This window comes from Verruconatronum alginivorum, assembly GCF_056590205.1.
On sequence record NZ_JBWPVQ010000001.1, the window covers coordinates 807,402 to 865,072 of the forward strand.

General features: G+C 58.7%; 39 protein-coding genes and 1 pseudogene (2 of these 40 cut by a window edge). 19 read left to right on the forward strand and 21 right to left on the reverse strand.

Annotated elements, in window-relative coordinates:
- The 6 genes from ACWUI2_RS02690 to ACWUI2_RS02715 all read right to left on the reverse strand — a co-directional run.
- Positions 1 to 724, reverse strand: partial view of a methyl-accepting chemotaxis protein gene (locus ACWUI2_RS02690; protein ID WP_486981324.1) — the 5' portion only. The gene continues 917 nt to the left of window position 1, outside the view; only the first 724 of its 1,641 coding nucleotides appear in the window; it begins with the start codon at positions 722 to 724; the stop codon falls past the left edge of the window.
- Positions 725 to 784: 60 nt separating this feature from the next.
- Entirely contained in the window at positions 785 to 1,312 is a 528-nt protein-coding gene (locus ACWUI2_RS02695; protein ID WP_486981325.1) for a chemotaxis protein CheW, read from the reverse strand.
- Positions 1,313 to 1,352: 40 nt separating this feature from the next.
- Positions 1,353 to 2,834 (reverse strand): CheR family methyltransferase, encoded by a 1,482-nt coding sequence (locus ACWUI2_RS02700; RefSeq protein ID WP_486981326.1) that lies wholly within the window; start codon positions 2,832 to 2,834, stop codon positions 1,353 to 1,355.
- On the reverse strand, positions 2,831 to 3,295 hold the full coding sequence (locus ACWUI2_RS02705) for a chemotaxis protein CheW (RefSeq protein WP_486981327.1): 465 nt from the start codon (positions 3,293 to 3,295) through the stop codon (positions 2,831 to 2,833). The genes ACWUI2_RS02700 and ACWUI2_RS02705 overlap by 4 nt, the downstream gene beginning before the upstream one ends.
- Positions 3,292 to 4,674, reverse strand: a complete 1,383-nt coding sequence (locus tag ACWUI2_RS02710; RefSeq protein WP_486981328.1) for an ATP-binding response regulator — start codon at positions 4,672 to 4,674, stop codon at positions 3,292 to 3,294. The genes ACWUI2_RS02705 and ACWUI2_RS02710 overlap by 4 nt, the downstream gene beginning before the upstream one ends.
- 256 nt (positions 4,675 to 4,930) lie before the next feature.
- Complete coding sequence (locus tag ACWUI2_RS02715) at positions 4,931 to 6,184, reverse strand: phospholipase D-like domain-containing protein (protein ID WP_486981329.1); 1,254 nt, start codon at positions 6,182 to 6,184, stop codon at positions 4,931 to 4,933.
- Between the two features lie 458 nt (positions 6,185 to 6,642).
- Between ACWUI2_RS02715 and ACWUI2_RS02720 the strand changes: the two genes are divergently transcribed.
- Positions 6,643 to 7,791 (forward strand): SDR family oxidoreductase, encoded by a 1,149-nt coding sequence (locus ACWUI2_RS02720; RefSeq protein ID WP_486981330.1) that lies wholly within the window; start codon positions 6,643 to 6,645, stop codon positions 7,789 to 7,791.
- 5 nt (positions 7,792 to 7,796) lie between these two features.
- Positions 7,797 to 8,306, forward strand: coding sequence for a hypothetical protein (locus ACWUI2_RS02725; protein ID WP_486981331.1), 510 nt, complete (start codon positions 7,797 to 7,799; stop codon positions 8,304 to 8,306).
- Between the two features lie 80 nt (positions 8,307 to 8,386).
- On the opposite strand, the gene ACWUI2_RS02730 is transcribed toward ACWUI2_RS02725, so the two are convergent.
- Positions 8,387 to 9,307 (reverse strand): NAD(P)/FAD-dependent oxidoreductase, encoded by a 921-nt coding sequence (locus ACWUI2_RS02730; protein WP_486981332.1) that lies wholly within the window; start codon positions 9,305 to 9,307, stop codon positions 8,387 to 8,389.
- Between the two features lie 169 nt (positions 9,308 to 9,476).
- Positions 9,477 to 10,394 carry a hypothetical protein gene (locus ACWUI2_RS02735; protein WP_486981333.1) on the reverse strand — a complete coding sequence of 306 codons (918 nt, stop codon included), beginning with the start codon at positions 10,392 to 10,394 and terminating at the stop codon, positions 9,477 to 9,479.
- Positions 10,395 to 10,784: 390 nt separating this feature from the next.
- Between ACWUI2_RS02735 and ACWUI2_RS02740 the strand changes: the two genes are divergently transcribed.
- From ACWUI2_RS02740 to ACWUI2_RS02755, 4 genes are all read left to right on the forward strand, one after another.
- On the forward strand, positions 10,785 to 11,111 hold the full coding sequence (locus ACWUI2_RS02740; protein WP_486981334.1) for a YhbY family RNA-binding protein: 327 nt from the start codon (positions 10,785 to 10,787) through the stop codon (positions 11,109 to 11,111).
- A 27-nt stretch (positions 11,112 to 11,138) separates the two neighbouring features.
- The gene (locus tag ACWUI2_RS02745; RefSeq protein WP_486981335.1) at positions 11,139 to 11,795 is read left to right on the forward strand and encodes a uridine kinase family protein; all 657 of its coding nucleotides are present in this window, start codon (positions 11,139 to 11,141) and stop codon (positions 11,793 to 11,795) included.
- A gap of 69 nt (positions 11,796 to 11,864) precedes the next feature.
- Positions 11,865 to 13,649: a retropepsin-like aspartic protease gene (locus ACWUI2_RS02750; RefSeq protein WP_486981336.1), complete on the forward strand. Its 1,785-nt coding sequence runs from the start codon at positions 11,865 to 11,867 to the stop codon at positions 13,647 to 13,649.
- 98 nt (positions 13,650 to 13,747) lie between these two features.
- Positions 13,748 to 14,215 (forward strand): cupin domain-containing protein, encoded by a 468-nt coding sequence (locus ACWUI2_RS02755; RefSeq protein ID WP_486981337.1) that lies wholly within the window; start codon positions 13,748 to 13,750, stop codon positions 14,213 to 14,215.
- Positions 14,216 to 14,473: 258 nt separating this feature from the next.
- On the opposite strand, the gene ACWUI2_RS02760 is transcribed toward ACWUI2_RS02755, so the two are convergent.
- Both ACWUI2_RS02760 and ACWUI2_RS02765 read right to left on the reverse strand, forming a co-directional pair.
- Complete coding sequence (locus tag ACWUI2_RS02760) at positions 14,474 to 15,415, reverse strand: oxygenase MpaB family protein (RefSeq protein WP_486981338.1); 942 nt, start codon at positions 15,413 to 15,415, stop codon at positions 14,474 to 14,476.
- 91 nt (positions 15,416 to 15,506) lie between these two features.
- Positions 15,507 to 16,418 carry a helix-turn-helix transcriptional regulator gene (locus tag ACWUI2_RS02765; RefSeq protein ID WP_486981339.1) on the reverse strand — a complete coding sequence of 304 codons (912 nt, stop codon included), beginning with the start codon at positions 16,416 to 16,418 and terminating at the stop codon, positions 15,507 to 15,509.
- Between the two features lie 378 nt (positions 16,419 to 16,796).
- On the opposite strand from ACWUI2_RS02765, the gene ACWUI2_RS02770 reads away from it, so the two are divergent.
- The 3 genes from ACWUI2_RS02770 (at position 16,797) to ACWUI2_RS02780 (ending at position 21,193) form a co-directional block, all read left to right on the forward strand.
- Positions 16,797 to 17,858: an aldose epimerase family protein gene (locus ACWUI2_RS02770; protein ID WP_486981340.1), complete on the forward strand. Its 1,062-nt coding sequence runs from the start codon at positions 16,797 to 16,799 to the stop codon at positions 17,856 to 17,858.
- 52 nt (positions 17,859 to 17,910) lie between these two features.
- The gene (nqrF, locus tag ACWUI2_RS02775) at positions 17,911 to 20,208 is read left to right on the forward strand and encodes an NADH:ubiquinone reductase (Na(+)-transporting) subunit F (protein WP_486981341.1); all 2,298 of its coding nucleotides are present in this window, start codon (positions 17,911 to 17,913) and stop codon (positions 20,206 to 20,208) included.
- Positions 20,209 to 20,290: 82 nt separating this feature from the next.
- Entirely contained in the window at positions 20,291 to 21,193 is a 903-nt protein-coding gene (locus ACWUI2_RS02780; protein ID WP_486981342.1) for a hypothetical protein, read from the forward strand.
- A gap of 393 nt (positions 21,194 to 21,586) precedes the next feature.
- Here ACWUI2_RS02780 and ACWUI2_RS02785 read toward each other — a convergent pair whose 3' ends face one another.
- The gene (locus ACWUI2_RS02785; protein WP_486981343.1) at positions 21,587 to 21,835 is read right to left on the reverse strand and encodes a YecH family metal-binding protein; all 249 of its coding nucleotides are present in this window, start codon (positions 21,833 to 21,835) and stop codon (positions 21,587 to 21,589) included.
- Positions 21,836 to 21,898: 63 nt separating this feature from the next.
- Here ACWUI2_RS02785 and ACWUI2_RS02790 point away from each other — a divergent pair, with 63 nt between their 5' ends.
- Together ACWUI2_RS02790 and ACWUI2_RS02795 are read left to right on the forward strand one after the other, a co-directional pair.
- Entirely contained in the window at positions 21,899 to 23,374 is a 1,476-nt protein-coding gene (locus ACWUI2_RS02790; RefSeq protein ID WP_486981344.1) for a hypothetical protein, read from the forward strand.
- Between the two features lie 1,215 nt (positions 23,375 to 24,589).
- Positions 24,590 to 25,270 (forward strand): spermine/spermidine synthase domain-containing protein, encoded by a 681-nt coding sequence (locus ACWUI2_RS02795; protein ID WP_486981345.1) that lies wholly within the window; start codon positions 24,590 to 24,592, stop codon positions 25,268 to 25,270.
- A gap of 42 nt (positions 25,271 to 25,312) precedes the next feature.
- Here the strand turns inward: ACWUI2_RS02795 and ACWUI2_RS02800 are convergent, their stop codons facing one another.
- The 5 genes from ACWUI2_RS02800 to ACWUI2_RS02820 form a co-directional block, all read right to left on the reverse strand.
- Entirely contained in the window at positions 25,313 to 26,035 is a 723-nt protein-coding gene (locus ACWUI2_RS02800; RefSeq protein ID WP_486981346.1) for a GDSL-type esterase/lipase family protein, read from the reverse strand.
- Positions 26,036 to 26,177: 142 nt separating this feature from the next.
- Complete coding sequence (locus ACWUI2_RS02805; protein ID WP_486981347.1) at positions 26,178 to 28,772, reverse strand: PEP-CTERM sorting domain-containing protein; 2,595 nt, start codon at positions 28,770 to 28,772, stop codon at positions 26,178 to 26,180.
- A 381-nt stretch (positions 28,773 to 29,153) separates the two neighbouring features.
- Positions 29,154 to 30,857 (reverse strand): glycoside hydrolase family 2 protein, encoded by a 1,704-nt coding sequence (locus ACWUI2_RS02810; RefSeq protein WP_486981348.1) that lies wholly within the window; start codon positions 30,855 to 30,857, stop codon positions 29,154 to 29,156.
- The gene (locus ACWUI2_RS02815) at positions 30,854 to 32,857 is read right to left on the reverse strand and encodes a glycoside hydrolase (protein ID WP_486981349.1); all 2,004 of its coding nucleotides are present in this window, start codon (positions 32,855 to 32,857) and stop codon (positions 30,854 to 30,856) included. Before ACWUI2_RS02815 ends, ACWUI2_RS02810 begins: the two co-directional genes overlap by 4 nt.
- A 232-nt stretch (positions 32,858 to 33,089) precedes the next feature.
- Positions 33,090 to 35,168: an alpha-amylase family protein gene (locus ACWUI2_RS02820; RefSeq protein ID WP_486981350.1), complete on the reverse strand. Its 2,079-nt coding sequence runs from the start codon at positions 35,166 to 35,168 to the stop codon at positions 33,090 to 33,092.
- 187 nt (positions 35,169 to 35,355) lie between these two features.
- Here ACWUI2_RS02820 and ACWUI2_RS02825 point away from each other — a divergent pair, with 187 nt between their 5' ends.
- The 3 genes from ACWUI2_RS02825 to ACWUI2_RS02835 all read left to right on the forward strand — a co-directional run bounded on the left by ACWUI2_RS02825 (position 35,356) and on the right by ACWUI2_RS02835 (position 41,262).
- Positions 35,356 to 36,414 (forward strand): LacI family DNA-binding transcriptional regulator, encoded by a 1,059-nt coding sequence (locus ACWUI2_RS02825; RefSeq protein ID WP_486981351.1) that lies wholly within the window; start codon positions 35,356 to 35,358, stop codon positions 36,412 to 36,414.
- 271 nt (positions 36,415 to 36,685) lie between these two features.
- Positions 36,686 to 37,843, forward strand: a complete 1,158-nt coding sequence (locus tag ACWUI2_RS02830) for an alpha/beta hydrolase family protein (RefSeq protein WP_486981352.1) — start codon at positions 36,686 to 36,688, stop codon at positions 37,841 to 37,843.
- 203 nt (positions 37,844 to 38,046) lie between these two features.
- Positions 38,047 to 41,262 (forward strand): DUF4838 domain-containing protein, encoded by a 3,216-nt coding sequence (locus ACWUI2_RS02835; protein ID WP_486981353.1) that lies wholly within the window; start codon positions 38,047 to 38,049, stop codon positions 41,260 to 41,262.
- A gap of 461 nt (positions 41,263 to 41,723) precedes the next feature.
- On the opposite strand, the gene ACWUI2_RS02840 is transcribed toward ACWUI2_RS02835, so the two are convergent.
- From ACWUI2_RS02840 to ACWUI2_RS02850, 3 genes are all read right to left on the reverse strand, one after another.
- A complete protein-coding gene (locus tag ACWUI2_RS02840) occupies positions 41,724 to 42,407 on the reverse strand; it encodes a hypothetical protein (protein ID WP_486981354.1) in 684 nt (227 codons plus the stop codon).
- Positions 42,408 to 42,508: 101 nt separating this feature from the next.
- Positions 42,509 to 46,981 carry a DUF4838 domain-containing protein gene (locus ACWUI2_RS02845; RefSeq protein WP_486981355.1) on the reverse strand — a complete coding sequence of 1,491 codons (4,473 nt, stop codon included), beginning with the start codon at positions 46,979 to 46,981 and terminating at the stop codon, positions 42,509 to 42,511.
- 154 nt (positions 46,982 to 47,135) lie between these two features.
- Positions 47,136 to 47,963 carry a hypothetical protein gene (locus ACWUI2_RS02850; RefSeq protein WP_486981356.1) on the reverse strand — a complete coding sequence of 276 codons (828 nt, stop codon included), beginning with the start codon at positions 47,961 to 47,963 and terminating at the stop codon, positions 47,136 to 47,138.
- A 347-nt stretch (positions 47,964 to 48,310) separates the two neighbouring features.
- Here ACWUI2_RS02850 and ACWUI2_RS02855 point away from each other — a divergent pair.
- Positions 48,311 to 48,419: pseudogene (locus ACWUI2_RS02855) on the forward strand (prepilin-type N-terminal cleavage/methylation domain-containing protein); the annotation flags it as partial.
- A gap of 1,841 nt (positions 48,420 to 50,260) precedes the next feature.
- Here the strand turns inward: ACWUI2_RS02855 and ACWUI2_RS02860 are convergent.
- Positions 50,261 to 50,428, reverse strand: a complete 168-nt coding sequence (locus ACWUI2_RS02860) for a hypothetical protein (RefSeq protein WP_486981357.1) — start codon at positions 50,426 to 50,428, stop codon at positions 50,261 to 50,263.
- An 80-nt stretch (positions 50,429 to 50,508) separates the two neighbouring features.
- Here ACWUI2_RS02860 and ACWUI2_RS02865 point away from each other — a divergent pair, with 80 nt between their 5' ends.
- The 3 genes from ACWUI2_RS02865 to ACWUI2_RS02875 all read left to right on the forward strand — a co-directional run bounded on the left by ACWUI2_RS02865 (position 50,509) and on the right by ACWUI2_RS02875 (position 55,779).
- Positions 50,509 to 50,721, forward strand: a complete 213-nt coding sequence (locus ACWUI2_RS02865; RefSeq protein ID WP_486981358.1) for a hypothetical protein — start codon at positions 50,509 to 50,511, stop codon at positions 50,719 to 50,721.
- 214 nt (positions 50,722 to 50,935) lie between these two features.
- The gene (locus ACWUI2_RS02870; RefSeq protein ID WP_486981359.1) at positions 50,936 to 53,158 is read left to right on the forward strand and encodes a right-handed parallel beta-helix repeat-containing protein; all 2,223 of its coding nucleotides are present in this window, start codon (positions 50,936 to 50,938) and stop codon (positions 53,156 to 53,158) included.
- Between the two features lie 1,022 nt (positions 53,159 to 54,180).
- Positions 54,181 to 55,779, forward strand: a complete 1,599-nt coding sequence (locus ACWUI2_RS02875) for a transposase (protein WP_486981012.1) — start codon at positions 54,181 to 54,183, stop codon at positions 55,777 to 55,779.
- A 260-nt stretch (positions 55,780 to 56,039) separates the two neighbouring features.
- On the opposite strand, the gene ACWUI2_RS02880 is transcribed toward ACWUI2_RS02875, so the two are convergent.
- Positions 56,040 to 57,161 carry a sialidase family protein gene (locus ACWUI2_RS02880; protein WP_486981360.1) on the reverse strand — a complete coding sequence of 374 codons (1,122 nt, stop codon included), beginning with the start codon at positions 57,159 to 57,161 and terminating at the stop codon, positions 56,040 to 56,042.
- Between the two features lie 169 nt (positions 57,162 to 57,330).
- Here ACWUI2_RS02880 and ACWUI2_RS02885 point away from each other — a divergent pair, with 169 nt between their 5' ends.
- A protein-coding gene (locus ACWUI2_RS02885; protein WP_486981361.1) for an SDR family oxidoreductase crosses the window boundary here: on the forward strand, positions 57,331 to 57,671 show its beginning. It continues 445 nt past the right edge of the window; 341 of the gene's 786 nt are visible here — the first part of the coding sequence; the start codon lies at positions 57,331 to 57,333; its stop codon lies off the right edge, out of view.

Consider the following 57,671-nt stretch of genomic DNA (forward strand, 5'->3'; position numbering starts at 1 on the left):
GAACATCGACCGTCAAGTCCCCTTTGGCGATCCGCCCGGCCGCCTCGGTCAACAAACCCAGGGGCGTCGATATCAACTTACTCAATACAACCGCCATGCCGACCGCAAATAAGACCGCCAGCCCCCCCATCACAACCAAAAGATTCCGCGCCGCCAACGTCTGGCTCTCCGTGTCTCGGACCTGCCGGGTCGCCCGTTCCGCGGTCAACCCGAGGATCTCGCCGATCAATTCCCGCTTCCGACCATAACGTTCCTCCTGGACTCCTCCCACCGTGATACGGAAGGCCGTATTCAATTCGTTGGCGATAATCGCGGGGATGACTTCGTTGTCGCGAGTATCGGCCAACAAGCGGTGCAGATCATAGACTTCATCCAGCAACGACCGCATCGGTGTATTCGCCGGGTGACGTTCGCGCAATTCGGACAAGATTCGGTCGTTCTCCTGGAACAAGCGGGTTTGCTCATCCCGGACGCGGATCAAACGATCATCTTCGCTTCGGTCGAAAAGCTCCATCACCAACAGCAAGCGGGCGTCGTGGCTGTTGACTTCAAGTTCCTGCACCTGGACGAGATCGCGGAAGGCGGCGCCAAACAGTTCCTGCTGGTTCCACAAGAGCCGGTTGAAGTTGTAAGTGGCGACGCCGACCACCACCAGCAACAGCAGGACAATGATGGCGAAACCGGCGGCCAATTGGGATCGGACGGTGGGAAATAGTGAGCTCACGTTATTTAAGGCTTGTATTGGTTCTTCTGCGACTTCGGTTCCAGGTGCATTCGGCAAGCATTAGGCCATAACAACGAGGGCGGGATCTGACAACAGTTTTTCCCCGTCGAGCAGGATCAGCCCATCTCCCGTCACCCCCGAAACATAAGGATGCTCGACATGGGCCCGCGACGGGTTACCCGCTTCAAGTTCCTGGTCTTCCAACACTCGAACTCCGCCGACCTGATGAGCCATCAGGGCGAAATTCATTGTTTCGTTCCCCAGGACCACCGCGTAATTTTCATCGTTGAACTGCGTCGATCCCAAGCCGAGTAACACCCGCAGATCGAGGACCGAAACGATTTGGCCCCGGATCACCACCACACCGGCGACGAAATCGGGAGTGCCCGGGATCGTATCCATCCGCCGGGCGGGATGAACCTCCCGCAACGCCGCCACCGGCAAAGCGTAATGGTCGCCGGCCACGATGAACTCGAAAACTTCGATGCCTCGGATGTCCGCCGTATCCGCGGCCCGCCGCCTCGCCAACCGTCGCGCCCGCTCCCGGAGAATCTGTTGCGCTTCCGCTTTTTCCTGATTTTCAGTCATGCTTCATTCCACTCCATTCCACGCGCGATCCAGTTTCGACTCAATCCAACGACCGCAAATTCGCGGCGACGATTTCCCGCAGTCGCCGTCCGTTCATCCCTTCTCCTTCAGGCGGAATTTTGTCCGCCGGATAATCGGCCAACAATTTCTCCGTCTGGCGAAAATGTCGCCTGGATTCCGCGGACTTCCCGAGTTGACGATAAATGTTCGCCAAGGTGAAATGGGCCATCACGAAATCCCGCTCCAGAAAGATCGCCTTGCGCAAGATCGCGGCCGCTTCGGAACTGTCTCCCATTTCCTGCAGGATCCCGGCCTTCAAATAATGCATCGCGACCGCCAGCGGGTCCGCGGCCAACGCCCGCTCGATTACCGCCAGGGCCTTGGTTAAATTCCCTTGATTGGCCCAAGCACGGGCGGCCAATTCCAACGCGGCCACGCTCCCCGGCGCATCGGCCAAACGACGGAGAACCTCGTCGTTTTCGCCCCGCGCCAATAATTCACGCGCCTCCGCCAACAACTCCGGATCCTCCCGCGGTTCCGTCGCCGTCCGCTCTGGCAACGGGGTCCGTCGCTTCGGCGGCCCCTCCGCCCGCGGCGTAGGCAACGGCGAGGGCGCGGAGACCGAAGAGGGAATCGGAAGAGGCTCCCGGTGAACCGGAGGTCCCTTCCCCGCGCGAGGCTTCCGGAATAAAATCACCCCGGGAAAATTTACCGTCTCGAATCCGGGAAAATATTGTCGCGAAGCTTCCGAGGGACTGGTGATCACCCACCCTCCCTCCACCAGGGCGCTCAGGAAACGGCGGGTCACCGATTTAATGGTGGCCGGGGAAAAATACATCAGAACGTTACGGCAAAAGATGATGTCGACCGCCAGCGTGTTGGTCGCCAAAGAGGGATACGAAGTATCTTCGGCCAGGTTCAAATAACCGAAACGGACATTCCGGCGCACTTCATCCTTCACCCGAAATCGTTTTGGCTCCACCGGAGTGAAATGCCGCTCTTTGAAGTCCGGCCCCAGTCCTCGAAACGACCAGTTCCCATACACCCCGGACTCCGCCTTCCTCAGTGCGGCCGGATTGATATCCGTACCCAAAATAGTGATACCCCAATCTTTCCAGTCGGGTATCAGTCGCCGCAACAGGATCGCGATGGAATAAACCTCCTCGCCGGACGAACAACCAGCGCTCCAAACCCGCAAAATCCGGTTACTGCGGCGGCGACGTTCGATCAACTCCGGAAGTATGTCCTGCTCCAATACGCCGAAACTCTTCGGTTCACGGAAAAAGTAGGTCTCCCCGATCGTCAGGTGGGAGGCCAGCAATTCGATCTGGTGCCGGGTGAGTTTCTCCCCCCGCAGAGCCCGCAGACATTGGTCGGCATCCTGCAATTCCAACTCTTCGCAAGCGATCCCCAGGCCTCGTTCCAGATCCCGGAACCGGCTTTCGGGAAACCGCAGGCCCATCTGCTCCGAGAGAGCCTCGTTGATGTTCACCAAAGTTTCCCTGGGAAGCCGAATGCTCATTCGGCCTTCTCCCGGGAAAGCGCGGCCCGCAGCCGTCCCTCCTCTTCCGTATTCAAAAATCCCTTTAAGTCCTGGATCAGAATCAAACCGTCGGGCGTCTTCATGACGCCGCGGATGCCTTGCATCGCCTCTCCTACTTCCGGGTCGCGCCAAAGCGGACCGGTCTCCCGCACTCCTTCGACTTCCTCGGCGACCAACGCGACCCGTCTCTCGCCCGCCCGGGCCAACACCAGAAAATCTTCCGGTCGGACCTCGCGTTCCGGCATCGCAAAACGGCGGCGGATCGAGAAGACCGGCACGACCTCCCCTTCCACCTCCACCAACCCGCAGACCGCCTCGGGGCTCCGGGGCAATGGCACGATTTCGACCATGGGTTCGACCGAATCGACCACGGAGGCTTCCACCGCCAATCGATGGTCGCCCACCCGGAAGACCAAGACTGGAGCCCCTTCCCCGCTCATCGTACCCCGGTCGTCTTCGCCTCTTCGACAATCGTCTCCGGCGCCTCCGGTTGACACGGCACCACCAGGGTGACCCATGTCCCGCCCCCGGGAACGCTTCCGATCTCAGCGGTTCCGCCCAGCGCTTCCGCCCGTTCCTGAATGCTGAAAAGACCAAACGAATCGCCTCCTCCGGAGTCGCCCTCCTCCCCGCGCCCCGGATCGAAACCTTTGCCGGCGTCTTTCACAGTCAGCCGCAACCGATCGCTCCCGCCTTCTCCGGCCAATGTCATTTCAGCCTCGTCGACCCCGGCATGTTTGAACACGTTGAAGAGCAGCTCCCGCGACGCTTGGAAGAGAAACACGGTGACTTCCTCCGAGCACTTGTTCGCCTCGGGACCGAGATCGGCCGAGATCCGGAGATCGTATTTTTCCCGCATGCGGCGACTCAACCATTCCAACCCCGCGACCAATCCGCCTTCACGCAAAATCGGCGGGCATAACTCGACCGTGAGATCCCGCGAGATCGCCACGGCTTCGCCCAACAATTCCTCGATCCGGCCGAGTCCTTCCGGCAGTTTCGGCGAGTTGGGCCGGTCTTTGTGGGTGGTCACCAGCATCTTCGCTCCAACCAGCAACTGTTGCAAATGATCGTGCAATACCGCCGCCAAACGTTCGCGCTCCGCCTGCTCGGTCCGGGTCAACGCCAACGCCAAACGTTGCAATTGCGCCGCCCTTTTTTCCAAAGCCCGGTTTGCGTCAGTCAAGCTCTCCTCCGCCTTCCGCCGCTCCCCCACCTCCTGGAGCAACTCCCGGGTGCGGGCCCGCACCTTCTCCTCCAACCCTTCATTTAAGGCCCGCAACTGGTCTTGCGCGGAGCGCAACGCGTCGTTCTTCTCCACCGCCGTTTCGTAGGTCGACAACAGCAACTTCAATATCTGGCGGCGGGATTGATCGATCCGGAATTCCCGCCCTTGGAATTCAAGGACCACTTCCTCCGACCGGCGGCTCTCGCGCGGTTCCGGTGTTTCGGCCAACACGGTTTCCACCCGGGAAACCAGCTGGCCGGGAGCGAAAGGTTTCACCACGAACCCATCAGCGCCGCATTCCAACGCCCGCACCACTTCCACCGGATCCGACAACCCGGTCACGAGGATCACCGGGATATTCTCCCAACGCTTATCGCTCTTGATCGCCCGGCAAAGGTCGTAACCGTCCATCTCCGGCATCAAAATGTCGGTGACAACCAAGTCTGGCGCATAAGTTGCCAAGGCCTCGAAAGCATGTCGGCCGTTTTTTTCCAACCGCGCCTCGAACCCCCGTCGCTCCAGTTCATACCGAAGCATTTCCCCCTGGGTGGGACTGTCCTCAACCGCGAGAATGCGTTTCTTCTTGATCATAGGAAGAGAGAACGCCGGCTCCACCGGGCCAAACGGGCCCAGCCGACGCAAATAGCTCATCTTCCATCCAAAATGCTAAACCGTAAACAGTCAAGTCGCGCCCGTGATCCAGACATCACGGCTATTTCATCTGGACGCTCCACCGTAGGAAGTTCAGCGGCCGGATTAATATCTTTGCGCCTTTTGCGCCTTCTCGCGGCTAAATACTGCTGCCTTAAGGTTCATCTGGCCGTTTTGTTAGAGTCCCCACCTCCGCTCAAAACACCTTCCAGAACCGACCAGCCACCCAATCGCCCAATTTCATCCCCCATGGACGTCGGTCGTGGTTTTCCAGCGTATACGGTTGCGATTGTCGTTTGTCGTCTTCGAAGATCCGGATATGACGCGACGCGAACTCATGATCCAACGCGGTGAAATCGGCTTCGTCATGCATATGAAACGACCGCGGATCGAAGTTGCTCGAACCGGCTGAAACGTAAAAGTCGTCCACGATCAGGTATTTGCAATGATACATCGCGGGAGAAAACAGGTGGATTTCCACCCCGTTTTCCAGCAAAGGCCGGATCCGCGACCGCATCACCGCCCGGCCCGCCAAAGTGTCGTTGATCGCGGGGGCCACCACCTCCACCCGCACGCCGCGCTTCACCGTGGCGATCAACAGGTCGGTCGCTTCGTCATCTGGAATGAAATAAGAATGAGCGAGTCTCACCCGGCTCCGGGCGGCCGCGAATGCCAAAAAGACGGATCGTTTCACATTGCTGTACCGTCCGCTCGGCCGCGTCTGATAAAAATGGCCCCTCACTTCGCCCGCCTCTTCCAATCCGGGAAAATAATCGTCTCCCCAGAGGAGTTGGGCGGTGGTGTTGAGCCAATTTTCGACGAAAACCGCCTGCATGTGATTCACCATCGGCCCCCGGATCAAATAGCCGTTGTCCCGCCAATGCGACCGCTCGGTGGCGTCGCCCGTCCACTCGTCGGCGATACAGATCCCGCCGGTGATCGCCGTCCGGCCGTCGACTACCAGGATCTTCCGGTGGGTCCGATGATTGATGTTCGCCTTGATTTTTCCGGCCCGAGCCCGCTCGTAGAAAACGAAATGGACCCCCGCCTCCTTCATCCGGTCCATGTCCGCCCGTTTCATTTTCAGCAACCCGATGCCGTCTCCCATCACGTGGACCTTCACTCCGGCGAGGGAACGCTCCGACAACGCCTCAATGAACTTCTCGCTGATCTCCCCCGATCGCCAAATGTAGATTTCCAAGGTGATCGACCGCTCCGCCCCACGGATCAATTCGAGCATCGCCGGGAAAAATCGGGCCCCGTTGGGCAATATTTCAATCTCGTTCCCCTCTTCGAGCGGACGGGCCACCATGTGTTCCAGCAACGCGGCAAATTCCGGCGAATCCGGCGCCGGAGCGGCCTCCTCCAATTCCGGTCCGTTCCCCCGCAGGCAACAAAAAAACGGACTATCGGGGCGCGGCAGCCGAGCGGCTTCCGCCGGTAATTTCATTGTTTCCATCGTTTTCCGCTTCCATTCTACCCCGCCGACCATCTCCGCGCAACGAGAGCCTCACGCTTTAGCCTAAGACCAAGGACGGCTGAAGCGCGCCGCTCCGTCATCCGGCGAAAGCCGGGATGCTACCAGGAGCTTCGTGCTTTAGCCGAAGACCATCGGCCACAGGAAACGTCCCCAAAACTCCACCCGCCCAACGTCGGCGGCTGAAGCGCGCCGCTCCGTCATCCGGCGAAAGCCGGGATGCTACCAGGAGCTTCGTGCTTTAGCCGAAGACCATCGGCCACAGAGATCGCCCCCCCAACTCCACCCGCCCAACGTCAGCGGCCATACGCGCCGCTCCCTCGTCGGCCTTTCCCCGACCCGGCGTTCAGGGTCCGCCGCTCCTTGTTGCCGCCATCGGATGCCCTTACCGTGTTAGAAAACCGATCGAAAACCATACGCAGAGCAATTCAATGAAAGATCTACTGGACAAAGTGATCGTGATCACCGGCGCGTCGAGCGGCATCGGCCGAGCGACCGCCCTGATGGCGGCCAAACAACACGCCACCGTCGTACTGGTGGCCCGCCACGGCGAAACCCTTCGCGAGGTCGCCGGGGAGTGCCAGGAGGCCGGCGGCCGGGCGATCGCAGCCCCCGCCGACGTCACCGATCCCGAAGCCCTTCGCAAAATCGCAAAATCAGCCTACCGGCAATTCGGCCACGTCGACGCTTGGGTCAACAACGCGGCGGTCAGTTTGTTCGCCAAATTCGAAACCGCTCCTCCCGAAGACTACCGGCGGGTGATCGAGACCAACCTGTATGGATACATGAACGGAGCCCGGGCCGTCCTTCCCTATTTCCGCGAACAAGGCGAGGGAATCCTGATCAACGTCTCCTCCATGGTCGGCAAAACCGGCACCCCTTACGTCAGCGCCTACACCACCAGCAAATTCGCCATCAACGGCTGGAGCGAAAGCCTCCGGATGGAATTGATGGACGAGCCGGACATCCACGTTTGCACCGTCCTCCCCGCCTCGATCGACACCCCCATCTTCCAACACGCGGCGAACTACACCGGACGCGCGATCAAACCGTTGCCGCCCGTCTACCCGCCCGAGGTCGTGGCGGAAACAATCCTGGATTGCCTGGAAAAGCCCCGGCCCGAGGTCTTCGCCGGCAAATCGGGCGGACTTCTCGCCGCCGTGCGCAGCGTCCTCCCCCGTGCCACCGCCGAAAAAATGATGGCCCGCCAGGTCGACAAAGAGCATTTCCAAGAGAACGCGGCCGGCCCAACCGACGGAAACCTTTACTCCACGATGCCGGACAGCGACGCCATCACCGGCGGCTGGCGGGAGGACGATTCCGCCGACCGAGAATCGAAGCGCAAAATCGCCTGGACCGCCGCGGCGGCCGCCGCCGGAATCGCCGCCGCCGTCGCCGGCTACGCCTGGAGCCGCAGTCAAACCCCCATCCAAAAGGCAAAGGAACGCATTGAGCCGTCGATCCGGCGCACCGCCACCCGCGTCATGAGATCCCGGGGGCTGGTGGATGACCCAAACCTGATCAACGACCCCGACGAGGAAACCCGCACTTCACCTGCCCCACCCACTCACTTCCAATAAAACCCGTGATCGACAAAAACAAAAACTTCACCTCCCAAGGCAAACATCCGACCGGCCGCCTGATCGATGAACTCGTTTCATACCTAAGAGCCCGGAAAAAAACTCCCGGCGACGCGCCCGGTCCTCCGATCGATCCCGACGAAGAGCGGATCATTCGGGCCGTGTTGCGGCATGTCCGTCGCAATCCAATCCCGGCCGCATTGCTCGGGGCGTCGACCGCATGGTTGCTGCTCGCAGAAAGCCGGCAGCAAGAAGAAGAGGAGCCATCCCCCCAGGTGGAACGGATCGAGGACGAACTCATCAAGCAAGCCCGCGGCGGACTCGCCTACACCAACCGGCGGTTACGCGAACTGGTCGACCAATATCCATGGGCGACCGCCACCGCGGTGATCGGAGGCGGCCTTCTCGCCGCGCTCCTCCTGCCCGACCGGCACCCTCCGGTTGCCGACGAGGAGATCACCCCCGAGCCCGACCAGGACTTCGACTTCGATCCCCTGGAAGAGGAAGAGCTGTAGTCTAAGAGTTGAGTTCGCGAGCTGGATGCTCCAGTCCCATTGTGACTGAGGCACAACCGTCCACCCGCGCCTCGCCGGTTTTATCTCGGAAAATCCTCGCAATTCAGTTCGTCATTGATCCCATACGCCGCCTTGGCCCCCTCGGCGGCGGCGGCGATCGCCAATTGCACCCCGCGGGAAGTATTCCCCGCGACAAACAAACCGGGGAGATCCGTCCCTTCCCGGCTGTTTTGATCCACCCGACCGTCACCATCGGTTCGCGCTCCGAGTTGTTCCGCCAGATCCGACTGCCGCCGTTCTTCCGTGCAAAAGAAGAGCGCGCTGCAGGGAACCGAAGTTCCATCCGAAAAATGGATACGCGAAAGCCGCCTCCCCCGTCCGGCCAATCGGACTACTTTCGACACCACCACCCGGACGTTCATCCGATCCAGCAGTTCCCGCTGCCTCTTGGTCAACCGATCCTCTCCATCGGCGCAGAGAACGACCTGCTCCGACCAGATTCGCACTTCCAAAGTGTATTCAAAAGCCGAATTCCCGCAGCCATATACAGCCAACGGTTGGTCACGGAAATCCCATGCGTCGCACAGCGGACAATGGAACGCGGTCCGGCCGTAAAACCGGCTCAATTCCGGGAGATCGGGCAATATGTCTTCGACCCCCGTCGCCAACAAAAGCTTCCGACTCCGGTAAACCGTCCCGCTTTCATGCGTCACTTCGAATCCGCCCCCTCGCCGTCGGGCCGTGACAATTCGCCCGGATTCGATCCGCACCGTCCGGTAGGGTTCAAGCTGCCTAAAGCAGGTCCGCCGGAACGCGGTCGTCGAAATGCCGTCGCGCGACAAGAAACCGTGCATCGTTTTCGACGCCCGGTTGCGCGGGCGGGCGTCATCGAACAACACCACCTTCCGGCGGCATCGTCCGAGCAGCAACGCCGCGCTCAATCCGGCGGGCCCGCCCCCCACGACGATCACGTCCGCCTCTCCTTCCATCTCCCGTCGCATCGCCTAACCTAACCCGATCGACATCCTCCCGCCACCCAATAGAAACGACACCCTTCAGCCGTTCCGGAGCGACGCGCTTCAGCCGTCGTCGTTGGACGCGCGCCTCCTCCCACGGTCCGCGCCTAATCCAAAGAACAAAAAACTCCCGCGACAATGCGCCGCGGAACGCTCAGTGCTGCATGCCCTGCATCGCCGCTCCGACAACTCCCATCACCGAGAACATCGCGACTTGCAGCGCTTGATCGAGCTGCTGACGGGTTTCAGCGGCCTCGAGTTGCGCCAGCGTCCCCTCCAACATCCCAAACACACCGAGCAGTTGCGGCTTCATCGCCTGCATTTGTTCTCGGGACATTCCAGCAATCTGTTCGCGGGCGCGGGAAATGGAGCTGTCCCACTCGGCCGCCATTTCGGCGGGGACCCAGCGCCCGTCGACCCGGGCCAATTCGATTTCCATCGCCTCTTCAGCGGCACCCGACAAACGCAAACTAGCCCGACCTTCGTCTTGTTCGACCACCTCGACCTGCAAGTTGCGGAGATTCTCGAAAAGATCCTCATCGGTCTCCCGGGCGGCTTTCTCCGCGTTGGCCAGCAATTTCGCCCCGGTGTTCGCCAGGAACGACTCGACGTTCAAGTTGGCCAGTCCTTCCAGGCGCGAAATCTCACTGCTGGCCAATGTCCGGAGAGTAGCGGTCATGGAATCCCAATTGGCCGCCGCGTCTTCGCGGTCCACTTGGCCGGGAAACATCTGACTGTCCAAAAACAACTCCTTCTTGTCGTCCAGCAGAGCCCCCACCCGACCCAGCAACTGGAAGGCCCGATTGTAAACATCGGCATCCATTTTCGCGGAAAGATCAGAGATGATCCCGTTCACATCGTTGCGGTAACGATCCGGCAGAGCGGTCCAGATCCGCTGCGGCTCATGCTGGAGCAGACCCTCCACCACATACTGGACCGTCCCCTCCGCACTCTCCGGAGGCGCCGCCGCAGCAACGGAAGGAGTGGTGTCGGCCACGGCCGGACCACCGCAGGCGACCATAAAAAGGGCGGAAATCGCGGAAACAACAACTGCACAGGAACGTGTTTTCATATAAATAATAGTTAGGGGATTCTTCGACAAAAGACTTACATTTAGTTCGATACAGACCAAATGGCAAGTGTCGATCGAGGGAGGCAACGGGAAAGGGCCGGGAAAGGGAATAATCGGAGGTGGTGGGATCACCGTCGTGTCATTGTGAGGAGGCTCCGCCGACGAAGCAATCCACGAAACAGTGATCCGCGCCCCCTTTCCCGGAACGTGGATTGCCGCGTCAGTCGTTCCTCCTTCCTCGCAATGACAGACGGTTGTCTGTTTTTCCCCCCACGTTCAATCGCGCCCAACGGAAAAGGATCGGGAAAGAAACGGAACAGCCCGCCCCCCGGTTCCCCAAATATGGGCTCGCCCATTTTCTTCCGTCCCGGATAATTGAATGATCATTTCATGAAAGGTTTCCAGAAATCATATCTCCGCGGTTTAGGTCAGACCCTTCGCCCCGCCATCCATGTCGGCAAGAAAGGGGTCGACGAAGGGTTCCTGACCGAACTCAACCAACTGTTCGATCGGCACGAGTTGATCAAAGTAAAGTTTGCCGCCTTGAAAGAGGAAAAACGGCGGCTCGCCCCGGAGATCGCGGAAAAGACCGGTTCCCTTCCGGTCGGCATTGTCGGCCACACCGCCTTGTTTTACCGGCAGCATCCCGATCCCGAAAAACGCGAAATCCGCCTCCCGGAACGCCCGGAAACTGAACAGACCAATCCATCCGCCTGACGCGCCATCCACCGGCACCCTCCGTCGATGACCGCTCCCGATTCCGGACCTCCCGCCGGTCCCGCGGCGTTTCAAACGCTCGCCGCCTGGATCCGGCGCCGCGGGGGGCCGGCCCCGTTTCTCCTCGGGATCGGCGGCCCCGGCGGATGCGGCAAGACCACCCTCGCCCATTGGCTGGCCGGCAATCTCGCGGACGCCATCCGACTCCCGCTCGACGATTTCCGCCTCCCGCGCGCCACTCGCCGGGGCCGCGGTCTCTTCGGTTCCCACCCCGAAGGAAATGACCTCGAACGCCTGCGCGCCTGCCTCCAAGCCGCCCGGAACGGCCTCCCCTTCGAACGGCCCGTACTCGACCCGATCACCGGCGCCGTCGACTGTCTCGAGACGGTTCCGCCCAGCCGGATCCTTCTGTGCGATGGCGAAATCGCCGCCCACCGGGGTATCCGCGACGAATTCGACGGCTTGGTCCTGGTTGAAGCCCACTGGCGCACCCAATTGGACACCCGCCTCTCCCGGGACCTGAACGACCGGCAATTTCCCCTGGAGAAGGCGATCGAAGTTTTCCTGCAAAGCAATCTTCGCGACTACCCGACTTTTGCCGAAGGCGCGGCAGCCGAGGCCGATTTCATCCTCTACCGGAGTCGCAAAAACCGTTTCTCGATCACCCGAAGACCCCCGGGTTAACCGACGCGGCCGCCCCGGGGATTTCCCGATCCATTGCGACAGGGCGCGATTTAGGTGATATAACCTTGTATGACGCGACGATTTCACCGCCTGCTCGGCTTCGCTCTGCTCGGTCTCGGCCCGCTCTCTCCCGCCGCCGATGCCTCCCCCTCCTTCGTCCTCAATCACCCGGCGTTCCCGTTTCACCACGCCACCGCAATGGACCAACCACGGCTCTACTCCCTCCTCACCGACGGAGAAAACGTCGTGACCACCCCCGACGGGGATCCGGTGCTGATCCGGGCCTTCATCGACACCGGTTCCTCCGGATTTGTCCTCAGCAACCTCCACGTCGAACCAAACGACCATGGGGTGGCCTCCGCCGAACTCAGCCCGAGCGATTACATCGGCGTTTACACCAACCTCGGCATCGGAGGCGCGGAAACCGGCTCGGTCAGCCGTCCCTTCGGCGTGATGCTCTTCAACGATCCGTTTCCGATCGATGGCGAGATCACCGCCGCCGATTTCATCCACTACGGCGACCACCGCCTTTGGGTCCGCCAAGCCCCGGGCATCGGCGAAGTCACCACGGTGATGATTCCCCTTTGGGAGGGGTTTTACTGGCCCTATACCTTGGTCAGCCCGGTCAACATCGTCGGGATGCCGGTCATCGAACAAAGAACAATGGTCATGGAGTGGATGCCGATTCCACCGGAACTAGCCGCCCTTCTCCCGGAGCTTTCCGATAATGTTCGGGAAATCCAAACCCAACTCCTCCCCCACGGCGACCCGGAGATCCCGGCGCACAACATCACGCTCGATCTCGAAATGCGCGACTTCGTCGGCGATCCCCCGGAAGGCGAAACGCTCCCGAGCATGAGCCGGAACCCGCTGGTCAAAAATGTCCGAATCTCTCACGATTTCAACCGCGACAGCGTTACCGCGCACTGGCTCTTCGACACCGGGGCAGGGAGTTCATTCATCGGCTTCAATTGGGCCCAACAGATCGGCCTCATCCCCGAATCCTACGCCAACCTGGAGAGTTTCGTCCCGGATCACCAAGCCAACGGAGGCATGGTCGCCCAGATCGGCGGCATCGGCGGCGACACGGTCACCGTCCCGATCCTGACCTTGAACGAGATCCGCGTCCCCGCCCAAGAGGGGTTTGATCTCGTCTGGCGAAACGTCCGGATTCTGATCTTCGAACACGAGGAATTGGCCGAACTCGACCTCGAAGGCATCTTCGGCATGAATCTGATCGGCCCCGCCGCCACCATCGACACGAGTGCCATTGACGGCATTGCCCTCGGAGGAGATGCCACCACAGTCGCCGCCCTCCTCAATCTCTTTTCCGATGTTTCCCCGTCGCCGTTCCGTTCGGTCGTTTTCGAAGTCACCGGCGAGGCAAGCGGGGAACTCCGCTTGTTCAGTCCTCGGATCGCCGCGATGAAGGCCGCGACATTCGACGAATGGCAAAACCATGCCTTCGGCCTCGACGGCCCCAGCGATCCGGCCTTCGCCGCACCCGACGCCGATCCGGATGGAGACGGGGTCACCAACCTCCTCGAATACGCCCTGGGCCGGGATCCGTTGGTGCCTTCCCGCTCCGGTCTGCCGACCGCCGGGCTTACGGAGGTCGACGGAGCGGACTTCCTGACCATCGTCTACGAGCGCCGCTCCTCCGCCGCCGACCTCGAATTCGTGGTCGAAGCCTCCAACGATATGGCCGACTGGAAAGCGGTCCCGACCGCCATCCTCGACATCGTCGACCTGGAAAACAACCGCCAGCGGATCACCGTCCGCGACGATCTTCCCGTCAACGGTTCCACCGCCCGCTTCCTCCGCCTCCGGGTCGAGCCGAACCCAGCCGACTGAGTCTCCACCCAATCCGCCTCCCCTGATCCAAAAGCGACGCATCCATCCTCCGATCCGAGGCTTGCGCCCTCCCGCTCCGATCCTATCTTCCTGACTCCATGAAGAAACAACTTCTCCTCGCCTGCCTCGTTTTCCTCCCCGCCTTCGGGTTTTCCGAATCCCCGCCCACAATCGTCGCGGAGACGCTGGCCAAGACCAACGCCGCCTGGAACGGTGACCTTCTTCCCGCCTACCCGTCCGGACAACCGGAAGTGACCCTCCTCAAAATCACCATTCCCCCGCGGACCAGCCTTCCATGGCATAAACACCCGGTCATCAACGTCGGTTACCTGCTCGCCGGAGAACTCCGCGTCACCGCCGAAAATGGACAAGTTCTCCACCTTACCCCCGGTGATTCGATCGTCGAACTGGTCGACCAATGGCATTTCGGCGAAAACCCCGGCGACGTTCCTGCCGTGATCCTGGTCTTCTACGCAGGTGCCGAAAACAAACCGGTCACCGTCCTCAAACCCGAGGACGCCCTTCCCGCCACCCCTTTGTCGTGCGCCGACGGCGAAAAACATTGAGCCTGAAAACACCGTTGATAACCGCAAGAAGGCAAAATACCCGAAACCGACGGGGGACGGCAGGATGCCATCCCTCCCAGTGGCTTCTAAGGAACGTCGTCCCGTAGTCGAGTTGGCTCCGCCACGTTAAACGACTTCTGTGCGGGCCAAATCGGAGGGTTGGCTTCCAGCCGACCTTTTTCTGAAACCGCCGGCGGCGGACGGCAGGATGCCATCCCTCCCAGTGACCATCTTCTTGCGAAAACCCATTCGATCACCTCACCGCCGCAACAAATAATCCTTCGGCAAACCGAGGCGCACGCAGGCGGCAGCCGAAGGACTCCCCTCTAAAACCATCCGGTCGGCGTTCGCACCCGCCATCCTGAGCAGCGACGCTCCTCCCGGCGGCAAGCCGAAACGTCGGCCCACCCCGAGGACCTCCCTCACCGGCGCCGGAATCAAATCGATCGCCGCCCGGATCATCAATCGGTTCATCACGCCAAACGGACGGGGCATCACCTCCACCTTCCGCATGATTCCCAAGAATTCGAATACGATTTCCGACCGCTCCAACTTCGGAAGCATCGCCGCAAACAACGCCTTCAACTCCTTCTCCGATCCGGGCGCATCCTCGACTCCATACAACCGGGCCACCGGCGGGCCTTCCGAGTAAAACCGATCGCGGTCCTCGGGCGAAACCGGCCGGACATATTCATGATACGCTTCCAAAAACCCGAACGAAGCGGTCGCATGCACCCACCTCAGCAACTCCGGGTCGTTGGCATGATACGCCACCCCGTCCGGCGTTTCCCCCCGCACCCGCTCATGCATCCGCCGCACCCCGGCGATCATCGGCTCCGCCACGCTCCGCGCCCCATACACCGTGACCATCGCCGCCAGACCGGTCCGCCGCATCCGCCGCATCGGATCAGTCCGGAACGTGGTGTGATCCCAAACCCCCGACCTCACCCGCGGTTCCGCCAACTCCAACAGCACCGCGGTGATTCCACCGATCAACAACGAAACCGGATTATTGAATACCTTCCATGAAACCGAATCCGCCGGGGTCAGCGCCGGCTCCCCTTGCGGCCGGGTGAAATCCAGCTCCGGCCCACCCCGCCCGTTCCGGTTCCCTCCCTGCAAATGCTCCTGGAGCATCGCTTCCAGTCGCAACTGCAACACACGCGGCAAACGGAGGGGACGGACGGGCGAAGTTCTCATATTCGCCCCTGAACAAACAAGTCTAACGCCCGAAGATCAAGCCCATCCCCGATCCGAACCGATTCCGGCGTCCGACCGTTGGCCGCCGCCCTTAAATTTTCCGGATCGAATCCCGCGGACTGACTCCGTAGGCGTCGGTGAATACCCGGTAGAACTGGGCGTAACTGCCAAAGCCCGCCGCCAATGCCGCTTCCAACACCGTCTCCGTCGACCGCTTCCGATAGGCCGACCAAAACCGACCCAACTTCAACGAGTTCCGATAACGACTGATCGTCACCCCCACTTCCCTCCGAAACGTCCGGCTCAAATAGGCGGTGCTCACCCCGCATTCCCTCGCCAAAGTATCGAGATCGCCGCCGACGCCTTCTTCGCCCAACAACGACAACGCCCGGCGCACCGCCGGATGCAACGAGACCTCCCGCCCGCTGCCCGAGCGCTCCTGTTGCAAACGCCAACAGGTCAACAGGAGATGCCGCAAACCGGCGTTCAGGTAATCCGGATCGTGATGCCGGAAGGTGAAATCATCACTCACCCCACCGAAACCCGCCTCCCGGTTCAAAAGGTCCGGATCGAGTCCGTCTTTCACCAAAGCTTCCAGGGTCCGCCGAAGATTCTCATATACATCCGGCTCCAACTCCGTGTGCAGGATTCCCTCCCCCGGAAACCTTTCGGCTTTCAACGGCGCATAGCGGGCGGTTCGACACGCGGCCCGCAAGAGCTCCGGCTTAAACACCACCACAAAATTGGCCGCGTCCGGAGTCCGATCGACCAACTGATGCACCTGGGCCGGAAAAAACCACAAGAGCGAACGACGAGGAAACCGATAACGCCGCCCATGGAAAACATAGGTGATCGCCCCGGAAACGACCAAATTCAATTCCAGCTCCACGTGACGATGCGGAGCCAAAACCGGCGGATTCCGCACCGACTCCGCCAAAAAAGCGAACCCGTCGTATTCGGGACCGATCTTCAGGTTCTCCAGCATCAGGAACAAAGTATGCAATCTCTCCCGAAAGAGGCGAGAAGACTCTTTCCCCCTTCCCTGTCGTGAGAGCCCCATCCGGGCTGCGCCCGGTGAACAGCATGGATGAAACTTTTTCGCTACTGGGAGGGATGGCATCCTGCCGTCCGCCGTCGGCGTCGTTTCAGGGGAAGGTCGGCCGGAAGCCAACCCTCCGATTTAGCCCTCCAGCACGTATGAACAGTGAAGTTTCAATAGAAAGAGAGGTCGTCTTCCAGGCAACCAATCAAGGCGGTCACGCCGAAAGTTGCTGAGGGCGCCCCCGCCTCTTTAGTTTCACGACTCAATGACAAATTATGAAATCTTCCGGTAAAAAAGCGAAAAGACAAGCGGCGGTAATACGGGTTAATATTCCAACTTATGCCCGACACCCACCCTCATTCGCGAGTGCGATCCGCCCACTTCGGTTCCTTGCCCGACGGCCGTTCCATCGAAGCCTGGACCCTGAAGGGTGCCGGAGGCCTCGAACTCGAAATCCTGACTTACGGCGGTATCGTCCGCCGGCTGCTCGCCCCCGACCGCCAGGGGAGTCTCGCCGATGTCGTTCTGGGCTACCGGGAATTCGAACCTTACTTGGAAAACCCCGGCTATTTCGGCGCCACCGTCGGACGTATCGCCGGCCGCATCGGCCACGGGAAACTACGGATTGGCTCCGAAGAATTCCAGCTCCCCGTCAACGAACCACCCAACCATCTGCACGGCGGCCCCGGAGCTCTGCATACCCGAATCTGGAACGCCGAACCGGTCGAACGTTCCGACGGCGCCCCTTCCCTGAAACTCAGCTGCTACAGCCCGGACAATGACCAAGGCTACCCGGGAAATCTCGACATCGCCGTCGTCTACACCGTCACCGCCGCCAACGAGTTCGTCTTCGAAACGTTTGTCGAGTCCGACCGGCCCACCCCGGCGAGCATCACCCACCACTCCTATTTCAACCTGGCCGGTGAAGGACACGGCACCATCCTCGACCACCGGGCGCAAATTTTCAGTTCGGCAGTCATTCCGAGCGACGAGAATTTGACCCTCCTCAATCGGCTCGAACCGGTCGACGACCGGCCGGGAGACATGCGGCAGCCGATCCGCCTCGGCGACGCCATCCCGCACCTCTGGAAGAACCATGGCGATCTGTATTGGTTCGACCCTGACAAATCCCTCCGGTTAGTCGCCCGCGTCGAAGATCCCTCTACCGGACGGTTCCTCGAAGCGCGAACCACCAACAGCTGCCTCCAAACGTTTTTCAGCTACCATCTCGACGGAACCATCCGAGGAAAAAACGGCGGCCGCTATGCAAAATTCGGCGCATTCTGTCTCGAATGCCAAGGTTATCCGGAAGCCGCCAACATCGGAGGCTTCGGCGACATCCTGGTCCGACCCGGCCAACCGCAACACCACACCACCATTTACGCGTTCGGCACTCTTTGAGCAGAGTCGCCGCACCATCCACCCGACCCGAAACTTCAATTAAAACAGACACATGGACCACGATCATGATCACGGGACCGCCACATTGCTGCGCCCCCCTTCCGTTCTCGATTACAGCCTGACCGGCGAAAACGCCGAACGCGCGGTCGAACTCGGCCTGGCCGAAGCAGACTGGTACCAATGCCCGGTGCCCCGCGCCACCATGCGGAGCTTGCTGGTCCGCAAAGACGGACCGGCCATCCGCGACACCATCATCTGGTTCGGACTGATCTTCGGATTCGGTTACCTGACCTATCTCCTCTGGGGAAGCTGGTGGGCGATCCTCCCCTACCTCTGCTATGCCGTCCTCTACGCCTCCACCTCCGACTCCCGGTGGCACGAGGCCGGACATGGCACCGCCTTTAAAACCGATTGGATGAACAACTGGCTCTACGAGATCGCCTCGTTCATGGTGATGCGCGAATCGACCGTCTGGCGCTGGAGCCACACCCGCCACCACAGCGACACCATCATCGTCGGCCGCGATCCCGAAATCGCCGTTCCCCGCCCCCCGAACATCCGAGCCCTCATCCTCAGTTTCATCAACTGGAAGGTCTACTTCACCTACTTCAAGGCGATCCTCCTCCACAGCCTTGGGAAAATGTCGCCGGATGAGAAGACATTCATCCCCGAAAGCGAATTCCCGAAAGTTTTCCGACGGGCCCGTGTTTACGTCGCCATTTACGCCGCCGTGATCGCCCTCAGTATCGTCACCGGCAGCCTTCTCCCGATCCTGCTGGTCGGCGGCTGCAATCTCTTCGGCGCCTGGCTGATGCCGATCTACGGCTACACCCAGCACGCCGGCCTGGCCGAAAACGTCCTCGACCACCGGCTCAATTGCCGAACCGTTTACATGAACCCGGTCCACCGGTTTTTGTATTGGAATATGAACTACCACGTGGAGCACCACATGTTCCCCCTGGTCCCCTACCACGCCCTGCCGAAACTGCACGAGGTCGTCAAAGACGACATGCCCACCCCCTACCCGAGCCTCCTTTCCGCCTGGAAGGAAATCATCCCGGCGGTCTGGAAACAGGTGAAGGATCCCACCTACCACGTGAAACGCAAACTCCCCCCGCCGAAACAACGCCCGGAGGAATCCGGCCACCGGTCCGAGGCCGCGCCCGATCCCCAGGGATGGCTGGAAATCTGCGCCGGCGCCGATCTAGGCCTCGAGGACGTCATCCGCTTTGATCACGGCAAAAAAACGTTCGCCTTGTCCCGGGATGCCGAAGGCCGGCTTTACGCCACCGACGGCATTTGCACGCACGGAAACACCCATCTCGCGGACGGATTGGTAAAGGGGAAAATCATCGAATGCCCGAAGCATAACGGGCGCTTCAATCTCGCCGATGGTTCTCCCGCCCGCGCCCCGGTCTGCCGCGGACTCGCCACCTACCCGATCGAAGAACGCAACGGCCGAATCTGGCTCAACGTTCAAACCCCGGGCGGCGATGGAGCGCGTCACCAAAAAACGTATACGCTGCGCGTGGTGGGCAACCGCAACGTCTCCACCTTCATCAAGGAACTGGTCCTCGAACCGGTCGATTCCGCGGAAAAGATCGATTTCACCCCGGGTGATTACATGCAGCTCGACATTCCCCCCTACGAGCGGATCCGTTTCCGCGATTTCGACATTCCAGAACCCTACGCCTCGGTCTGGGAACGGCAGCATGTCTTCGACCTGAGCGTCGCCAATCCGCAGAGCGGCCGCCGCAACAACTACTCGATCGCCAGCAATCCACGGACCGAACGCCAGCTCCGCTTCAACGTCCGAATCGCCACCCCGCCGCCCGGACAGGATTGCTGCCCGGGGATCGGCTCGAGCTACGTCTTCAACCTCAAGCCAGGCGACACCGTGACCGCGATCGGTCCGTTCGGCGACTTCCACATCAAACCGACCCGCAAGGAAATGGTCTACATCGGCGGCGGCGCCGGCATGGCTCCCTTGCGCGCCCACCTCTCCCACCTCTTCGAAAACGAGAAAACCGCCCGCAAAGTCAGCTACTGGTACGGCGCCCGGTCGAAGCAGGAGATCTACTACGCCGACTACTTCGAAAAACTGGCGGCCGAACACCCGAACTTCGAGTTCCATCTCGCCCTCTCCGATCCGCTGGAGGAAGATCGATGGACCGGTCTGACCGGTTTTATCCACGAGGTCGTGTTGATCAACTACCTGGAGAACCATCCAAATCCGAAAGCGGTCGAATTTTATCTTTGCGGTCCCCCGATGATGATCAAAGCATGTACCAAGATGCTCATGACAAAACTCGGGGTAACCCAGGATCAAATCGCCTTCGACGAATTTTAATCAAAACGAATCAGCCACCATCGCCATTTCGCTCTTTTTTGCGCGTTCTGTGCCTTTTCGTGGCTAAAGAAAAACTTCCAGCATGGCCAAATACCTAAACGACAATACCGGAGACTCTCCAAAGCTCCGGGTCTACCTGAATCTCGACACCCTTTTCGATCTGCCGCCGCACTCCGTGGGGGCGGGCCTGACCTGGCCCGAAGCGGAAGAACGGATCGCCGCGGACGGATTTGAAGGGGTCCAGCTCGGCGGCGCTCATTCGCCGATCGACAACGGCCGCCTGCCATATTGCGGTCTCGACCGCCTCGACACTCCCGACCAGGCCGACGCCGTCTTCGCCAAACACAAAGCGCGGGGGGATTCCTGCATTACCCTCCACCTCGGCACCGGGATCGAAGACGATGCCGTCGCCCACCGCCTGGTCGAAGCCACCCTGACCGCATCGGAAAAACACAATCTGCCGGCGTTCATCGAAACCCATCGCGCGACGATCACCCAGGACCTCTGGCGCACGGCCCGCTTGGCGGAGAGCTTCCCGGAAATGCGATTCAACGGCGATTTCAGCCATTTTTATTGCGGCCAGGAAATGGTCTACGGCGACTTCGAAAGCCGCCTCGATTTCATGCAACCGATCTTCGACCGGATCGGTTTCATCCACGGCCGAATCGCTGCGCCCGGCTTCATGCAGGCGCCGATCGAAAGCGTGTCCGGACGACCCCGGATGGCGGTCGGGGCGGACTACCTCGCCGACTTCAAGGAAATGTGGCGCCGGGCGATGGCCGGCTTCCGGACCAACGCCGGACCGGGCGACGTCCTGGTCTTCGCCCCCGAACTACTCGCCTCGATCATCTACTACGCCCGGGTCTTCCCCGACTCCACCGGCCAACTCCGCGAAGAAAGCGACCGCTACGCCGAGGCGATCCTCTACGCCACCATCGCCCGCGAAGTCTTCAAAACATCCCACAAAACAACCACCACTTCGTAACAATGAAGCCACGCCTTCATCGACCTCTTCCCGTGCTCCAGCCTCCCGCCTCACGCCGGATGTCGTCGGCCCGCCTGTCCCCCAACTTCGATGCAACCCACGGCCGAAGCGCGCGGCTCCTTTCGTAGTCGGGTTGGCTTCGCCGCCCGACAGCAGCGGCCAAAAAGGATTGACGGTGATGGGGTGTCGCCGCGTCAATGACAGAGTAAGGGGAGCTTCGGCGCGGGCGAACGCGGCCAAGACGGGGCGGCGGAACTGCCACCGCTACGGGAAATTACCGGTGCCTGAGACAGCGGACGGGATTCATCGAGCGAAAGCTCGACGCTACCGTGACCACGGCCGAAGCGCGCGGCTCCGGAAAATCATTGTATCCAGCCGAGGCAATTTTCCGGGCTAGTGCGGACAAATGTTCGCCCGGTTCAGGTAAAGTTTGCCATCGGTTTCGACGATTTTTTCGCGATTAAACAGAAAGCCGATCAACTCCTCGGGCGTCATTCCCGAGGCGGTGCAGGCGTAATAGGTCGCCTCGCCGCCGAAGAATTCCCGCAGCTTCGCCGGTAGAGTCGTGGTGTCGTAAGCACCCGCGTTTTCATCGATCAATCCGAGGACATCGTGGGCATGAATTTGATTGGTGGTTTCCATCCCTCCACTATGCCGGGCAAATGAAAAAACTCCTTGATCAGGATCAATCGACCCGCCCCTTTTTTGATTTTCGTTTCCGCAGGATTCATCATCGCCCAACTGCAGAACCGGCGCTTCCGCGAAAGAAAACCTGTTGCCGCTCCTTCAGGCTTCGTCAATGTATCCGTCGTGCGCAAAATCCGGAAACCGGTTGCCGCGGCGACCATCTTTCTCCTTTTCCTGGGACTCTTCGTCCTCCTGATCGGACCGTGGCCGATTTACACCTCCGACGTCAGGACCCTTGCCGCCTTGGAGAAGAGCTTCCGGATCCTCGAACGGGAGTTTCCCTCAGCCTACCTCCCCGCTCCCGGCCCTTTGCAGGCCGGATGGGCTTCGCGGTCCATCACCCCGAACGAATCTCTCCCCCTTTTCGGTTACAGCGCCCACCAGGGAGCCCGGTCGGAAGGCGTGGCCGACCCGATCGAGATCGGTTGCGTGGCACTTCACAACGGAGAAGTGACTCTGCTGCTCTTTTTCGCCGACCTGCTCCTGATTTCGGAAAACATCGCCGCGCCCGTCCGTCAACGGCTCGGGCAAAGCCACGGTCTTCCCCCGGAGGCAATTCTCTTCAGCGCCACCCACACCCACTCGGCGCCCAACCCCTGGAACAACCGGGTGGCCGGATGGTTTTCCGGGGGTCGCCACGACCAAGACTACGGCAGCTTCCTTCAGAAACAATTCATCGAGGCGGCGAACGAAGCCCTCGGAGACCTCCAACCGGCCGCCAGTGAAGTCGGACGGGGCAAGGCATCGGAATGGATCGCCAACCGGGTCCGCAACCTCCCGGTCGACGACTTCCTCGAAATCCTGCTGCTCCATCGGGAAGACGGCCGGAAGTGTTACCTGTTGAACTTCGGCGCCCATGCCACGACGCTCGGGCCCTCCAACCTCAAAATCAGCGGCGATTATCCCGGCCATCTCCGCCGCGAGCTGGAATCCACCACCGGAGCAAAGGTCTTTTTTCAAGCCGGTTCCCCCGGAAGCGCCCGCCCCACCCACTCAGCCGAACAGATGGGAATGCAACTGGCGCAACTGGCGGCGGAAACCCCGCTCGCACCAAGCTCGTCGGAAATCGTTTTGGCCGCCGTCGGAAGTCGCCTGCCTCTCCCTCCACGCCAACGACGTCTGAATCAAAATTGGCGACTTTCCCCGTTTCTTCTCACCGCGGCGGGCATTCCCGCCGACGCCTGGTTCCAAGCCGTTCGCATCGGGGAGGTCACTTTGGTCGGGGTGCCGGGCGAATACAGCGCCGAAAGCAGCCTCGCGCAAAAACAGCGCACCGAAGCGGAGGGTTTCCGCCTTTGGATCACCTGCTTTTCAGGGGGATACCACGGCTACATCTCCCCGGACGAACATTACGACGAGACCACCGCCGACGGACGGCTGCCCTACGAAACCGGAATCATGTCCTGGCACGGACCGTTCAGCGGATTTTACTTCGATGCGATCATCACCCGCCTTGCCTCATCCTTGAAGGACCCGGCGACCCCCGCTCGGTAGGCAGTTTCGCATCGAGAGAACAAACCTCCTCTTCCCCCCGTTTCCGGTTTTTTCCGCGACAGACCGGTCACCTTTCCTATAACCTATTCTCTCTGATGAAACTTCGCTGTCCTACGGATTACAGGCCCAAATCGGAGGGTTGGCTTCCAGCCGACCTTTTTCTGAAACCGACGCCGACGGCGGACGGCAGGATGCCATCCCTCCCAGTGACAAGAAAGTTTCGTTCCATGTTGTTCCCCGGGCGCAGCCCTCCTGGCTTTAATAAACCTTCCCACATCCTTTGATGAAACTTCGCTGTCCTACGGATTACAGGCCCAAATCGGAGGGTTGGCTTCCAGCCGACCTTCTTCTGAAACCGAAGCCGACGGCGGACGGCAGGATGCCATCCCTCCCAGTGACAAGAAAGTTTCGTTCCATGTTGTTCCCCGGGCGCAGCCCGGATCTGATTTTTTATGAAACCTTCCCACATCCTTTGATGAAACTTCGCTGTCCTACGGATTACAGGCCCAAATCGGAGGGTTGGCTTCCAGCCGACCTTCTTCTGAAACCGACGCCGACGGCGGACGGCAGGATGCCATTCCTCTCAGTGACAAGGAAGTTTCGTTTCCATCTTGTTCCCCGGGCGCAGCCCTCCTGGCTTTAATAAATCTTCCCACATCCTTTGATGAAACTTCGCTGTCCTACGGATTACAGGCCCAAATCGGAGGGTTGGCTTCCAGCCGACCTTCTTCTGAAACCGACGCCGACGGCGGACGGCAGGATGCCATCCCTCCCAGTGACAAGAAAGTTTCGTTCCATGTTGTTCCCCGGGCGCAGCCCGGATCTGACTTTTATGAAACCTTCCCACATCCTTTGATGAAACTTCGCTGTCCTACGGATTACAGGCCCAAATCGGAGGGTTGGCTTCCAGCCGACCTTCTCCTGAAACCGACGCCGACGGCGGACGGCAGGATGCCATCCCTCCCAGTGACAAGAAGGTTTCGTTTCCATCTTGTTCCCCGGACGCAGCCCTCCTGGCTTTATTAAATCTTCCCACATCCTTTGATGAAACTTCACTGTTTACGCAGATTACAGGCCCAAATCGGAGGGTTGGCTTCCAGCCGACCTTCTTCTGAAACCGACGCCGACGGCGGACGGCAGGATGCCATCCCTCCCAGTGACAAGAAAGTTTCGTTTCCATCTCGTTCCCCGGAGGCCGGCCGAATCTGATTTTTTATGAAACCTTCCCACATCCTCGCCGAAACAACCACTCCGGAAGGCGGCCGCCTCATTCTGGTCGAACACGACGGCAGCTATTGCATCCGCCTCGACGGGCAGGATTTGATGCATTCCAAGACTTCGTTTTCCGAATCGATGCTCGGCCAACTCGGCTGCGGCCGTCTGTCCGAGGTCGAAGCCCCGCGGATCCTGATCGGAGGACTCGGTCTCGGGTTCACTTTGGCAAGCGTTCTCGACCAAGTCGCCCCGGGAGCCCGGGTGGAGGTGGCGGAGCTTTTCCCCGAAGTGATCGACTGGAACCGCCGGTTTCTCCAATCCCTCCACGGCCACCGCTTGGCCGATCCCCGGGTGGAGGTTTTCTCCGAGGATGTCTTCGCCGTCGTCAAACGGGCCGGCTCCGAGGCTTACGATGCCATCCTGCTCGATATCGACAACGGACCAAGCGCGATGGTGCAAAAAGCCAACGCCCGCCTCTATAGCCAGGAAGGCTTGAACCTCCTTGCCCGGACCATAACTCCCACAGGCCGGGTCGCCATCTGGTCCGCGACCCGCGATCCCAAGTTCGAAACCCGCCTCAAACGATCCGGCCTCCGTTTCGAACCTGTCCCGGCCAAATTGTATCCGAACGCCCGTCGCGAGGCCTACACGATCTACCTGGCGGATCCGTTCGCGTTTTGATTCAAACCGCGAGAGGAAAAGAGGCCAAAGCAACGCCCCCTTCTACTCGATCCCCCCTTGCCGGAGACCGCGTTTGATCGCCTCGGCCCAAAGGCGGTAGCCCTCGGCATTGAGATGCAACCGATCCTCCCGGAACAATTCCGGTCTCGGCTCCCCCTCCTCATCGAGATAGGCGGACGCGGTCGAAATGAAATGCCAATTCTCCTCCGCCTCGCACGCGAGGCGAAGCAGCGTATTCAGTTCCTGGATCTTCTCCCAAGCGTGCCAACGCGCCTGCGAGGGAGTGATTTCCACGCAAAAGACCGCCGCGTCCGGTTCGACCAGCCGGGCGGTCCGGGCGACCCGCTCGAACCATGCCACGACCGTTTCCGGTTCGGCATCGCTGGCACGTCCGGTGATGTCGTTGGCCACGAAAATCACCGCCGCTCGAAAACGGTGCGGACGGATCAATTCCTCCGCGAAGACCACTAAATCCGAAAAGCGGGCGCCACCGTAACCTCGCCGGATCGGATGATAGGGCGCCATATCTTTGGCGATGGTGCTCCACAAACGCACCGACGAACTCCCCAGAAACAGAATCGCGTCGGCCGGGTGTTCCTCCACCACGTCACGAGCGCGCAATTCCGCGATCGCTTCCCCCCAACGTTCGTTCGCCGCCACCACCTGTGCCTCCGGCAAAGGTTCCATCAAGTCGGCGGATGCGACGGCCAACCCGGACATCGCGGCAGAAAGAAGTGCAATCAAAATAATCCATTTCGCATTCATCGTCGCGCGGTAGTGAACAGCAAAAAGGGGATCAAATCGATCCCCTTTTTGTTTTCTCCACGACGAAACGGCGCTCTCCCATAACCGCTGGTCAATCCACGAAGATTCTCTCAGGAATCTTCCCGGCAAAGGAGTTATCTTTTCAATGTTTCCGCCTTAGATAACCGGCGATGCCCAAGCCGAAAAGGCCGATCAACAGCGCGTAGGTTCCCGGCTCCGGAACCGCCGAAGCGAAATTCGAGTTGTGGTCAATGACCGCCCAGACGAGCAGGCCGTCTACGTCGAAACCCCAAGCGCCCAATTGGGATTCACCCACTGTATCCAAATAGCTGGTATAACTGCCGAGGAACAAGCGATCGCTGAGATAATCGGCGATTGCCAGATCGACCCCACCCAAGGTGACTGTTCCAGCGAGCAAATCGAGCGCCTCGATATTCGAATTTCCCAAGACGGCGTTAACCCAGGCGGTCTGCCAATTTCCTTCGGAGTCAAGATAACTGGTCTCCCAAACAACTTGATGGATCCCCGGCAACGATTCCTCGAAACTGAGCTCGATCACATGGAAGATCCCGTCCAACCCGTCGACCGAGACAATGTCGCTGCTGAAGGCGAGAAGGCCCCCATTCCCGGCGTCTCCGAAAAAGCCGGCGCGCGACCCGGCGTTCGCCGCACTGTTTTCCAGAGCATCCCGCACGGCGTCATCGAGGTCGTCCACCGTCGTGAAGGAGACCGCCACCGTCACCTCCTCGGTCAGTGCCTTCGAATCGACCACCTCGAATTTGGTGGCCGCAACGAACCGCCCGCTGGTGTTTTCGGTCGTGTTCTGCAGGCTTAAACCGTTCTCGCGGAAATTGGTTCCGGCCGCCACCGTCGCGCTGGCCGCGGAGGCCGCCGGGGCATCGAAGCGGGTTTCAAGGTCAAACGACCGCGTCTGAAGAGCCCACGAAAGATCCCAATCGAAGGCACTGAAATCAGCACTCAACGGAAACGAAAAGAAATCAAAGAAACTGGTGTAAGCGACGTTGAATTGCGCCCGAGCCACCCGTCCTAGATCGCCAGCCACAAGGACCGGTGCCACCCCGACGTAATGAACCGTGATCGTCACATCCGTCCCATGGTCGATCGAAGGGGATCCATTGAGACCGATGTTGTAGTCGAGCCGGTCCCCGCCGGTTATCCCGACATCCAGCAATTCCGTCCGGGCTTGGTAAAGCCCCGAGCCGACATCCGCGACGGTGATGGTATCACCGGAACCGAGCGGTCCGCTCCTGGAGGGGGTAAAGGTCTGCTCCGCCTGCTTAATCGAAACAAGCGTGGTGCTGAAGGCGGTGGAAGCGGTGACGGTTTCCCCATCCAAACCCTCTCCCCAGACCCGGCCGTTGGCGGCGTTCAAGGTGGTGACGCCGAGGTCGTGCTGACCGGGGGCGTAGGTTCCGCTGACATGCACCCGGGGATCGTAACCAATCGCGGTGTGGGTCGATACGTCATGCTGGCGCTGAACCGAGTGGTTCAGATACTGCGAAGCATCGGACTTTTCGGCGTTGCGGAAAATCAGGAGATTGCCGGACTCCAAGGCGTTGTTGTCGACCACGCCCCAGGTATAACCGAACGACAGGTTTCCTTGAACGGATTCCCCCTCCAAACCAAGCCCGCCATTTTCCAAGGTGCTGACTTGGGACCCGGCGTTCACGGTGGCGGTTTGCGTGCCGAGGGTGTCAGCGGTCCGGGTGAAAACCCCGGTTACTTGGACCGCCGAGGTGGCGGAGGCGTCGGAAAAATCGGCAGTCGCCGCATGGACCGCCCGAATTCCGGCCCCTTCGTTTTCCAGATCGAACGCCTCGAGACGGATTCGGGTATGAGTGTCATCCGACCCATAGGTATGAAGTTGAATGGTATCGGTCCGGTTGACTTGGGCCGGTTCCGAACCGACCATGACCCGGCCCAGGTTGATGATCGGAGAAGTCGTGCCACTGGCGCCCACGATCCGTCGATCTTCGAGAGCGGTGCCGGTAATGGAAATCTCGACACCGGAAAGGTCGAGTCCGCTACCGGCGATCTGCTCCCCCATGATCAACGGGTTCACCCGTTCCACGGCAAGGACTCCGGCCCCACGCTCGAGCGACCAACTCGTCAGTGTGCCGCCGATTTCCGGCCTTGGTTCCGGACGGCTGGTTTCGACCAAATCCCGGGTCCGTGTCCGCCCGTTCTCGTGGTGCAAATGAAAAAAAGGGGACTCGACCGGGTTGCGGCGGCTCGGAGACACCAATTGAGAAAACTCCGGCGATGTGCCAACATCCAGATTGCTGGTGAAGATCGATTTCGCCCCGAACACGTTGCCGTATTCGGCCTGCATCCACCAGCTGCCTCCGAACTCATTCCGGGCGGAACCGGCCGCGTCAAGATATTGGTTCTCGGACGGAAGCGAGAAATTTTGAATCGAATAACTGCCGAGTCCGCCATTGTAAGCGATCCGCAGGTTATGGGTCTGGTTCGCGCCATCGAAGGTAAAATCACCATGCGAAGTCAACACGATGCCGTTTTGAAATTGGGCGAAACCGGCTTCGTTGATGGTGATCCGGGTCGCGGCATCGTCGCCGAGCGTGCCACCATGGAGGGTAAGTTCTCCCAAGATGATCCCGTTGGCCGCGCGAATATGACGGCCCGCGTCAATCGTGACCGAGCCGGTCAACAGCCTGTTCTCCACGACCACCAAACCGGGAGCTCCGGTATCGATCACAGAGCGCGTGGGTGCGGGAGTGTCCGAGCCAGCCGCAACGGGGGCAGCGAGGAGACAGGCGATTATTCCGGGCGAAACGAGGGTTCGACGGTGACTACGGATCTTCATCGGATAAGTCGTAAACATTGAGTTAAAAACAGAAGCGAGGGAGATTACGGAAAAACCTTCGTTCTGCCTATCCCCCAAAATAGGGGGGCCGAAATAAGTCGGTGGTGCATGGCCGCCTTGGAAGCCCCCAGCATCGTAGGCTGACAGCTATTTTAAATACGCCGACGAAGCCGACCACAGCAACAATGGGATCTCGAACCCCCGTTACGAGCTCCACCAATGCCTGACCGAAGCGATGCTCCCCATCCATCGCAACGCCCGCCAACTGGTTGGTTACTTCGACCGGCCTTGAAGGCCGAAAAGGTCTTTCACCGTCTTGTAGGCGAGCTTGGGACGCCGGTATTCGTCCAGCGTTCCTTTGTTGTTGAAGGTGCGGGGCCGCGCCATCGACCAACCGCCCGAGTAGGTTCGGGCATCGCTGAAGTGCCACAGGGCGATCCCGCAACAGCGGGGATTCCCCAAGGCCCATTCGCAAGCCCGGCGAAGATACTCGGCCTGGAACTGTTCCGTGAAAAAATCGGCGTGCGAGTCGCGCCACCCGTAAAGCCCTTCCACACCGGTCTCGGAGATCATGATCGGCTTATCGCCGAATCCGAGCCCATCCACCCCCGAAAAGATTTTTTCCCAGGTCGACTCGATCAGGTCGAGCGGATTTTCCACTCCCTCGGATCCATACCAGCCAGGATAGGCGTTTATGGAGATCAGGTCCACCAAGTCGTAACAACGGTCCGCCAACGGAAACATCGTCGCGTAGGAAATCAATCGGGTCGAATCGAGCGCGCGTAGCGTGGCCACGGTCTCCTCGAAGCATGGCCGGACGTATTCCTGGTCGGTGCCGGCTTCATTGAAGAATCCCCAGATGATCACCGACGGATGGTTCCCGCTGGCCCGCACCATCGAGCGTAAACTCGCGGCATGGTCGGCCAGGAACTTTTCGCTGGCGAAGGTCTTAGCCCGCTGCCCCCACCCGAGATTCTCTTCCCAAACAAGAAACCCTAGTTCGTCACAGAGATCGAGAAACCGCTGGTCCTGCGGATAATGGGAGCCACGGATGAAGTTGCATCCGAGGTCGCGCAGGTGTTGCAAATCGGCGAACATCTGCAAAGTCGGCGTGCTCGGCCCGGAGTTGGGATGCCACTCGTGCCGGTTGTATCCACGCAGCCGCAACGGCTCCTCGTTTAACCAGAGGGCGCCCTCCCGCGCTTCGATTCTCCGCAGACCGAAACGCACCCGGATCGCGTCGCCCCCCGGAATTCCCACCACGGCGGTATGAAGTTGAGGCGACGCGGGCGACCACAACCGGGGAGCGGGGACGCGGGCCCGCACCCGAACCGTTCCATCGGTGGGGGTCACGTTTTCAAACCAGTTGGTTTCCCCGTCGTCGAAGGCCACGCCGAGCGTCACCGGGCCATTCGTTTGTTCAGTCAGAACAACCCGCACCTCCACTCCTCCGTCGCGGTATTCCTCATTCGGGAAGAGATGCACATGGTCGATGACCGCACCATCGGCAGGCAACAACGAGCAACTGACGCTCCGGATGATCCCGCCGTATTGATAAAAATCGAAATACTCCTCGTGCATCGGTACCCGCTCGAAATCGAACCGGTTGTCCACCAGGACCAGCAACTCCCGCTCGTCGCGATCAGCGACCGGAACGTCGACGGTGAACGGAGCGTATCCGCAGGCATTCTCCTTCAACAAAATACCATCGACGTAAATGCGGCTCCACATCGAAACGGCCTGAAACTCCAGGCGGGACTTTCGCCCTCGGGGAACCCGGAACCGGCGCCGGTATACCGCAGATCCTCGTCGCCCGGCATGATCCGGCAACGCATCGAACGCCGACGGAACGAGCGCTTTCCCGGACATCGTCAGATCATTTGGAGAAAACGATTCGAGATCGATCGCGCCGAGGAAGGAGAAATCCCACAAGCCATCAAGCGGCCAAATCGACCGGAGCGGAGGCAACTCGTTCACGAGCGGGCTCCTCCCAGCGCAACATTGGTTAAGGTCACGATCTCGCCCGGACCGATTTCCACCGCGGCGTCGCCGTTGCGCGCCCCGGGGTCGAAATCGACGGCCATGTTGGGGGCGTAGGGAGAGGTTTTTTCCATCCACTGAAAATCTTCCAATCCCCAGGGAGCGATCGAAGCGCGGATAATCGCCCGCCCCCGGTTGAGCGCCACCCAGGTCTTTTCTCCCTTCTCTCCCACAAACGCCGTGACCAGCAGGTCGGGGTCGTCGCAGTTCGTATCCACTCGACTCATACCTTCCCGGACTCGACGACTCCAACTGCCGAGGACCCGAAGTTGATGGCTGGACGGAACGGGCACGAAACCATTCGCCCGGTCAATCGTCAGCAGGGCCCGGGTCCAGGCATAGGAGGGTTGCTCAACATTGAGGAGCGTCCAGCAATAAAGAATCGCCGAAGCGTCCAGCAGCGTCAGGTTTTTGTGACTGAGTTCCCCCATCAGCAACGCCAGCCGATAGCTTCGCATCTGGTAACGGGGACTGTTGACGCAAAGCTCCGTGGAAAGAAACGGTTTTTCCTTCACGATCTCATGCAACTCCCGCAACGGCCCGTCGAAACGGTCCGGATCATCGAAGTATTCCTGGTAATCATACATGTGGGCGGTGGCGTAATCGATCTTCGCCCACGTTTCCGGATTCTCGGAAAATGTTCTGGCCCGGGTATGGGCGTCGGCGTAGAGCTTTCCCCAATTCGAGTCGTTCGACAACATGTTCGCATCACTCATGTGGATACGCACTTCGCCGAACCCCGCGCGGTCGAGCTCCTTCCTCAATTCCGCGACCATCAAATGGTAAGTCTCCTTGGGATGGGAATTCTCGTTTTGGATTCCAACCACGGCCGGCGGATGACCGGTCTTATCCCGGGAGGTGCGGCAATAACCGACAATGGCCCGCGCGTACTCCGCGACCTTCACCGGGTTCAACCGTTTCTGCCCTTTCTCGTCCAGGAAACTCTCCCCCACCTCCACCATCCATTTCGGGAAATGCCAGAATTCGAACCAGACCTGGCCGCCGCGGCGGAGGAATTCCCGGTTCATCGCGAAGTCGCTGATATTTCCGTTCGGAAAATTGTCTCCGTAATAATGCGGGGCCGCCGACTTCAGGTCGTCCCAATTATCGAGGCTTTCGCGCAGTTCGTCGGCGATCGGATTCTCCCGCTGGATACGGAGATTATAGGTTTCGACATAGTCCCAGAATTGCGCCTTCCCGGCTTCGCTCAACTCCGCGTAAGCGGTCGGGATGCTCGTCCCTCCGAAACCGATCATGGTCTGCCGAACCTGGTCGGGATTCACCACCGTCTCGGTCCGGCGAGGCGCCGCTTCCATCAACCTCCCCGCGCATCTGCCGGTCGCGTCCGAAAGGTGAAGTTGATGATGATGCAGGTCTTGCAGGCAGACCTGGGCGATGACCCGGACCCCATTGATCCAAACCGCAAGCTCCATGTTATGCGACAAAGTCACTGCGATCGAACGAACCGCATCGGTGATCGCCACCCGACGCTCCGGCCACTTTTGCTCGGGGTGCGTGTTGATGCCCGTCTCGCCATTGAAGGAGGACATCGGGGCCTGGAACCAGCGGTCCCGGGGAACGTCGAAATCCTGATCGAAAAGCAAATCCGGCGAATGCAGCCAGAACGAATCGTGGAAACTCTGCTGAAAGGTCAACTCCGCAGCGTCGAGCGAGAGCAGGACTTTCCCTTCCGGACCCGTGAACATCCAATCGAGGCGGGCCTCATTCGGGGTCCATTCATCGAAATCGAGCCGTCTCTCAAAACAGGCCGGCAGCCATTCCTCGAAAAAATGGGGCCGCAGCTTCTCGCCGCACAACCAGACCTCGACCGTCATCTCCTCGGCGGGCAAAAGAAACCGCTCCAGTTCACGGGTTCTTTCAGACAACTGCGCCCGGGCCCGTTGACGTTCCGACGGGACGACGTTCGTATCATTCATTGTTTTAGTTTCCTGCATGGAAAAAAGATTATTCGGAAAGAGAAAATCATAAGGTGATTCGATTTAGTCGGCGTGACGGTGCTGCCAGTTCCCGGTTTCGGTCAATGACGGTATCGGGTGACTCAATGCTACCTCACAGTGTGTTTAATTAAACCGTATCACGGGAACTGACCCTGATCGCGCCATAACGAACGATAATATTTACTATTGATTTGTTGTGCTTGTGATTTTCCTAAGCGTTGTCGCTTTTCGAAAAACGGATTCTCAACACCGCATGCTCCGCGATTCGTTTCACTTCAATCGTGCCTGTCTCCGCCTCGATCGCTCCCAGTGAAATTTGATCCGCTCCGGCGACGACCTCCGCGTCGATAAAAGGTTGGGCCGTTCGGAGCGAAAGCGGACCGGTCGGTGCCGGAGCCCCCGCCACGCCGAACTCGATCTCCCTCAAACAACGCAGCCGCGGGTTGCGATTGAAAAGGTGCAAAATCAAGTCGTCGTCTTCTTGCCGAAAGGCGGAGAAGATCACCTGCTCCGGCCCTTCCAGGCTCACCCGCTGATTGAGGTATGGCGCAAGCAGGGCATCCACCAGCCCGCAGGTGCTGCGATGAGGCGCCTCGACATAAACCGGGCCGGGTTGAAACGCCGCGAATAACAAACGGCCCGCGCCGACGTTCTTCAAAACCGCGAGCGATCCCGTATCACCCGCCGTTCCGATCTCGGAAAAACCTTCGGCCCGTTTCATCCGTTCCTGTTTCGAACGCATCCCCGAGGTCGCTCCCTCCAAGAGCGTCGTCACATCGTCCGCATCGAAAACGAACCCCCGCCCCGACACCAGAAATCGTTCGCCAGCGGGTCGACCGGGAAAGCCGTTCGAACGAACCGTGACGTGCGGCATCGTCTCGGTCTTCTTGGTCGGCCGGATGAACCGGTCCAGCAACCCGCTTCCAGTCGGGTTTCCCGCCGAATCGAATTCGCCGGAATCGCCAAAGGCGATGACCGTTCCTCCTCGCTCCATGAAAGTCCCCAATGCCTCCAACGCGCCATCCGGAAGATACGGGCTGCTCGGTAAGAGAACGGGTGGCCCGACCGGATCTTCGTTTGCCAAGTCGTCCAGTTCGTCCTCCAGCAGTACCTCGTAGAGCCAATGGGCATCCTCCAACAGATAGGAGTAGCCAAGGCTCTCCTTCAACCAGGACGCGTTCTTGCCGGTGCGAACATTATTCAACGTCGACTGAGCGACGAGCATGCGAATCGAAGCGACCGGCTCTCCGCGAATCCACGGGGTGCGCTCGCGCACCATCCGGGCCACCATCCGAAGTCCGCGGGCGGATGAGGACGGGGATTCCGCCAAGCCGAAACTCGGATGCGCCCCGGCGGTCAGGCAGGAGGCGGCAAAATGCAAAAGTCCGTCCACATCCGGCTCGGGTCGCCCCGGTCCGGGCACGTGCGCGCTATCTTCCCACCGGGTCCAGATTTCCGGACGCCGCCGCCGGTTCATCGCGCGGAGCAGGCGGGCTTGAAGTTGGATCTGTTGACGGCGCAACTCATCCTCGCCCGCCAAAATGGCATCCATCGGGATCCGCCGCAGGGCGCACCCGACGTCCGGACCCGTGGTCAATCGAACAAAATGGTTGAACACCAGGGTCGCCTTTGGCTCTTCCGCCAGCACCCGCGCGGTCAGGCTTTGGAAGTAACTCTGCCACCAATCGGCCCTCCATCGTACCCATATTCGAAATACCGGATCATCGAAATCGACGCTGGCCGGAATCTCGTGACCGGTCTCCGCCCGGAATTTCTCCCGCATAAAAGAGGACCGCGAAGCCCAGCGTCGATCCGCGTCCGACCGCTGAAAACAACCGTCGAACCAAATCCCGTCGAACCCGAGATCCCGGATTTGCTCGACACAATAATCGACCAGAAGATCACCGTAAGGAGACCCGAGGCAGACAAAGTGGTCGTTGCGATCGTAGTGCTCCGTCGCCTCTCCCAAAAACTCGACCCGCCAATCCGGATGCTCGGCGACGAGCAAAGGTGCCGTGGAGAGATAATCCCAGCTCATCACCGTCAGCCCCCGCTCATGGGCCTCCCCGGTGAGCCAGCGGAGGTTGCCGGCGTTCGGGTCCTCCCGGTACGGCATCACCTTGGACGGAAACAACGGATAACGGCCTTTGGCCTGGGCGCTGTACCAAAAGCTGTCCACCCCGCAATCGACCAACGTGTCGAGCATCCGCATCAAGACCTCCCGGCTCTCCACGGCGTGGCCCGGGCGGTGCTCGATGCGCACCGCACAGTCGTGGTATGGAGATGGCACGGATCCCGGCATTTCGGAAGTATTGCCGGGCGGCCTCCGGAATGACCACGCATTTTCTTTTTTACCCGTAAGAGGAACGGGAGATAATCTCGGCATCTTCCTTTCATCCTGTTCAATTCATTCCACTTGCCATTCCAGGCAGATCCCTCCTTACCAATTAGAGATGCCGCGAGACACCCCCACTACAATGCAAGATGTGGCCGACGCCTGCGGGTTGTCGAAAATGACCGTTTCGATGGCTCTTCGCAACGACCCGCGGGTCAAGAAAGCCACCCGCGAACGGGTTTGGGAAGTGGCCGAAGAACTCAACTATCGGACGAATCCATACATTTCCACCCTCATGGCGCAATTGCGGACCGGTGGAAAACGAAGATCCCGCCCGGTGATCGCCTTCTTGAATCTAATGAAACCGCCGCAACACCTGCACGCCACCAACGCGGGCCGGAACTATTTCATCGGCGCTTCCGCCCGGGCCGAAGAACTTGGATTTAAGTTGGAAGAATTCAGCCCCTACGCGCCCGGCATGTCTCTGGAACGGATCGACGGTATTTTTCTGGCCCGGGCGTTGCATGCGATTCTAATCTCGCCGGCGGAGGGACGCCATGCCCAGATCGACCTCCACTGGGAACGATACGCCGCCGCCAAATTCGGTTTCAGCGTCGAACACCCTGCAGTCCATTTCGTCACGTCCGACAATTTCCAATGCATCCAGGTACTGGTAAACAAGATCGTCAACATGGGCTACCGCCATGTGAGCCTCGCCCTGCCCCGCTCCATGGACGACCGGGTTGATCACCGTTGGATCGGAAGTTTCCTTTACCACAAATGGCGCCTCTCGCGGAAAGCGAAGCTTTCGGTTTTTGTGCCGGAAACCTGGGCGAAGAATTCGTTCCTCGAATGGTTTCGGCACGAACGCCCGGAAGTGGTGGTCAGCTTTGATCCCGCCGTCCCAGTCTGGCTTGAAGAAGGCGGCTTCAAAGTGCCGGACGATGTCGGCTTCGCCACCGTCGACTGGTCCCGCGACCACCCGCATTTTTCCGGCGTCAATCAACATCCCCGGCGGATCGGTGCCCTCGGCATCGACCTGGTCGTGGAACAGGTCCATCGCAACGAGGCCGGAATTCCCGCCGAGGCGAAATGCGTCCTGGTGACCGGGGAATGGGTGGACGGGAAGACGCTGAAAAACAAGGCCCCGGCGGCGGCGGCAGGCGAAGGAAAACCGTTGCCACCGGTGAATCGGATATGACTTCCTTCTATAAAACCTCACTGTTTATGCCGGTTGGAAGGCGGTCAAATTCCGTTTTCGCGCGAAGCGCTTTGGAGTGCGGTGCGTCCCCGCACCGCCTTTCGACTCCAACGCGGGGTTGGCCCGCACCGCGATCGCTCGAACACTCCGGACCCGGTTCTTCCGCTCCAAAGCTCCGCGGGGACGCGGAGCACTCCAAGGAGGCTTCGCCTCGGAAAACTAAGTTTCATCCATGATTTTCGCCCGCGCGGAGCGCGGGATGGGGACCTCTATGCAACAATCCACATCACAAACCACCGGTTCTGACTTGTGGGACTTCGAAAGCCTGAAACGGAACGTTCCCGCAATCCTTTGGGATGAGCGATCCTTCGCCCACCCCCTTGTGCGCGCGCTTTATTATGAAGGCGAACCGTATCAGAACCACCGATCCCGCGTATTCGCCTACGTTGGCTTGCCCGAAGAGGCCAAAGATGCGAACCGCTCGCTTCCGGGCATGATTCTCGTCCATGGGGGCGGAGGCACCGCTTTCGCCGAATGGGCTCAAATGTGGGCTCTCCGAGGTTATGTCGCCGTCGCAATGGATCTTTCGGGGCGGGACTCCGACGGAAGTTTCCTGTCCGACGGCGGCCCCCGGCAGGAGGACCGGCAAAAGTTCGACGACATTGAGTTTGGCTTACGCGCGGCCTGGCCCTACCAGGCGGTGGCCAACGTCGTCCGCGCCGTTTCCCTCCTGGCGAGCTTTCCGGCCGTCGACCCGAAGCGTCTTGGCATCACGGGTATTTCCTGGGGCGGGTATGTCACCTGCCTGGTCGCTTCCCTCGACGATCGCCTACGGGCGGCAGCGCCGGTCTACGGGTGCGGTTTCATCCATGAAAACAGCGCCTGGCTGGACGTTCTCGCCCGCTTGTCCGAGGCCTCCCGCGAAGCTTGGATCACTCACTTCGACCCCTCCCGTTATCTGGCCCAGCGCCATGCCCCGATGCTCTGGGTAAACGGCACGAACGACTTCGCCTACCCCTTGGACAGTTACCAAAAGAGCTACCGACTGCCTCCGGCCGAGCGGACCTTATCCATTCAGGTCGGCCTCGGCCACGGCCAGGAGATCGGCGCGGCGCCCCGGGAGATCGAATGGTTCATGAACAGCATCTTTCGCGGCGGTCCACCACTCGCAAGGATTGGAGCCACCCGGATGGAAGGAAACAACCTGCTGGCTCCGTTCGACCCGGGCGCCCGGCTACAGTCCGCCTCCCTGCATTACGCCTGTCACGAAGGTCCTTGGATCGACCGCCAATGGCAGACGGTTCCGGCCACGATCCATCCGGGGTCTCTCCAGGCCACCTGCCCCGGCCTTCGTCCCGGCGCCTGCTTTTTCACAGCCACCGATTCCCGCGGCGCCACCACTTCCTCCGAACATATCATCCTGATTTAACCCATTTCTTACGGGTAATATTGAAAATGGATTAACTTTCCCGGGGAGCTGCCAAACATCGTTTTGGAGCGGTGATCGCGCATGGGATTGCCGTGCCGTTGCCAGCCAAACAAACCGGCATACAGCGGTTTCATAGTCATCACGGAACGATGGCGTTCCCTTCTGTGCGAAGGGCGGAAAATTAAGAACAGGGAATTACTATAATGCATCAGCAAGCGAAACGGATGGCCTGCGTCGCGGGGGTCTTTTTACTCGCTTCGTCGGAATTGGCCTCGGCGAAGACCCACATTGAAACCGTGGCCCCGGAGCTCCGCGGTAGCGTCAATGCCGTCCAAAAACCCGGCAACGATGCCGATCATCCAGGCTTTCATTTAACCCCGCGTATTCGCTGGGGCAACAATGGCGACGGCTCCGGCGAATGGCAGGGTTGGCTCCGGTTCCCAATTCCCGAGGCGCCGAACCCCGGTTATTCCATCGAATCCGCGACTCTTACCTTCCTTGGGGTCACCAATGAAACCGGCAATCCGGGACTGATGATCCAGCTCGTCCCCAACGACTGGGGCCGCGACACGATCTTCGCCGACCGCTACCCTCTTAATCCTGATTTTCGAGTCACGTTGGTGGAGGTCGGTTCTCATCAGGACAATCCATCCGTTGACATCTCAGAATGGTTCGACGGCACGATTGCCGCCGTTCAACCCGGGTCGGACTTATCCATCAAAGTTTTCCGCTCCATCAGCGGCCACCGGCGGGCAAGGGCCGACGGCAACATTCAATTGGAGCTCAAATACACGAAAGAGTCGCTGATCGCCATTGTCATACCAGACCAGCCTTCGTCCGGTCAGAATGAGGCGGCCGTGAAGCTACGAATGCTGCTGGCGCGGGCCATGGGCGAACTTCCGCGTATCGTGACTGCGAGGGAAATTCCACCAAATGGCCTTCGCATTTTCGTCGGCCACGGGCCTCATCTCGACGGGGTTGTCAATCCACCACGAGAACCGGAGGGGGTAAAGATTCTGGAACGGGACGGCGACGTCTTTATTCTGGGAGAAATCGCACCGGCTGGCACTAACAACCGGCCCGAGGCGGTCGACCGCGGTGTCATGCACGCGGTGGAAACCTTCGCCGAGGAAGTCTTGGGTTATCGTTTCCTCTTTTCCACCCCATCGGATCCGGAGATGTTTGAGCTGGGCACAGTGGTGCCGGAGCTCGCGGAAATCACAATCGAACCAGGGCTGCAAATCGAAGAAGCACCGGCTTTTCAACATCGCAGGCTCCACGGCCATCCTCGTGGCGTGATCGGTTTGCGCGAAGGATCGTCCACGGATTTTGCGGCAAACCATAGTTATGATGTCGATTGGTGGGCCAGACAATACGCCGAAAAGTATCCTGAAATGTTTATTCCGCGTGAAAATGATGCTTCACGGGAACAGGATGCACATGCCGAAGCGATGGGGGCCCAGCGTTATTTGAATTTCCTGGACTATACGGAGCCCTTGGTCCTTCAAAAACGAATCGAACACATTGAAGATTTTTTCGCGACTGGAAGCCGAACCCCCTTCCAAGGCCGCGTGCCAAACCACAAATACATCCAGGAAGAGCCGCCCGACATTCGACCGCCATCCGTTAGATACAACGAAAGATCGAGGGAACTCTACAATCCATCCGCCAAGCCGTGGGGAACGTTTTCCAACATCTGGTTCGACTACATGAACCGTCTGGCTGCGGCCGTGGAAGAACGATGGCCCGAGATGCGTATAGCCACGCTGGCCTACTACCGACACTACGGCATACCCACCTTTGAATTACACGAAAATGTCGATGTGATGCTGGCCCTGATGCGCTCATCCATGCAAAATAAAGAACCGGATGTTTTCGAAAGGAATCTCGAGCATTTGAAAAATTGGTCCGCTTACCTCGGAAATGACCGCGACCGGTTGTACCTGTGGGAGTATTGGGTCTGGCCAGGCATCTTCATCACTCCGCCGACAATATCGCCCCATGCCATGCAAGACTGGCTCCAAACCGTTAGACCCCATGTCTCGGGGGTATTCATCAACGGCGGAGGACACCCGCTTCAGTTCCAATATTTGATGTACCGGTTATGGCTGCGACTATTGTGGAATCCAGACTTGGACGTAACAGCGGAAATCGAGGACATCTGCCATACGTTCTACGGCCCCGCCGGAGCCAGCATGGCGGAGTTTTACCACCGTCTCATTGAACGCTACGAGATGGCATGGGAAAACCCGGAACTGATCTGGGACCAGTATTACATCCATCCGAGTCTCTATTATGGCCAAAGTTATCCGGCGCCGGAAATCACCTGGTTAGCCGCTCGCCTTGAGAAAGCGCGCCGCGAGACAGGTCTGCCGGCAGTGATCGAGACCGCGGTGAAACACGGCTCGGCCATTTATCTCTTCAACGGCGATGAGGCGGTGGCCGGTGTCAGCATCGAGCTGATTGCGACAGACAACGAACTGGTCGACCCGGTCTTCGGTTGGGATGACGGACGTCTCGTCTGGAACGGAAGGCTCCAACCGGGCGAGCGCCTGGCCATCAGCGCCTCCGGCCAGGCGGCGTTGACGTCCGGAGATGGCCAGGTCAGAGATGTCAGCGAAGCATTGGAAGGCGCTTCCCCGACGTTGGCAGCCGGCGGGGCGGACGTGTTCCACTTTTGGCATTCCAGTCCAAAGCGGGACGGGACTTTCGAAATCGCACTGCGTTACGGAAGCGACGACACAGCGACGATGAGCAGTTCGAAAACGAATATTTACGCCCGCCGCCTGGCATGGCTTAGGGGTCCTTATCACGTGTTTCATCCGACACGTTCCCAATATGACACAAAACAAGGTTTTTTCGCGGAGGCGCACGTGGTCCATAAGCACTTAGGGCAACCACCGGTTTACCGGGTTTCCGAGGTGGGCGCGCTGCCGGAAAACGACGAGGACCCACTGTGGGCCTCCGTGCCAACCATCGAACTTGTGCGAGGCCGGGAGAATGGTGGCACCCCATACCACAACATGGGATTTCCAGCCGATCTCCGCACCCAGGGACGGATGACGTTTACCCCCGGAAATGGTTTGGCGATGCTCTTGGAAGCCGAAGGCACCCCAATCGAAGGGGAGCGCGTCACCTTGGAAATCAACGGAAAAACCTTCGAAATCAGCATCGGGGGCAAGGGAAAAGATGACCACCTGTTGCGCGGACTACAGATTGATGATAACGGCTGGCTCGCCTTGGTCGTACTGGAATGGAGCGAACTTGGCCTCTCGGGAGATCGATCATCCGGCGCCGGAATTCCCGCCCAGATCAAACGGGAACGTGGTGACGACAGTTATATCTGGTCGCCTCCCTTGTCTTCGCCCTGGGGACATGGCAAACAAGGACCAGGCACGCTTGTATTGCTGCCGTTGTAAAAGAAATCACTGCGGGGGATACTGGAGAATTAACCACGCAGATCACAAAGAGCACAAAATTGAGACGCCGAGCAAACGGCTCTCTCAGTTCCGTTCTTGTGTTCTTTGTACCACAACCCGACGATTTCTTGTTTTTCGAGCACGATTTCCCGTAACTCACTGCCCCGTAATCTGTAATAGGGATAAACCGCAAAGAACGCGAAGGCCGCAAAGGAGGGAGGAAAGGAACGGGAGGCTGGATTTCCTGACCACGGATGTATACGGAAAGGAGAAGGTATTCTGTTTTTTTCTTTGCGATCTTTGCGACCTTGAGCGGAGCGGGCGGTTTGAGAATCCCTGATAAGCTACATAAGGAGAGGGATCTAACCACAAACCGCAGGAAGTCAGTTGCCAAAAAGGCTCGCAGGTTTGATCAACCTGCAAGCCCTATAGAGTGTCGACGGATGGATGACTGGCCTTACTCAGCGGCTCCAACGGCGTCGGCAGAAAACAACGCCCATGATAATCAATCCAAAGCCCAAGCCATAAACTCTCGGTTCTGGAATAAATGCCACATCCAAAGTAACCGGGCTGTCGGTTTGACCTCGGCGATTGCCACTGATATTCCGGTACACCATGATTGAGATCGTGTCCCCGGGCATAATGGAGGCAACACTTCCATCAAAATAACGGGTAATATCACCCGAAATAATGGAAGGCAGTGAGCCTACAGTGGCCAATGTTATCGCTGAACCTGATACTGGTGAAAACCGGTTAAAATAAATACTCTGTGCGTCCCAGCTATTGTCGTCAATAAGCCCGACGACCATCCCCGGCCCACCAGTCTCATTCACAAGATTGGTGAAGTTGATGAACACCGATCCAATCTGTTGCCCAGGCTCGGGGGCCTCGGGTATCGTAAACTTAAGCCAGCCCTGCCACTCACCTGCCCCGTTATTTCCAAAGCGAACCCTAGGTTGCTGTTCCAGACCTGGATTTGATTCACCACGCGACTGGGAAAGACTGCCTTGAATAGTCGCCGTCACGTTTATTTCAGTGGCAGCGGAAACTGTTCCAGCGACGGAAAGGAGGAATACCGACGCCGCGATTCCGCAGAGTAACAATGGCCGATTCTTAACAGAATGAGTTTTTATTGTAATAGACATGATCGTATTTGGGTTGTTGGTTTCGATTCATTCCCTTGAGGAAATTAGCGCTCTTGTTTAGACTTCGAATCAATCTTTGGAATGACAATTCTTTCGTCGTTTTACTCGTAATATTCTTCGGCCTCGAATTCCAGCCGCAGGAACATTCGCTCCTGGCCGAAAACAAATACCGTAGCTTCGACCAGCTCCCAGTCGCCGTCGCCGTTAGCATGTAGAATAGTTTCCCCGGCGATCTCGGCTTCGAACCATTTCTGAAGATCGTTCGAAACCTGGAGCCGAAGGCTCCCGCCATCAAGCTGCGTCGCCCGGCGGTAAGCGTATTTCATCTGACCGGTGGAGGTATCCACACCGACAATTGCCGGAAGGTCCTCCAGGGTGGCGCTGGCTGGATCCAGTCCCATGGCGAAGGCCATGAGGTTTTTTAATCCCAAACCGCTCAAATGGCTATCGGGATCGGATTCCGGCCCAAAAAGACCGGCATCCCCAGCCCACTTCTCATAACCTGCCACAATCGAAATCTGGTCGATCCAGACCTGAAGAAGTCCGTTCGCGGAAACATTCTCCACGCTCAGTGTCACCACACTATCCCCGGAAGGAACAGCGAAAGTCACCCGCTCCCACCCTGCCAGGCTCGATGCCGTCACAACCCATGGATAGATCTCTTCACCATTCAGGTGAATCCGGTGAAGCGCTTCATCGCCTTCCACGAAACGGAAGAACTGTAGCGTTGATGGCTCACTTACTGAAAGGCGAAAGCTCAAGCTCGAGTGATCCCCTGATTCCAGCGTCCCGAATGTGGCCGATCCTTTCAACCACTCCATAATACTCACCGCCGGGCTCCCTTGGTGCGAACCGACAGGAAGTATCGTCTTCGTGGCTGACGGTGGGTAACGGTCGAAATAAATCGTATTCGCATTCCAATGACTGCTCACCAATCCAACTACCAGGCCGGGAGGATAGCCGACGGTTTCCGTCACGATGTCAGAGAAGGTGATCTCCGCGGCTTCGATCGTTTGTCCCGGCGCTTCGGGAATCGTAAACCGCAACCAGCCCTGCCACTCTCCGGTGCCGTCTCCACTATTCCCCCACCGCACCCGAGGAGTCAGAAGGAAACCGGAAGATTCGCTATCCCGGCCCGGATTGGAAACGTTGTTGAGACTGCCGCGTACGGTAGGGTTCAGGATCGTGACCGATGGTTCGTCGACATAACTCAGCTCCAATTGAATATTGCCATCTGTTCTCGCCCGGCGATGCCCACTGATATTTCTAAAGACTTTAATCGCGATCTGCTGCCCCGAAGCGTTATCGGATCCGGTAGCTCCATAAGGAACAAAAAAGTTCGGTGCGAAGCTGACGCCGTTTCCCCCTGCCCACCATTCAATGCCTAGCTTCGTAGGGTCAATCGAGTTGACAACCTCCGAGGGAACTCGGGCCAAATACAGAAATGAGAGCTCTCCCGGCCCCTGCCTATCGTGTCCCCAGGGAGAACCGAGGGGTGGCGACCAAATATAACTGTCTCCGCCTCGCTTCCGCTGCAACTGCGCCGAAATGCCAGAAGAGAGTTCCGGGGACTGGCCTCCGGCAAGGCCGACTTCACTCCAATCCAGATGAATCAACGCGCGCCAGCCGTTATCGAAAATCTCAAGCTGCCGCACTTGGGGACCGTTAACACTACCATCCGCAATGGCGATTTCAAAAATCGTGCCGTGCAACTCTAGGATAACAATCTCTCCCGATGCGGGGGCGCCCTCGGCCTCGAGACGAACCGCCAGACCAGCATCGGTTTCAAATACCATTCGGATCCCAGTGCGCAAATCGGCCTGAAAACCGATGTTATGATACGGCATACCCCCGCTTTCACGCCCCCTCACCAGATCGAAGGCCGGGACCGCAGCCCAGCGGGGGTCATCTATATCGGTTGGCAGGGTTGTGAATTCGGTTACTTCGTATTTTGGGATTTGCTTTATATGTTTGTGCGCGATGTGAGCCTCGGCAAAGAAACCTTGCTTCTGATCGTATTGCGAATGGGTTGGGTGAAATACCAAGTAAGGATCCCTGAGCCACACCAGACGTTGCCCATAAATAGTAATCTCAACCTGATCCTGAACCTCCGCTTCCGCGCTGTAGTGTAACTGAACAGGAAACTTTTCCTCTCGTTCCATTCCGGAATGCCAGAAATGGAAAACATCAGCCTCGCCGGCGGCAATAACCGGAAAGTCCCCTTCGAAACTGCCCGACACGTCCGTCGTTATTCCATTCCCATCCGTCAGCTCCACATTACCCGAACGGGTAATATCCAGTCGTTCGCCCGGCTGCAGACGGCCCCGCCAAACAAGCCGCCCACTGTCCCAGCCGACAGCCGGATCGACCAGCTCATGACCTGCCGCGGTCAGCCTGATTCCAACCGCGACCGATTCCTCCTCCGGGTTCAGCAAATAGACCGCCGAGCCGTGCTGAACCTTCGTCTCCATAACCGCAGGCAAGCCCACCTGTTGCCGTGCCATTTCCAGCCAGCCCGCGAGTAACTCGACTTCCTCGCGAGGATAACTCTGACCATAATAGAGCTCAGGATGAACATAATAGAGCTCGGAAATCAGATTGGGGTTATGCCATTCCATCTCATACCGCTCAATCAGCCGGTGGTAAAACGTAGCCATGCTCGCACCTCCCGGTCCATAAAAGGCTTGCGTCAAATCGTCTATTTCAGCCGTCACATTCAAACTGGGATCCCATAGGAGGCGAAGCCACAGACGGTACATCAGATATTGGAACTGCAAGGGATGCCCTCCACCATTAATGAATACCCCCGACACGCGGGAGCCAACCGTTTGCAGCCAATCCTGCATGGTATGAGGCGATATCGTCGGCGGAGTGATGAAGATTCCGGGCCATACCCAATATTCCCACAAATACAATCGGGCGGGCTCGTCGTCGAGACGCGCTAACCACTCATCGACCTTTCCTAAATTATGAGAGAAGACGTGAGGTTCTTTATTCTGCGTGGACGAGCGCATGAGGGTAAGCATCACATCCACATTATCTGGAATCACGAAATCTGGTGGATCAGTATACCACTGGTATGCCAAAGTGGATACACGCATGTGGGGCCATCGAACTTCGACCTCAGCCGCGAGCCGTTGCACATAATCAAACCATAAATTCGACTGCCGCCCCCAAACCGATCCAGGGCGAAGCAACGCCTGCGCGGCCGCGCTGTGACTATTCGGATAATTATCTCCCGGCACGGCCGGTATGTAGAGGGAGGTCGGGGCGACCGTCATTCCAGGCCTTTGCGCACCGCCGGTGGCAAAGAAAGTTTCCAGGTGTTCGAGCTCCTTCTCCAGCACCAGAGGCTCCGCGTAATCGAGGTGGTTCCAGTCACGGGTGCCGTCGGCTTTGAGCACAAACAACTCCGGATGGGTCTCCCCATACATACTGCGCCAGGCTGCGGCGTTGTGAACATGATTGGCGCTGAAGGCCCGGGAACCGCCTGCCCGCATACCAAAGACTCCGCTCGGCATGCCGTGAGGAATCCGGTGGGAAAACACCGGGGCCTCCTCAATGAACAAGCCAGGTTCAATGACGAATTCCGTCAGGTCAGGGATGACAGTGCCGAGTTCGAACATTTCGGCATCCAGTTCCGGAGGCCGGGAAAAAAGGAACCGGTAACCTAACACTTTTTCAGCAAACGTCTCGACCGCGTGCATGATTCCGCGATCGATCGCGCCGATCTGATTATTGGTGCCCGCCGGAGCGATCTCGCCCAGCAGAATCAAATCCCCGTCTCGCTCGAGAATCTTCAGTCCTTCGGGAACCGTCGGGAGGGTTACGACACCAGACAGATGCGAGCCGTATCCGACGAAGATGCGCGGTCCGGTCGCAGGTGCATTTTGGGCGGAGACGACCCGCGGCCGCGCCCCGGTCGCCCGCAACAGCAGCATCCGCAACCGGTCGGCAGCTTCGACTTGGGCAGGCAGGGGATCGTCCGCCAATATCAGGGCAATATCGGATTCGATGACGTAATTAATTTGCAACTGAATGTCACCGTCGGTCCTTGCTCGACGATTGCCGCTGATGTTCCGGAAGACCTTAATCGAGAGCAACTCACCGGCCTGAATGCTAGCCTCTCTTCCGTCGAACCATGCGGTCAGATCCGCGGCCGCGTTCTCCTGGTGAGAGCCGACTCCCACCAGCGTTTTCGAGACCAGAGCCGAGAAACGGTTGTAATAGATCGTGGAGGAATCCCAAGCATTACTCACCAAACCGATCACTAGTCCAGGCGATGCCGTTTCATTTACAATCGAAGAGAAATGGATGCTGACGGAGTCGATGGATTGCCCGGGGATCTCCGGGATGGTGAACTGCAACCACCCCTGCCATTCCCCGCTCCCGTCACCGGCATTTCCCCAACGCACCCGGTGAGAATTTAACAATCCCGGAGATCCGCTATCCTTTCCCGGACTTTGCACGGTATTAACCCCGCCCCGGATGTCTGGTTGAACGATCACGATTTCCTGGGCGCTGGCAACGCCCGCCCCCGCGATACCGGCAATGGCGAAAAGCAGTCTTTTCACCGCGACCGTAATCCTTCCGACCATCTTACAGGAGCTGAATTCGATTATAAACTTCATCTTGATGCCTCTCCAATCGCCCTAGTGAGCCGAAAAATGAGCCGAGACTTTCGCACGAAAATCTCGGCCCGAGTTAATCAAACACCTGTGAGAGACCTTATTCCGTCAGGACCCGATAAAACCGTTTTTCCAAATCACGGGTTGTAAAGAAGCGGTATTCCGTCTCCCCCTCACCGACAAACACGTAGCCCTCATCGGTCCAAGTCTCGAGGTCTTCCGACGATTGAATCTTATAAAATCCCCCGGCGACTGTCGGAAATTCCAACTCGATCGCGCGGTGAATGGCAACTGGCACCTCCGTAGTAAGTTCGTTCTCTGGAGCAAACGTCACCTCCAACGTCACCGGGCTGTCGGTATGGCCGCGACGATTGCCGCTGATATTCCGGAAAGCCTTGATTGAAAGAACCTCTCCGGGCGTAACCGAAGCCACACTTCCGTCAAAATAACGGGTAATGTCAGCCGATACATTCTCCGGAAGAGTGCCGACAGTCGCCAGCGTGATCGAGGAATTCGCTACCAGCGAAAAACGGTTGTAGTAAATATTCGTGGCATCCCACTCATTTTCCTCAATCAAACCGATAACCAACCCCGGGCCCTGACTTTCATTCTGAAGATTCGTGAAGTTAATAAAGACAGATTCGATCGAGAGACCCTCCTGCGGGGCCTCCGGAATGGTGAACTGAAGCCACCCTTGCCATTCACCAGTTCCATTGTCTCCGATCCGGATTCTCGGATTAACCTGAAATCCCGGATTCCCGGAGTTGCTTTGGACGGCGTTAACGCTCCCCTGAATGCTTGCCGCCACATTAAATTGTGTGTCAACGGAAGCGTTTACAACGGGCAAAAGGAGAAGCGGCAGTACCTTCAGGCCAGCAAGAAGGCAAATGTTGCGCCACATGAAATGAGCATTTTTTGAGATTCGCATAATGTTCCTTGGGTTAATCTTCGTTTCGTAGAACGAATCAAAACGGTCGTCAAAACCAAGTCGAACGACAACCTTTCCGGCATTTTACTCGTAAGATCTCCGAATTGACTGCTGGTAAAGCGGCCCTACCGTGAATTGCGAGGCCGGAAACAGCTCGGATCTTACGGGTAAAATCCAAAATGACCTGACTTCACCGACCCGCCTCCGCATAGTCGTCAAATAAATTGGAGGGCGGTGGTAATGTCTCCTTGGTCACCAGAAGACCATTTTACAGGACCGCCCAATTTGTTTCAGCGAACAGTTAACAGATCACGACCATGGCACAGCTATTCTCCCCCCAGTCCCGGATGTTCTCCCGAACTTTTCCCGGAGTCCGCAATGCAGGTTTCACCTTGATCGAACTCCTCACGGTAATCGCCATAATCGCGATCCTGGCGGCTATCCTGATTCCGGTGACACGCAGCGTCCGGGAACGGGCGCATGCGACAAAATCGCTCAGCAACCAGCGCGAAATATTCAAAGGAGCCATCCTCTTCGCCAACGACAATAGCGGCAGGCTTCCTGATCATCGGTTCGACAAAATATTGCCTTGGCGGAGCTACGCGGTTTTTTGGGACGACCTCGGCGGCCCCGGTCCTGAAAAAGGATTTGGCAACCTGCTGGCAGGGGGATACGTCGACAGTCCCGAGATCTTTCATTCTCCACTGCTCAACAATGCACGCCACGGCTTCGACGCCTTCCGGGCGCAATATGATTCCTACCTCAGCGGAGGAGATCCCGGTTTCATCCGCGCCGGTTATTATCTGAACCCCGACCGGGAGCGGGTAGAGGGGGCGGTCGGCGGACAGATCTTCTCGCTCAATCAGATTTACGACCCCTCCCAAGTCATCATGGTGATGGACATCATAGCCGATCTCTCCGCCATCTCCCGGACCGAGCCGCCCATCTGGACACTCGTCATGGCCGACGGATCGGCCCGATCCGTGCAATCCGAGGAAGTTTACCGCAAGATTCAGGAAGGGGCAGTCAGCAATAATTACGGCCAGTTCATCGCGCTGCTGAACATCCTCTTGGACCGGTAAGTCCGGAACCTTCCGTCCATTCCAAGCGCCGATATTTGCGGGAATCCTGGTCCCAGTAGTTCCTGCATTTCGGCGGGAAGAAAGCTTGCAGCCGGTGGTCGAACTCGCGGACCTAGTGAGACCAACGGGAATGCGGGCGGTACCACGTTGCGGTTCATGTTCGGCTGAAGGGTTCAAGCCCGTTGGGCGATGAAACTCCTGTCTTGGTGTGGGTCGCCCCAAAGTGGCGTCGGCGTCCACGCCTCCGTGCAGTGCCCCGGTTGAGGCGGCGGATCAGGTGGTTGGGGAAACCGCACGGAGGCGGGACGGCTCTGTCATTTTGGCGTGAGATCCGAGGCCTACGCCAATGGCGTTCCGCGCTTCCAGCCCAGGGTTGCCGCGGGGTAAATTATATTTTGATTGGTTATCCGGTGATATCGTTCATACCTCACTCAATCACCGGCTGCCGTGCGTCCGTTCATAACCAAAACCAATGTCACCGAACCTACAATTCGTCTCACCATAATCACACACCTCAGAATTCGTCGCACACCCCCTGGAATACTGCTTCCCCGGATAAGGAACTGGATCACAGAAAAGGGAGCAGGCCACAGTGCTTATTGCGAATCATCGAACCACCGCGCCACCGAAACAACCCCGCGGAGATTTTACCCGTAAGAATCCATCCTCTTTTCCGAAATCTCATCGTTTTTCGGTGGGGACTCGCCCAAGATTCCCCGGAAGCGACACCGTGCGGCCCCACGCGGGCGCGGCCTCCGTTTTCACTTTAGTCCAAAGACGGTTTTCCAAGACAATCCTTCTCCCTGTGAATGATCCGTAAAAGAGAATTGACAGTGAAATTTTTGCTTGGACCGCTTCGCATCCGTTGAAATCATCCGGGATAGCGCAAGGTTCTTGCACGTTTTTCAGATTTAGAAAAGCAACATTCGCCCGATGAAGATTTCAATTATAACCGCCGGTTTGTGTTCCGTGATTTTCGTGTTTTGTGCTCAGCCCGTGTTCGGCCAAAGGCCGGAATCCCCCGTGCAAGCAGCGAGTCAGCGAGCGGAAGAGCGCCCGGGCGGCTCAGCCCCGGACGCTACCCAAGCGGCGGACAAGGCCGGAAACCGCGCACAAGGTCCCAGGGAGCAATCGGCACAACCGGATCGTCCGTCCATCCCGTCGGCGAACGCGCCCACCGAGCGCGGTCAAGGCGGGGCCGAACGGGCGCAAGGACTAGAGAGAAGGGAGGCCGCGCTCGAACGCCAAAACGAGAATTTCGTCCAGATCCACCAACGCCGGATAGCTCAGTTGCAACGGCTTCGCGAACTGGCGATCGAGAACGACCGCGGCGAAATGCTGGAACGGGTCGACGACCTCATCAGCCGGGAACAGGAACGCCATAACCGACAAATGGGTCGGCTCAACGAGCGTTCAAACCAAACTCCCGGCCGCAATCAATAACCCCGACACCACCAATTATCGTGAAAGCCATTCTCAAACTGTCCCTCTCCCTCATCACATTGGGCCTGATGAACGCCTGCGGAAATGAAAACCCGCCATCGGCCCAACCACCAGCCCCCGGCTCAGACCCTGTGGCTGAGGCCCGGGCAACGATCAATGAGGAAAATATGGACGCCTACCTCGACGAACTCGAAGCCCAGATCGCCGCCGACGAGACTCTGCTCGAAGAGTAGACCGCCCCCTTGGCGTGCCGCACGCCAAACGTTTGCATCCCGGACGCCCCTTCCCCGTCCATCGCCGATTCGCTCAGCAAGCGTTCCTGTCGGCGACGGCGAACCCGCCGAGGCAAACGTTCGCCCATCCTTTGGGCGGACCGTGATTATCCCGATCCCTGAAAGGGGCATTCCCCAATTCTCGTTTGCAAACGGTTCCATCACAATTGTCTCCATGAACCGTTTTAGCCCCGCCTCTCGATTTTTTTCGCCAAGCCGTCTAGTCACCCTTCTGTTTGTATTCGTAATTCTGCTACAAAAACCACTGACGGGCGGGGCGAATACTTATAACATCGCCGACGGCGACGTTTCCGGTCTGATCGGAGCGCTCGAATCGGCCCAGGACGGCGATCGCATCGAACTGGCCGAAAACGGAACCTACACGTTGACCTCGATTTACCCCTCCGGCGGTCCGGCGCCTAGCGGTCTTCCGCCGGTGTCACGGGAAATCAAGCTTCAGGGAAATGGCGCCACGATCCAGCGGAGTCCGGAAGCCCCCGCTTTTTGGATACTCGTCACCCATGGGGCGGGCATGCAGACCAGATTCTCCGACCTCACCATCAAAGGAGGCGCCGGAGGCGTCTACAACTTGGACAGCAGCCCAACCTTCGCCGACTGCGTTTTCGAAAACAATCGGGCTCCGGATTCAGGAGGCGGAATGCTCAATGAAAACAGCCATCCGAATCTCCGGAATTGCCTGTTCCAAAACAATCGGGCTTTCGATGGAGGCGGCATGGCTAACCACTATGGCTCGGCCCCGGTGATTTCAGATTCCTCGTTCGTCGACAACCTAGCGGACTTCTGGGGCGGCGGCATTTTCAACGAAGGAAGCCACGCGGTGGTGCTCGATACCACCTTCATAAACAACCGGGCGTGGGATGACGGGGCCGGCATGCATAATCGCGCCAGCAACCCCGTCGTGATGGGCTGCCGCTTCGAGAACAATTACGCCGACGAGGATGGCGGAGGGATGTTCAATTCCTCCAGCAACCCTGCGATCGTCGCCACGGTGTTCGAGGCAAACCGCGCCGACCATGGGGGCGGAATCCGCAATGTCTCCAGCCATCCCGCGATCTTCGACACGGTTTTCCACCGCAATCAGGCGCGCACCGATGGCGACGGCGGGGGCATGGCGAATTCCAACAGCCATCCAACAATCATCGCCTGCACGTTCACCGAAAACAGGTCGGGGGATTACGGCAACGGCGGGGCCATGACCAATTTCAACAGCAATCCATCCATCATCGATAGCCGGTTCGAAGGGAACAGGGCGGGTGAAAGGGGCGGAGGAGGCATCTACAATCAAGGCAGCGAACCGACGATTCAAAACGTGGTCTTCCGAAACAACCACGCCGCCCGCCTCGGTGGAGGCATCGACAACCGGATGGGAAGCCGGTCCACGGTGATCGATTCGGTTTTCGAACAAAACATCGGACAAGGTGGCGGAATCCGGAGCGATCCCACAAGCCTTGCCGCGGTCGGCACCAGCTCCTTTTGCCAGAATGACCGGGACGATATCGTCGGCCCCTGGCAGGACCTGGGATTCAATCAATTTCGCCGAAGCTGCGGTCAGACCTACACCGCATGGGCAATGGAACACTTCGGGGAGAGCGGCTTGGAAAATGATTCAATCGGAGGGGCCCACGCCAATCCGGCCGGAGACGGGATTTCGAACCTCATGAAGTATGCCCTGGGGCTCGATCCCCTTCAGCCTCAACCCGGCCCCCTGTTGTCTCCGGAAGTCGGCGCTTTTCCGGAAACAGAGGGAAAAAAGTTTCTTTCGCTCTCCTTTTCCCATCCCTCAGGATTGAGCGACCCACGCTTTCGAGTCCAGATTTCCGACGAACTCAAGTCCTGGTCGGAGGAAGCCGTGCTAGTAAACATCAATGACGACGGGGCCACCACCACCCGAACCTATCGCGACATCCGGCCCGCCGACGAATTCGAGCATCGTTTCATGCGCCTGATGGTTTCATCGGACGGGAATGAAGGACCTTCCATCGGGGAAGCGTTGGGACAACCAACGTGGGACTGGGTCACGGGGGGTGATTCCGTCTGGTCCGGCCAAGTCGGAAATTCTCGTCTCGGCGGAATGGCGGCCCGCAGCGGCCGGATCTTCGACGATGAAACCACCTGGCTCGAAACGACCGTGGAGGGGCCGGGAAACCTCACGTTCTGGTGGAGTGTCTCCTCGGATCCCTGGGGTGACGATCTCGTCTTCTACGTCGGCGAAGATGAAAGGGGCCGAATAGCCGGCGAAGTTTCATGGCAAGAGCGGAGTTTCCAAATTCCCTCCGGCCCCCAGACTTTACGGTGGGTCTACTCCAAGGATCGGGATGAAGCTTCCGGGGAAGACGCCGCCTGGCTGGACGCGATCATCTGGGAACCCGAACCTTAACGTTGCGACGACGTGGACCATGCCGACCGTGCGTCATTCGGTCCGTTCCCGACAATCACGCTTATAGAACTTCACTCTCCATGCGGATTGGAAAACCAAATCGTCGACCGCGGACGACAGGTTGCCATCCCTCCCAATGGCTTCTAAGCAAAGTCTTCCCGTAGTCGGGTTGGCTCCGCCGCCCGACCGCAGCGGCAAGTGCCGAATGGCCGAACCTTCGATATCATGCGTCGCCGATGCAATCGATTGGCTCCCGCGTTTCGGACACCAAACGGTAGGGCGGCGGAGCCAACCCCACTACATCAAACAGATTCTGTGGAAGCCAAATCGGAGGGTTTGCTTCCAGCCGACCTCCTTCTGAGGCTGAACTGACAGCGGACGACAGGTTGCCATCCCTCCCAGTGGCAACAAAGTGTGATCCGAAAAAGATTTTCACGCCTGAACCAGAGTTCCATAGCCCAACGGGCTTACGTCCTCCAGCCCAGGGTTGAGCCGAGTGAAACGAGGCCTACCCTGGGAAACGATATCCGCCGCCACGAACCGCAACGCGGTTCCGCCCGGTCCGGTCCACCATCGCATGCAGGCCAGGGCGCAACCTCTTCGAGGTAGATCGTCTCGCGACCAAGACCCAGGGTAGCCCCGCATTCGCGCGGCAACCCTGGGCTGAAGGACGAAACGCCGTTGGCGTAATTACGCACTGCAGGGAGCCCATGCCGATTGCAGGACCAAATCGGAGGGTTGGTCTTCCAGCCGACTGTCTTCTGCAACGACGCCGACGGCGGACGGCAGGATGCCATCCCTCCCAGTGGCTTCCAATCAACGTCATTCCCGTAGTCGGCTTGGCTTCCGCCGCCGCGCGGCCTCCGATACCCAGTTTCAGACTGGCGCGGCACTTTCCAATTCTCACCCCTACCTAGAGCGTGTCCGAAAAGGTGATTGGCTATCGAAAATCGGCCAGGAAAACGGGAATATTAACCGTATTTAAGCTTGAAATACAAGCGGCCTCAAGCTGTTGTAGTTAAATGACTAAACCTAACCATAGTTCAACAACTGAGGCCAACGGCAATCCTGCACATTTCACGCCCTGTTTCAATAACTTTTATTACGCCGCGAGCACGGATTTCAGCGAGTTCTTGGCCGAAAGTGCCGATTTATTCGATTCGAGGCCCGATTTGGTGGTGAAAATCGAGGCCGATCTCGACCGGCACGGCTTGGAGAAAAAGAAGCTCCGGCGGGCCGACCGTCTTTTTCTCCAGAGCCAAAACGGTGCGTTGGCCGGGCTCGAAAACCTTCCCGAAAGTTTTCCGCCGCCACGCTTCGATGCCAAGGGCCGGAAACTGCCGGGTAAACTGGAGGTGCTCGAACAAGGGCGGCCACGAATGCCTGGCGCGGTAGCGGGGGTTTTGCTGTTGACGCGCGGCTATCACGGCTCCTGCACCAACAAGGAAGCGCTGGATTTCATGGGCGAGTCCAAAAGCCTGGAAGCTTTTCTGGTCGGACGCGGGCTGAGCCTGCCGGGGCGTTCGACCATGAGCGAGTTGCTCAATGCGATCAGCCTTGAAACGCGTGAGGCGATCCTTTCCGCCCAGTTAAACCGGGCCAGCCGGGAAGAGCTCGACAGCTTCGATCAGGTCCTGATCGATAGTACCGCGACCAAGGCCAATTCGTGCTGGCCGACCGATGCCAAGACCATCTTCGTCCTGGCCCGGCGCCTTTATGAGATCGGCCGCAAGTTCGAGCTTTTCGGTTTGGCAAATATCCGCCCGGGACGCATGGAGAGCTACCTCGAAGAGCTCTCGAAAAAGCCTTTTCAAATCAATCTTAACGCTAAGAAAAAGAAGAAGTTCCAGAAGTTTTGCCGGGAGTTCATTGAGTTGGCGGCCAAACTTCTTTGCCATGCGGATAACGAGTTCAAGCGCGTGGAGGCAAGCTGGAACGAACGACTCGACAACGGGCGGATCCTGCCCAGCTTGCGCCAACAGGCCAAAGCGCGTGTCGATCTGTTTGTCGAGAGTCTGCACCTCGCCACGAAGTCGCTCGAACAAATGCGCCAACGCATTTTCGAAGAAAAAACCTTTCCTTCGACCGAGCGCGTCTTGAGCGTTCACGACCGCTCGGCGGCTTACATCCAAAAGGGAGGTCGCCAGCCGGTCATCGGCTACAAGCCGCAATTGGCCCGAAGCGCCAATGGATATGTCGTCGCGCTGAAGGTCGATTCAGGCAACACCTCCGATTCCTCCAACCTGGTGCCGATGGTGGAAAGAGCGATCGCCAACACTGGAGTCATACCGCACCTGACCAGCGTGGACGACGGCTATTCTTCGCGGGAGGGCCATGATCGGGTCAGGGAGTTGGGAGTGGAGATCGTCAGCATCAGTGGATCGAAGGGAAAGAAGCTCCTTGGCGAGGACTGGGACGGGGAGGAGTATCGCCTGGCCCGGGCCGGCCGTTCGGCCGTGGAGTCTTTAATGTTTTGCCTGAAGTATGGCTTCGACTTCGGCCAACTCAGCCGGACAGGCATTGCGGCAGCCCGCGAGGAATTTTTGGAGAAGTGCCTGGCCTACAATGCGTGTCGGACGATCCTGCTGCGAAAGCGAAAACGACGGTGCCAAGTCGCTTGAGCGAGGTCCCCCCGTCATTCCAAACAAAGAACGTCGAAGACGGAGGATCGGTCCTGTACCGATCCTGCTCAATTTGGTTCCAAAACGACGATTCGGACCGTATTCACTGTTTGGTTACTGCCTTTGGGGGTGCCGGATTCCACCCATCCACCAAACATCCATCTTCAATCAAACAATCGCCGCTCGTAAAAACCCTTTTCGGATGGAATCTACCTAGTTTACCGAATTCCAACCCGACGCGGTCTCGCCCAACTTACCGATTATTCTGCACCGACAAAATCCTTCTCGAATAACCTCGCCCGCAGTTCGCCGCGCATACTGGTGATCCAGAGCTCGCCCGCCCGAGGCTCGAAAAGATATGGGTAGGAAATATCCCGCCGGCCCATCGTCTCGTCGGCTCGCGCGAAGACCACCGGTTCGCTCCAACTCCGGCCGTCGTCCTCGGAAAACGCGATCGACATCTCCCACCGGTGATTGATCGCCGGTTCCTCCGACCAAACCCGGTTCCCTCCAACCCGAGGGAACTCCTCCACCCCTTCCGGCAACAGGCGATTCCAAATCAACACCAACTTCCCACTTTCCAACCGGGCCAACAATCCCGGAGCCGATCCGGCATCGATCTCACTCGGGCGGATAATCCGCCAATACCGCCCCCCGTCGTCCGAGTAGGCCTCCCAGAAACGGTCCCAATTCGTCCGCAACAACATATACAAGCGTCCGTCCGACAATTCTTCGATCGTCGACTCGATCGCGCCGTCGTGATGACCGGCTCCCCCAAGGTCAATGATATTGCTGCGCCGCCAGGTCTGGCCCTCATCACTCGACAAATAGGTGACCGTGGCATGCCTACCGGGATCATGAAGCAACATCATACTCGTAAATACCACGTCTCCCCCACTGGTCTGGATCATATTACGAATCGCTCCGGTCCATTCCGCGTGGAGCATTTGAGGCTCCTCCCAGTTCTTCCCGCCGTCCAGGCTGCGGACCACATAGGTGGGAAGACGCGCCCCAGGTGCATCACCCAAGGCTCGGTCCCAGGTCCAATGACGTTCCACATCATTCATGAAGGCGAGAATGATCGTGTTATCTTCCGTCCGGACCAACGCCCGCTCCGGGCGGATGGCGAACTTATTCTTGTCTTTGAAAATCGAATACGAGTCCCAACTCGCGCCACCATTCCCGCTAATGCGGGCATTGTGTTCATCCACCGTGAGAATGTGTCCCTCGTCCAATAGGACAAAGGGGCCCATCGGAATGTCGATTCCCGCCGCCGCCGGATGAAGCGAGATATCCTGATTGGGGGCGGTGACAGCGGACAGGGACGCGCTAGCACCCAGAATAAAAAGAACAATGGCGAGTTTCGAACCAGTGGATGACATCCTCTGGATCGTGCCCCCCCTCCAACCCGGTCTCAACGGCATTCAGCCTGTAATAAGCTTTGACCAGTCGATTCCGAAAACGCCGTTCATCGCACCGGTAACTCCCCTTTACCAGCGGATTTCACTGTTTCTTTCTTGATGATGAAACTTAACTTTCTATTCGAAAATCATGTCATTCCTCAACAAATTTGAACTCTCCGGCAGCGACATCTGGGTTTTTGGCGGCGCCGGTTATCTCGGGCAACCGGCGGTCCGCCTTCTCGCCGAATCCGGTGCCACCGTCCTTTGCGCGGACCTTGAGTCGAGGGCCTTCGACTTCGTCGCCGAAGCCAAACTCGAGGCAAAAGTGACCCCGGCCCGCCTCGATGTCGGTGATTGCGCAGCGACCGAAAGATTTCTGCAGGACACCCTGCGAGAGCGGGGAACTCCCCAGGGAGCGGTGATTCTAACCTACCGCACCTCTGGAAAACCGATGGACGGCCTCACCTCCGAGGAGTTCGATCAAGTGAA

Excerpts from the sequence above, each read along its gene's own strand:
- ACWUI2_RS02695 (WP_486981325.1), bottom strand. The coding sequence starts at position 1,312 with ATGACTGAAAATCAGGAAAAAGCGGAAGCGCAACAGATTCTCCGGGAG.
- ACWUI2_RS02700 (WP_486981326.1), bottom strand. The coding sequence starts at position 2,834 with ATGAGCATTCGGCTTCCCAGGGAAACTTTGGTGAACATCAACGAGGCT.
- ACWUI2_RS02705 (WP_486981327.1), bottom strand. The coding sequence starts at position 3,295 with ATGAGCGGGGAAGGGGCTCCAGTCTTGGTCTTCCGGGTGGGCGACCAT.
- ACWUI2_RS02710 (WP_486981328.1), bottom strand. The coding sequence starts at position 4,674 with ATGATCAAGAAGAAACGCATTCTCGCGGTTGAGGACAGTCCCACCCAG.
- ACWUI2_RS02715 (WP_486981329.1), bottom strand. The coding sequence starts at position 6,184 with ATGAAATTACCGGCGGAAGCCGCTCGGCTGCCGCGCCCCGATAGTCCG.
- ACWUI2_RS02720 (WP_486981330.1), top strand. The coding sequence starts at position 6,643 with ATGAAAGATCTACTGGACAAAGTGATCGTGATCACCGGCGCGTCGAGC.
- ACWUI2_RS02730 (WP_486981332.1), bottom strand. The coding sequence starts at position 9,307 with ATGCGACGGGAGATGGAAGGAGAGGCGGACGTGATCGTCGTGGGGGGC.
- ACWUI2_RS02735 (WP_486981333.1), bottom strand. The coding sequence starts at position 10,394 with ATGAAAACACGTTCCTGTGCAGTTGTTGTTTCCGCGATTTCCGCCCTT.
- ACWUI2_RS02740 (WP_486981334.1), top strand. The coding sequence starts at position 10,785 with ATGAAAGGTTTCCAGAAATCATATCTCCGCGGTTTAGGTCAGACCCTT.
- ACWUI2_RS02745 (WP_486981335.1), top strand. The coding sequence starts at position 11,139 with ATGACCGCTCCCGATTCCGGACCTCCCGCCGGTCCCGCGGCGTTTCAA.
- ACWUI2_RS02750 (WP_486981336.1), top strand. The coding sequence starts at position 11,865 with ATGACGCGACGATTTCACCGCCTGCTCGGCTTCGCTCTGCTCGGTCTC.
- ACWUI2_RS02755 (WP_486981337.1), top strand. The coding sequence starts at position 13,748 with ATGAAGAAACAACTTCTCCTCGCCTGCCTCGTTTTCCTCCCCGCCTTC.
- ACWUI2_RS02760 (WP_486981338.1), bottom strand. The coding sequence starts at position 15,415 with ATGAGAACTTCGCCCGTCCGTCCCCTCCGTTTGCCGCGTGTGTTGCAG.
- ACWUI2_RS02770 (WP_486981340.1), top strand. The coding sequence starts at position 16,797 with ATGCCCGACACCCACCCTCATTCGCGAGTGCGATCCGCCCACTTCGGT.
- nqrF (WP_486981341.1), top strand. The coding sequence starts at position 17,911 with ATGGACCACGATCATGATCACGGGACCGCCACATTGCTGCGCCCCCCT.
- ACWUI2_RS02780 (WP_486981342.1), top strand. The coding sequence starts at position 20,291 with ATGGCCAAATACCTAAACGACAATACCGGAGACTCTCCAAAGCTCCGG.
- ACWUI2_RS02785 (WP_486981343.1), bottom strand. The coding sequence starts at position 21,835 with ATGGAAACCACCAATCAAATTCATGCCCACGATGTCCTCGGATTGATC.
- ACWUI2_RS02795 (WP_486981345.1), top strand. The coding sequence starts at position 24,590 with ATGAAACCTTCCCACATCCTCGCCGAAACAACCACTCCGGAAGGCGGC.
- ACWUI2_RS02800 (WP_486981346.1), bottom strand. The coding sequence starts at position 26,035 with ATGAATGCGAAATGGATTATTTTGATTGCACTTCTTTCTGCCGCGATG.
- ACWUI2_RS02815 (WP_486981349.1), bottom strand. The coding sequence starts at position 32,857 with ATGAATGATACGAACGTCGTCCCGTCGGAACGTCAACGGGCCCGGGCG.
- ACWUI2_RS02825 (WP_486981351.1), top strand. The coding sequence starts at position 35,356 with ATGCAAGATGTGGCCGACGCCTGCGGGTTGTCGAAAATGACCGTTTCG.
- ACWUI2_RS02830 (WP_486981352.1), top strand. The coding sequence starts at position 36,686 with ATGCAACAATCCACATCACAAACCACCGGTTCTGACTTGTGGGACTTC.
- ACWUI2_RS02835 (WP_486981353.1), top strand. The coding sequence starts at position 38,047 with ATGCATCAGCAAGCGAAACGGATGGCCTGCGTCGCGGGGGTCTTTTTA.
- ACWUI2_RS02840 (WP_486981354.1), bottom strand. The coding sequence starts at position 42,407 with ATGTCTATTACAATAAAAACTCATTCTGTTAAGAATCGGCCATTGTTA.
- ACWUI2_RS02850 (WP_486981356.1), bottom strand. The coding sequence starts at position 47,963 with ATGCGAATCTCAAAAAATGCTCATTTCATGTGGCGCAACATTTGCCTT.
- ACWUI2_RS02860 (WP_486981357.1), bottom strand. The coding sequence starts at position 50,428 with ATGGCGTTCCTGTTCCCGGCTGATGAGGTCGTCGACCCGTTCCAGCAT.
- ACWUI2_RS02870 (WP_486981359.1), top strand. The coding sequence starts at position 50,936 with ATGAACCGTTTTAGCCCCGCCTCTCGATTTTTTTCGCCAAGCCGTCTA.
- ACWUI2_RS02875 (WP_486981012.1), top strand. The coding sequence starts at position 54,181 with ATGACTAAACCTAACCATAGTTCAACAACTGAGGCCAACGGCAATCCT.
- ACWUI2_RS02880 (WP_486981360.1), bottom strand. The coding sequence starts at position 57,161 with ATGTCATCCACTGGTTCGAAACTCGCCATTGTTCTTTTTATTCTGGGT.